Origin of the sequence: Stackebrandtia albiflava (assembly GCF_007994225.1) — a bacterium.
In the GTDB taxonomy this organism is placed as follows: Bacteria; Actinomycetota; Actinomycetes; order Mycobacteriales; family Micromonosporaceae; genus Stackebrandtia; species Stackebrandtia albiflava.
The window spans coordinates 791,980-849,350 of sequence record NZ_VLLL01000006.1; the positions used below are offsets into that span (position 1 = coordinate 791,980).

Consider the following 57,371-nt stretch of genomic DNA (forward strand, 5'->3'; position numbering starts at 1 on the left):
CCCGGCCCTGCGGCGTGTGCGAGCATTCCGCGTGCGGTGCCGTTGCGCCGTAACGCTTAGAGGTTGTCTTTTGGTCCTCGTTCGTCGCGAGCGGTGTCCGGTCGAGTGCGTTCGCAAGGCGGAGGAGGTCCTGCGTACCGGTGTTGTACGCACCGGTTCTTCAGCGGCGCTGCCTCCGACAACGCCGCGAGGCGCCGACCGGGCGACACGCAGCAGAACAGCAGGGTCAAAGACGACCTCTTACAGGGAATCGGGGCGGCCGTCGTGTCGGAGCGGATCAGTGTGCGCGGCGACCGGGACTTCCGGATCCTGTGGGCGGGGCGGGCCGCCGGGCAGCTCGCCGCCGCCATGTCCGGTGTGGTGGTGCAGGTGTTGGCGGTCACCGCGCTGGGCGCCGACCTGTCCGACGTCGCCCTGCTGGCGGCCGTGACCGCCGCCGTCACGGCGGTGCTCGCCCTACCGACCGGCCTGTTCGTCGAGTACCGCCGGAAGCGCCCGGTCATGCTGGCCGCCGAGCTCATCAGGGCGGCCGGATTCGGCGGGGTGCTGCTCGCCGGGTGGCTGGGTGGGCTGCGTTTCGAGCTGCTGGTTCTGGCGGCGGCCGTGGTCGCGGTCGGTCAGGTCGGCTACCTGGCCGCCTCCTCACCGCACCTGGCGGCCCTGGTCTCCCGCCGCCGCCTCGTGGACGCGACCGGGCGACTCGAATCGACCGTATGGCTGAGTGTCACGATCGGCCCGGCGGTCGCGGGCGCCCTCGTGGCCTGGACCGGTCCGGTGGCGGCGGTGGCCGCGCTCGTCGTCGGGTTCGCGGTGTCGGCGGGCACCGTGATGTTGCTTCGCACACCCGAACCGGAACCCGCGGTGCCCGAACCCGGCGGGTCGCGGAGCTCCGAACTGCTCGCCGGACTGCGATACGTGCGTCACCACCCGGAACTGCGGCGGATCCTTGCCGGGTGGTTGCTGTTTGCGGGCGCGAGCGGTATGGCCGCACCGCTGACGACGGTCTTCTACCTGCGGGAACTCCAGTTCAGCAGCGTCGAGTACGGGCTCCTGATGGGTGTGCCGTCACTGGGTGGCCTGCTGGGGGCGCGCCTGGCCGGTCCGCTGGCGTCCCGATGGGGAGCCGTACGGGTGGCACGGTGGGCGGGCCTGGCCAGGTCACCGTGGTGGCTGCTGACCGCCTCGGTGGTTCCCGGTCCGGCCGCGGCGTGGCTGACCGGCGGTGCCTTCGCGCTGCTGTTGGTGTTCGCGGCACTGACCAACTCGGTGCTGGCCGCCTACCGGCAGATCGTGACACCGGACCACCTGTTGTCACGGGTGGCGACACTGTGGAGTTTCACCACGACGGCGAGCCAGCCGGTGTTCATCGTGGTCGGCGGGGTCCTGGCGGAGCTGGTGGGCGTACGTGCTTCGCTGTGCGTCGTCGCGGGCCTGGTGCTGCTGTCGGGCATGCTGCTGCCGTCCGGATCCCCGCCGGCTTCGAGGCCGGCGGCCGGGTGAGTCCGCGCCCGTATGGCGGCCGGAGGCAACCGGCGTGGGGCACCGGTCAGTGGGCGGCGGAGGTTGCCGGATCCGGCGGAGGCTTGCGGACGAGCCGGAGCTCGCCGTCCGGTCCCGGCGCGGTCCGCCAACCCGCGGGCCAGCCTCCCGCCTCGACGACGCTCGGCAGGGCCGAGGCGTCCTCGAAGGTGACGGCGGCGGGGAACGCGAAGTGCGCCGCCGTGAACTCCACGTTCCGGCCGAACACCGCGCCCCTGAACGTGGTCGCGGCGTCGAAGACCGCGTTCCGGAAACCCGCCGTCCAGCCGAACCGGGCCTCGGTGAAGTTCGCGGGGCCGCCGAACCGCACGCCGTCGAGGTCCACCCCGGCCAGCCGTGCCCGCCGGAATGAGACCTCGTGCGCGAACCGGCTCCCGTCGCCCTGCAGGGCCGGGCCGTCCTCATAGGCTTCGGTGTCGCCGACTCCCGCGAAACGCGCGTCGTCGAAGTGGGTGGTTCCCTCGAAGCCCACCTGTCGGAACCGCGCGATCCGGGTGAACGTGGTGTCGCGGAAGTCGGTCTCGGCGTGGAAACGCGCCTGGTTGAAGTGCGCGTATCCGGCGAACTCGGCGCGCCGGAATCGTGCGGCGCCGTGGAACTCGGCGCGGCTGAAGTCGGGGTCGGGGATCGATTGCAGCCGGGGCTCCAGGTATCCGGTGGGCTCGACGACCGGCCCGCCCTCGAACTTCGCCACCTCGAAACCGGTGTCGCCCTCGAACCGGGCACCGGTGAACGCAGTCCTGCCGGTGAACCGGGACGACCCGAACGTGGTCCCGCCACGGAACCGGGTGTCGGTGAAGGAGACCGGGGCGAACCGCACGTGGTCGCACCAGGCGTCCCCTTCGAAGCCGGCGTCGCGGAAATCGGCGTCGCTCTCGAAGTGCGACCGGGTGAAGAGCACGTCGCCGTCGAACCGAGCGCCCTCGAAGGTCACCGGACCCTCGAACCGGACGGCGAGGAACCAGGTGTCGGAGTCACACCGGACGTTACGGAATCCGGTCTCGCCGACGAAGTGCGCCTGGACGAAACGGGTGTCGCCGTGGAAGCGGGCGTCACCGAACTCCGCGTCGGTGAACCGGCAGTCGGTGAAGTCCGCACCGACCAGGGTCGCACCGGTGAGGTCGATCCCGGACAGGTCCCAGTACCCGTCGGCCCGCTCCGGCGGTGGTCTGCGCAGCCGATCGCCCGCCGGCCGGGGGTCGCGCAGGTGCCTGGCCAGCAACCGTTGCACGGTCGCCCGCACCTCGTACTCCTCCGCGCCGGCGTCGGGCTCCGGCCCGGTCAGGTACCGGTCGAGCGTGGCGTCCGGTGTGGCGTGCGTGGTGCGGAACCTCGCGGGGGGCGTGAAGGGCTGCCGCAGGTAGGCGCACCAGATGTCGACGACCTCCCGGCGATGCCTGGGATGGTTGCGCCCCAACCGGTCCAGTGAGTACAGCGCGGCGAGCCGGACCGGTACCTTCTCGTGCCCCAGTTGTTCGGCGGCCGCCACGTAGAGGTCGGTGATGCGACGTTCCTCCGCGTCGTGGCGGGTATCGGCCGCCGTCGTCTCCTGCAACCACTGCCGCCGCATCACGACCAGCAGCGTCACGAGGCCGCCGGCGCCGACCATGGCGGTCAACGCGGTGCGGATCGCCTCCACCCGGCCGGGATTCGCCGTGTCGCCGGTGGCGGCTCCGGTCAGCAGCCACGTGCCCCAACCGGACGCGGCGATGAACGCCAACCCGAGCACAGCCGCGGGCAGCCACAGAATCCGGCGGGAGCGACCGGGAACCCGTTCCATGAATGGATTCTCGCCCCACCACGGCGGTACCGCAACCGACCGACCGGCCACAGTGAACCGGGGCCGGTTCTCCGGGCGTCCGTGTCGTCAGCGGACGCGGTAGTTGAGGTGGACGACGCCGTTGTGGATTCGGTGTTCGTGGATGAGCCCGAGGTCGGCGTGTGCGTCCGGCGCCAGTGCGCCGCGTATGTCGACTTCGCCATGACCGCTTTCTCGCCACCGTCGACATTCGGCGTCGGCCTCCCACTGTAGATCCGTCTCGATCGGGGTGGCGATCCGCCGTCCTCGGGGGCGGTGCGCTCCGAGACGAGTGACGCGGCACGACCACGTTCCACTACGCGGCGCTCCCCACGACGCGACCCCCACCGCTCTCGATTACCGCCCCTCCAGGTGGGTATCCGTTGGGGAGACGACCGGGGAGGTGTCGGGAATGTCGGGGCCCGAGTACGACAGGGTCACCACGGATCCCGTGGTGGAGGCGGAGTTGATCGCGCGGCTGCGGGCGGGCGCGCCACCGGAGGAGGTGGTCGCGCACGCCTTCGGGCACGGCCTGCGGCCGCGCGACTGGACGGAGGGCGACCCGATGCCGGGCCTGGACCTCGTGTGGCCGCACGACTCGGAGGACGAGATCCTGATGTGGCACCCGCCGGTGTGACGCGGGCGACGCCGGTTTTGTATTGCCCGATACAAAACCCTTGCTAGGCTTCCGTCATGGCCAGACCGAGGACCTTCGACGAGACGACCGCCGTGGACGCGGCGATGCGGGTGTTCTGGCGCGCCGGTTACGACGCCTCCACCACCGAGGAGTTGTGCGACGCCACCGGCCTGCGCCGCAGCAGCATCTACAACACCTTCCGCAGTAAGCGTGACCTGTTCCTGCGGGCGTTGACGCACTACACCGCCTCGAAGAACCGGACCACCGCCGAGGTGTTGGAACGTGACGCCCCGCTGCGTGACCGGCTGCGCGACCTGCTCGACCGGATCGCCGAACCGGACGCCGCCGATCCGGTCGGTTGCCTGGTGGTGCGCGCGTCGGTGGAACTGGCTCCCCGGGACGCCGAGGTCGCGGCCGTTCTGGAGCGCGACAGGCGGGAACGCTTCGCCATGCTGCGGGACGCCTTCCTGGCCGCCCGCGGCGCCGGGGAGCTGCCCGGCGACCTCGATCCGTCCGACGCCGCCCACTTCGTGATCGCGACGATCTCGGGGATGCAGGTCGCCGCGGCGGCCGGGGCCGGTCCGGAGGTGTTGCGCGGGATCGCCGGCTCCGCATCGCGGGTCTTCTGAACCACCGTCCACAAGGCTCGTGGCCGGGTCACGGGCGAATTCTGTACTGTTCATTCCAAAACATGGAAGGCTACTCGTGCCTCTCGCGGTATACCTCCTGGGCGCGGCGATCTTCGCCCAGGGCACCTCCGAACTCATGCTGACCGGACTGCTCCCCGACATCGCTGCCGAATTCCGGATATCCGTTCCGGTCGCGGCGCTGCAGATCTCGGCCTTCGCCTTCGGGATGATCGTCGGAGCTCCACTGTTGACGATCGTGACACTGCGCTGGTCCCGCCGCAACACGATGATCGGGCTGCTACTGGTCTTCATCGCCGGCCACGTCGCGGGCGCGCTCGCGACCGGCCCCGAACTGCTCATGGCGACCAGGGTGCTCACCGCCTTCGTGTACGCCGGATTCTGGGCCGTCTCCGGCGCGACCGCCATCGCGTTGGCCGGACCCGGACGGTCCGGCCGCGCGATGAGCGTCGTGACCGGCGGCCTCACCGTCGCCATGGTCGCCGGCCTCCCGTTGGGAACCCTGCTGGGCCAACACCTCGGGTGGCGCGGCGCCTTCTGGGCGGTCGCCGTCGCGTCGGCGGTCGCTCTCGCCGGAGTCTGGTGGGCCGTCCCCGCCGACCGGCCCGCCACGGCCGCGCTTCCCGATCCCCGCCGCGAACTGCGCGCCGTGGCCGACGGCCGCCTGTGGCTGTCGCTGACCCTCACCGCCTCCTTCACCGCCGCGCTGTTGGCACTGTTCGCGTTCCTCAGTCCGATGCTGACCGAGGTGTACGGGCTGGCGCCCGGCTGGGTCCCCGCCGTACTCGCGCTGTACGGGGCGGCGACCGTCCTGGGCATCTGGCTCGGTGGCCGGCTGGCCGACACGAGGCCCTACCCGGTGTTGTTCGTCTCGGTGGGCGGCGTCATCGCCGTCGGCCTGCTGTTGCCGTGGACGACCGGCCTCGCCCTACCGGGCATCGCACTGATCGTCCTGTTCGGAGGGTTCGGGTTCCTGGCGAACCCGGTGCTGAGCGCCCGTGTGGTGGCGATCGCCCCGGAGGCCCCGGTCATGTCCCTGGCGCTCAACACCTCCGCGTTCAACGTCGGGATCACCGTCGGACCGTGGATCGGCGGACTGGTGATCTCCGGCGGCTTCGGCTACCCGGCGTTGGCCTGGGCGGTCGTCGGCTTGGGCGCGCTCAGCCTCGCCGCCCTGTGCGCCGCCCGGCTGGCCGGAATCGGCGGGCGCGACCGGACCGCGCAACCCGCCCCGGTACCGGTGGCCTGACAGCCTTCCACGACGGTGCGCCCCGCACGGCGGCGCACCGTCGCACGTCACGGGTCGGTCCGCTCCGCCAGCCGCGTCACCTCGGTGACGAGTTCCCGCAACCGGTCGTGTTGCCGGTTCAGCAGTTCCACGGTCGCCGGACCCGAGGGCACCGCCAACTCCTCCACGGTCGCCGCCACCCCGGCGGGCGCCCGATCGAACGCCGCCAGGTGCGCGGCGACGCGCTTGTCCCCGCCGAAGTACTCACCGTTCACCGCGTACAGCACCTGCACCAGATCGTGCACCGTCTGCATGACGATCGACTGCGTGTACACGACGTCCCGCCGTGCGATCGCGCTCAGGTAGTGCGGGTTGTCGGGCCAGAACCGGGCGGTCGGGAGATGCCGCGCGACGATCGCCCGGCGTAGCGCCTCCGGGTACCGGTCGAGTCGGGATCGCCAGTCCGCGACCACACCGAACGGGTCGGCCAGCGGCCGCAACGTCGCCAGGTCCGCCAGCACCGAGTGGCTGTGGAAGCCGCCGCCGGGCGTCCACACGGTCGGTGTGGTGGTGATCCGCCCGGCGAGCGCGTCGGTGACGCACCCCTCGACGTGGTCGATGCCGCGTGCCGTCACCTCCACCAGCACACCGCCGTGCCGGAAGTCGATGTTGCGACCCCACAACCGGTGCGGGTCACCGCCGACCACCGGCACGTCGTCGGCGACCTCGGCCAGGATCGCCTGGATGTCGGCGGGCGCCAACAGGTCCGTGACGAACAGGTATATGTCCACGTCCGAGTGCGTATCGGCCTCCCGCTTCGCGAGGGAACCACCCACCCCGGCCGCCCACCGGCCGCGCGGCAGCCGGGTGAGAGCCGGGAACACCCGATCGATGACCGCTTGAGCAGACACGTGGAATCCTTCGCCGGTGGAGTGGACGCGGTGATCGTACGCGGCCGGGACGGGTGACGGCGGGTTCGCGGCGGAGTCACCGCTCCCCGGACGCCAGGAACCGGCTCAACGCCGTGATACCCGGCACCGGACCGGCCGCCACCACCGTGTCACCGACCCTGATCCGCAACGGTTCCCGATCCGGCGGGGTGATCACCTCGCCGTCCCGGACCACCGCGATGACCGCCGCGCCCGTCCGGGACCTGATCCGTCGCAGGTCCAGCACCGCCCCGTCGGACGGCGAACCCGCCGTGATCGGGATCCGGGTGAACGTGACGCCGTCGGAGTCCCGCTCCAACTGCGTGAGGTGGTCCTCGGTGACGTCGTGGTGCAGCAGGTCGGAGACGTGCCGGGCCTCCTCCCGGTCGAGGGAGACCGCGTCGAACACCGTCTCCGGGTCGTCGCGTTCGTAGAGGACCAGCTCCCGCCGGCCCGACAGGTGACCGATCACCCCGACGTGCCTGCCGGTCGCCGTGGTGAACACGTACCGGATGCCCACACCCGGCAGCGCGGTCCGTTCGATGCGCATGTTCCCTCCTCTGAGTGCGGCGGTACGGCCGGTCGGCCGCACCGCCATGCGAGCGTCACGCCAGCGCGAAGTACCGCAACCAGACGTAGCCCCACGCGATGATCGTGGTCACCACGGTCGTGACGATTCCGTACTTGGTGAACTGCCAGAACGAGATCGGCTGGCCGGCCCGTGCGGCGATGCCGAGCATCACCACGTTCGCGCTGGCGGCCAGCGCGGTGCCGTTCCCGCCGAGGTCGGCGCCCAGGGCGAACGACCACCACAGCGACTGGCCGGTCGTGGCGTCGGGGGCCTGCGCCACCATCCCCTCCACGATCGGCGCCATCGTCGCCGCGTAGGGGATGTTGTCGAAGAACGCGCCCAGCACCGCCGAACCGAACACCAGCCCGGTCGCCGCGACGAAGTAGTCGTCCCCGACCACGTCGACCGCCCACTCACCGATGTGGGCGATGACACCGGTCTCGACGAGACTCCCGACCATCACGAACAGACCCATGAAGAACACCAGCGTCGACCACTCGACCTCCGCCAGGTAATCCGAGGTCTTCACACCCGACACCGCGACCATCAGGCCCGCGCCCAGCATCGCGACGATCGCCGGGTCCATGTGGAAGACGGTGTGCAGTGAGAACGCCGCCATCACCAGGGCGAGCACCACCAGGCAGCGCACCAGGAGGCCACGGTCCTTGATGGACGCCGTCGGGTCCATCGCCATGACCGCGTCCATCCGCTCGGGCCGGTACACGAAGGACTTGCGGAACATGAACCGCGCCATCACGACGAACACCGCGAACAGGACGATCACGATCGGCGTCATGTGGATGATGAAGTCGTTGAAGCCGAGCCCGGCGCGCATCCCGATGATGATGTTGGGCGGGTCGCCGATGAGGGTGGCGGCGCCGCCGATGTTGGACGCCAGGACCTCGGCGATCAGGTACGGCGCGGCCGGGATGTCGAGCCGCCGACACACCGACAGCGTGACCGGTGCCACCAGCATGATGGTGGTGACGTTGTCCAGGAACGGCGACGCTATCGCGGTGATCACCATGAGCAGTACGAGAAGCCGGTAGGGCCGGCCGCCCGACCGTTGCGCCGCCCAGATTCCCAACGCCTCGAAGACGCCGGTCTGTTTGATGATCCCGACGATGATCATCATGCCCAGCAGCAGGAATATGACACTCCAGTCGACGCCGGAGTGATGGGAGTAGAAGATCTCCTCGCCGCCGACCAGTCCCATCGCCGCCACCAGACCGGCGGCGACCAGGACGACCGCCACCCGGTTGAACCTCTCGGTGGCGATGAGCACGAAGGCCACGGCGAATACGGCTATCGCGATGACGGCTGCGCTCATGCGCGACCGCCCGGCGGGGCGTCCGGTGACGTGGAGGCGGCGTGCCGGTGCCGGGCCGCCGATGGCTCGCCCGAAAGGTGTCGGTACATCTGTTCTCTCCTGGTGTCGTCCGCGTCGTGGGCCTGATGACGCGGGGATGAACGGGGCCGGGGCCGTCGTGGACCCGGGGCGTCCGGCGGGGACGTGCCGCACGTCCCCGGGCGGGGTCGTGCCGCCGTGTACGACGACCCGTTCCCGTCCGCGACGCACGCGGCATGACACCCACCCGGGCGGCGGACGCCTTCCCGGGCGGTGTGAAGAGGCTCACCGGCTGCGAGGCGCCGGCGGTGAACCGTCAGGCACCGGCTCCCACCCGTCGGCAAGCGGTGCACTGGACATTCGCCTGACGCCTGGTCTTCAGCATCACAAGCCACGGGCGAATCGACCATCGGTGGCGACACCCATTTTCGGCGGGGGACGCCCGGTCACCGTGGGGCCGGCCGCCGCCGGAATGGGTGTCCACCCGCATGGACGTTCCGCCCGGAGTGGGTCACCCTTGACTCGGGTGTCGATCGACACGTCGCCGCGCCGACGGTGCCGGCGGTACCGCCGACCGGCGGGGACAGTGGGGGTCGTCGATCGACCGACGATGAGAGGCCGTGTCACCTTGTCCCTTTTCTGGCGGATCTTCCTGCTCAACGCCGCGGTGTTGACCTCGGCGACCGCGCTGCTGCTGGTGGGGCCGGTCACGGTGTCGACGCCGGTGCTGCTGGCGGAGGCGCTGATCCTGACCGGTGGGCTCGCCGCCATGCTGGCGGCCAACGGCGTCCTGCTGCGCGTGGGCCTGGCGCCGCTGGAGCGGCTCACCAAGGCCATGACGACGACCGACCTGCTCAGGCCGGGGCCGCGCCCGCAGGTGACCGGGCACGCCGGCATCGCAGACCTCATCAGGACGTTCAACACCATGCTCGACCGGTTGGAGGCCGAACGGGCGTTGTCGACGGCGAGGGCGCTGTCGGCTCAGGAGGCGGAGCGGCGACGTGTCGCCCAGGAACTGCACGACGAGGTGGGACAGACGTTGACGGCGGTACTGCTGGAACTGAAACGGGTCGCCGACCACGCGCCCTCGCCGGTGCGGGAGGAGATCCGCCAGGTGCAGGAGACCACCCGCGACAGCCTCGACGAGATCCGGCGGATCGCGCGGCGGCTACGGCCGGGGGTCCTGGAGGAGCTGGGCCTGATCAGCGCGCTCAAGGCGCTGGTGAACGACTCCGGCGGGCGGGGACGGCTGACGGTGCGGCGACACTTCGACCCGGAGCTGCCGACGTTGGGTGAGGAGGCGGAACTGGTGATATACCGGGTCGCGCAGGAGAGCGTCACCAACACGGCGCGGCACAGCGGGGCGACCACACTCGACATCCACCTGGGCCGGACCCTCGGGGGCGTGCTGCTGCGGATCCGTGACGACGGGCGGGGAATCGGCCACGCCGTCGAGGGCGCCGGCATCCGGGGCATGCGGGAACGGGCGCTGCTCATCGGTGCCGACCTCGACGTCGGCGACCATCCGGAGGGCGGCACCGAGGTGAGACTACGGGTACCCGTTCACGAGAGGAGGACAGGACGATGACTACCGAAAGCCCGGCGACGCGGATCCTGCTCGCCGACGACCACGCGCTGGTCCGGCGCGGCGTCCGGCTGATCCTCGACGGTGAACCCGACCTGACGGTGGTCGCCGAGGCCAGCGACGGCGCCGAGGCGTTGGAGAGCGCGAAACTGCACCGCCCCGACCTGGCGATCTTCGACATCGCGATGCCCCGCATGACCGGGCTCCAGGCGGCACGCGAACTCTCCCGGATCCAACCCGAGGTGCGGATCCTGATCCTCACCATGTACGACAACGAGCAGTACTTCTTCGAGGCGTTGCAGTCGGGTGCGTGCGGGTACGTGTTGAAGTCGGTGGCCGACCGCGACCTGGTGGAGGCGTGCCGGGCCGCGATGCGGGACGAGCCGTTCCTCTACCCGGGCGCCGTCACCGCGCTCATCCGCAACTACCTGGAACGCGCCAGGCAGGGTGAGGACATCCCGGACCGCGCGATCACGCACCGGGAGGAGGAGATCCTGAAACTGGTCGCGGAGGGGCACACCTCGAAGGAGATCGGCGACATCCTCTACATCAGCGTCAAGACCGTGGAACGGCACCGCGCCAACCTCCTGCAGAAACTCGGGTTGCGGGACCGCCTGGAACTGACCCGGTACGCCATCCGCGCCGGACTCATCGAGCCCTGACGGCGCCGGCCCGGCCCGGTCAACCTCGGCGGGCACCGTCCGGCCAGATCACGGTCATCGGTATCCCTTGCGCGGGTAGCGGTGGTCTAGCATCACCGCGTGACGCCGACCCGCTCACACAGGCCGCGGATCTTGGAATCGATGGCCGACCGTTTCGCACGCTTCACGATCTGCCGCAACGTCTCCCGCGCGAACGGGTGCGCGCGGATCCGTTGTGGAGTGAGGCGTTCGGCGGTCAGCATCATGCGGACCGCGGCGGCGTCCGAATCCGGGGTGCCGATCCGCGCCAGGGCGCGGGCGGTGTCGAGGTAGAACATGCCCTGGCGGTCTACCGACCCGATCGCGGCGGCGTTCGTCGACCGCGCGATCCGGACCGCCTCGCGGGCATCGCCGGAGTCCACAGTGATCGCCAGGCGCCAGAACGCCAGGTTCGTCGGTCCGAAGTACATGCGGAACGTGTCGGTGTCCCCGGTGCTGGAGGCCAGGGCCTCCGCCTCGGCGAGATGGGTGTCACCGGTGCCGTGGTCGGTCATGCCGTAGCTGGACATGGCCGTCACCAGGTGCAGGTGTCCCGCGACCTCCTTCGCGCCGTGAAGGTCCATGTGCCCTTCCAGCTCCGCCAGACCGGCGATGGCGAGTTTGCGGGCACGGGCCATGGAGCCGCAACCCATGGCGGCCGCCGCCCGGCTGCGGGCGGCGGCGGCGAGCATCACCGGATCTCCCAACGCCGTCGCGGCGTCGTGGGCGCGTTCACCCGCCAGGTACGCCTCAGCGCGGTGCCCGACCTCGCGGAGGATCCCGCCCGCGAGGACCGATCCGAGAACGGTGAGTCGTAGACCGGTCTCGCGGTCCGGGCCGGAGACGGCGGAAACGGTGGCGGCGTGGAGTTGCCGTGCGTACATGGGCATTCGCGCGGCGACGGCCGCGTAGTCACCGGATACGCGCAACTCGTCCATGGTCGACGCGTCGTGCGCCAGCCGGTCGAGAGGCACGGCGTCCACAGTGGCTTCATCGTTGAGGTCGGTCTCGACGAGCGCCGACAGGAGCGCCGTGATGTGCCCGGCCAGGCGGGCCTCGTCCGGCGTCGCGGGCATGCCGGGGGCGGACCCGGTGAGGTCCGGTACGGAACAGCGCAACGCGGTCGCCATATGCGCCAGCACGATCCGGTTGTCGGCACCGCGTTCGCCACGTTCGATGCGGGACCAGGTGGTGTGGGCGATTCCGGCGAGGTCGGCGGCGCGGCGCACCGACAATCCGGCCAGGACCCGCCTCGTCTTGATGCGCTCGCCGATGGTCATCTCAGCCATGTTCGGCTCCATGAGTCTAGGTTCCGTCCCACCGTACTCGTAGTGGTGCCAATTGGCACCGAACGGAGAGTGAACGGCCTTAGCGTCATCGGTGACCGACGCGATGGCACCAGGGGTGAGCAGATGACCGAGATGGATTTCGGACGGTTCGTTGTGGATGGCGGGGTGTTCGCGGTCGCGCCCAGCGCGGCTCCCCACACCGTGCGCCTGTACTCGGTGCAGGGTGACCACCGGGTCCTGGCGTGCACGATCAGCATCGTGGACGGCGTGGCCTCCGCCAGTTGGGGTGCGGCGTGGCTTGGGCAGCCCGCCGGTTGGTATGTGCGGGTGGAGGGCGCCGCCGTGGCCGTTCACCGGGAGGCGTCACGCCACCGGGAGCTGTCGTGACCGCTTACACGCGTTGCCCGGACTGTCATGCCGCCGGCGCCGGCGCGACCGCCGACGACAGTGCCGATCCGGTCGACGTCGAGGTGCCGGTGCCGTGTGGGACATGCGGCGGCAGCGGTTGTGTCCCGTTCCAGGGGTATGTCCTGGCCGAGCCGGAGGAAAGCCGATGAGGGCACCGGTGCGTGTCGACGACCTCGGTGGCCGGGTCTGCACGGTCCACGACGAGTACATGGAGACCAGGGGCGACGCCATCCGTATTCGCAACGCCTGGCCGTTGCTTCACACCGGTCCCGTGCCGCGTATCGGATTCTGCGATGCCACGAACAGTTGGCACGTCAGCCCGGCTCCGTCGAAACCACGCCGTACCCGGTGACCGCCCGCGAGGGCACCCCGGCCGGCCGTCGGCGGCCCCCGCTCCGACGGCCGGCCCACCCCCCCCACCACGTCTCACACGGCGGCCCGAGCCGGGGCCGGACAGCGGTGTGCCGGAGCTGTCACGGCGTGGGGGCGGTGCCCAGCCGGACGACCGTGTCGGCGTGGCGCAACGCCATCGGGTGGTGAGTCACCGCCAACACGGTGACGTCCGGAAGCGCGAGCAGCCGTTCCCACAGGGCACGTGCCGTCACCGCGTCGAGCGCCGAGTCGACGTCGTCCAGGACCAGCAGGTCCGGGCGTCGCCACAGTGCCCGCGCCAACGCGACCCGCTGCGCCTGGCCGCCGGACAACCGCCGCCCGCCGACCCCCACGACCGTGTCCAGGCCGTCGGGCAGTACCGCCAGGTCCGGACCCAGGCCGGCCAGTTCCACCACATCGGACGGATCGCCCTCGCCGGACACCCGGACGTTGTCGGCGATGGTGCCGGTGAACAGTTGCGGCGCCTGCGGCACGTAACCGACGCGGGGTGCGGTCAGCGACGCCCCCGGACACGTCACCGCCTCACCGTTCCAGCGGAGCCCGCCCGTCGCCGGGATCAATCCCAGCGCCGCCCGCAGCAGTGTCGTCTTCCCGGTGGCCACGCCCCCGGTCACCACGGTGAGCGAACCGGCCGGCAACCGGAACGACACGTCGCGCACCACGGCCCGGCCGCCGTACGAGGCCGACAGCGACTCCACCGAGAACTCCCGCAGCGGCGGCAGCGCGGCCGGCGTCGCCGCCCGCCCGTTCTTGTCCGGAGCGGCCAGCGTGCGGAGCCGGTCGAGCGACACCCGGGTCACCCGGATCCGCTGCACCACCTGACCCGTGAACAGCACCATGTCGCCGACCATGGTCGCGAAGTAAACCAGCAACGCCAGATCCCCGACCGACAGCGTCCCGGCGTGCAGATCCCCGGCCGCCGTCAACATGACCAGGCCCGCCGACGCCGTGGAGGCCAGGAACGAGAAACTGTCCTGAGTCTCCCGGAACGTCTGGTCCGCCACCGCGGAGGACTCCCGGCGCCGGTTGAGCCGCCGCATCCGCTCCAGGACCGCGCCGTGCGTGCCCGCCGTGACGACGGTGGCCGCCGCCCGCACCGTCTCGGCGATCAGGGACGCGACCTCGGCGGCGTCCCGGGAGGCGGCCTCCCGCAACCGGCCCAGCCGCCGGTCCATCAGCCGGGACCCCACGAGCACCGTCGCGAACGGCAGCAACACGCCCAGCCCCACCGCGGGGCTCAACCACAGCATGACGCCCCACATGGCGGCACCCCCGACGAACCGGGAGGCGATCGACAGGCTCCAGATCGGCAGCCGCCGTAGCTGCTCGACGTCGCGCCCGAACCGGCTCACGGCGTCACCCACCGGCACCCGGAGCGCGTCGGCGGCGGGCAGTCTCAGCAGGCTCGACATCCGGTCCTCGCGGAGCCGGGCGGTCAGGCCCATGGCGAACGGCATCTCCCATCTGCCGAGCAGGACGTCCATCCACAGGACGGTCTGCGCGGTGAACACCCCGGCCACCGCCGCCAGCAGCCACCAGATCCGGGGCGCGTCGGGGTCGGTGGTGAGCTGGTCGAAGACCGCCTGCAGCAGGAGCCCGCCGCCGACGACCATGACCCTGACCAGCAGCCAGAGCACCGTCAGGACGGTCATCGTCCTCGGCCGGAATGTGAACAGGTCACGCAGGCGGGTGTGCCTCACAATGCCTCCCCGGCGGCGATGAGCGCGGCGAGCCGGGAGTCTCCGTCGGCGAGCCGCCGGTATTCGCCCCGTTCGGTGATCCGGCCGGACTCGACGACCGCGACCGAGTCGCAGTCGGCGACGGTGTCGAGCCGGTGGGCGATGACCACGACGGTGCGGCCCCGTGACAGGGTCTCGACGGCCGAGGCGACGGCGGCGCGGTCCTCGGGACCGAGACGGGCGGTGGCCTCGTCGAGGATGACCAGTCCCGGGTCCCGCAGCAGGAGTCGCGCGATCGACAGGAGCTGTTCCTGTCCGGCGGACAGCCCGGCGTCCACACCCAGCCGGGTGTCGAGGCCGTGGGGGAGGGAGTCGAGCCAGCCGGTCAGGCCCACGGCCTCCAACGCGGTCAGGACCGCCTGGTCGGGCGCGGCGGCGTACAGGGTGACGTTGTCGCGGACCGAGGCGGCGAGCACCCGGACGTCCTGGGTGACGTATCCGACGGCGCGGCGCAGTGACTCCCGGTCGACGGAACGCGCGTCCACTCCACCGATGCGCACCGTCCCGGCGTCGGGGTCGAGGACGCGGGCGACCAGCCGGGCGAGCGTGGTCTTCCCGCCGCCGGTGGACCCGACCAGCGCCAACCGGTGCCCGGCGGGCACGGCCAGCGAGACGTCACGCAGCACCGGACGACCGGTATATCCGAAGTGGACGTCTTCGAGGTCCACGGTCAGCGCCCCCGCAGGCAGGGTCGTCGTGCCGTAGGACATGCGGGGCCGTATCGCCAGCAGTTCGCGGCTGCGGCGGGTCGCGGCCATCGCGGCGTCGAACTCGTTGAGCTGACCGGCGATCACCATGAGCGGCACCCGCATGAGCATCAGGTACGCCATGACGGCGTAGGCGTCGCCGACACCGATGGCCCCCCGGGAGTAGAGCCAGACCGCCGCGGCCAGGCCGCCGACGAGCGCGACGGTGTTGACGTGCTGGATGAGGGCGGGCCACTTGATCTGGTGGCGGGCGGCTCTGCTCGCGGCTCGCGTCAACGCATCGGACCGGTCGTTCAGGCCGGTCATGACTCCGGGGACTCCGCCGTTGGGTACCAGGTCCTCCAGGGCCCGCAGCCGTTCCTCGACGAAGCCGCTGACCTCCGCCGACCGCGCCGACACCTCCGCCAGCGCGGTGACCGCGACCCCGACGAGCCGGCGCACCAGGAACAGCGCCACCACGAGCAGTAGCGCGAACCCGGCGCCGATGCGCCAGTCGACCGTGGTGAGCATGACGCCGATACCGATCACCAGCAGGGAGTTCAGCAGCAGCATCACGAGCAGTTCCGACAGGAATCGGGACAGTCTCTCCACGTCGGAGTCGATGCGTTCGATGAGTTCGCCGGGGGAGTGGGTGTCGTAGAAGGACAGGTCCTGGTCGAGGCAGTGCGCCAGCAGATCCTGGCGCAGTGCGTTCCCGGCGCGCCACGCCAGCCTGCCGCCGACCCACTGGACGGCGATGCGGCCGAGGGCGGAAAGGGCGGCCACGCCGATGTAACCGGCGCCGAGGGCGGCGAGCACCGCCGGGGTGCCCGAGGCCAGGACGGTGTCGACGAACCGGCCCTGGATGCCGGGGCCGGTCAGCTGCACGACCGAGGTGGCGACGGCGATGAGGACGAGCGCCACCATGAGCAGCCAATGTGGACGTATGTAGCGAAGCAGGACGTCTCCCGGGGCGGACGGGTGGAGGTGGGCGCCCCTGCCGGGGCGGTATCGACACTAGGGTGCTGACCTGCGGTTTTCAAGCCTGTCATTTCGCCGTGACGCCTGATAGGCTGGAGTGGAGAGACGGGGTCGGTCTCTTGTGGAATACATGACGGAGTGGCCTACTCGCCGCACGGGACGACGGGGGCCTCCAACCTCCGCCCCATACTTCGAGCGTAGATCCGGATCGCTGAACGCAGCCTTAAATCGCCTTAACCGGACTTCAGGTGGCGTCGTGGCGAGAGGTGGGCGGTGTCGACGTTCCCGCTCGGTGGGCCGCGACATGACGGTGCGGTGCGTCGGGGGGCGCCCTCGCCGGTGCGCGACTTCACCCGGCCCGGCGGGCACCACACCGGTGACGGTTCGTTCAGAGGCCGTCCTGGCGGGCGGAGAGCCAGTCGGCGTGCCGGTCGCGCAGCCGGTCCCGTTCCTCGGGAGTGGCCAGGAGGACGTCGGCGCCCCCGTCGTACGGATGGTGGATCCGCCGCATCCGCGTGTCGGTGACCATGACGCCCGCCCGGGTGAAGTCGGCGACCTCCCGCAACAGCGGATCCGCGCACCCGGTCCGCCACGGCCGCCGCGTCACCAACACGTGCTGGTACACCCGGAACTGCGGGTCCGGATCGTCGGTGACGGAGGTGAACCAGTGGTGACGACCGGGCGCCGACGGCACGTCCGCGCTGTCCGTCCACACCGGAGTGATAAGGAGGACGTCGTCCCCGGCGAACAAGGTGTCGAGGACGGTGTTGTACCGGTGCAACACGACCGCGTACTCCGCCTTGTTCCGCGGGTATCGCCGTGAACCGGGGAGGCTGTGGAACCGCACCCAGACGTCCCGGTACGTATCGCGGAGCAGATGCGCCACCGGCGGACAGTCCGGCCACCGCCGCCGCCACAGCCGGGTCAGCCGCGCGTCGGCGTTCTCCGGGGGAATCCACTCGCTCACCGCGTCCACCACCCGGCCATCCTGCCCCGCGCCGTCCAGCGCGCGCACGCCAGAACGGGCCACGCGGCCGGGTTCGGTCCCGGTGCCCGGCGCCGTAACGCCGTGCCGCGGGGTGCGAGGGCCGCGCACCGCACCCGGTGGCGGATTCCGGCGCGTGGCCGGTGGTGATCCGGGCCGACACCGGTAAGAATCGAGACCTCGAACTGTGAGGCGGAGGAGACCGACCATGGCGAACATACTGATCACCGGAGCCAGCGACGGCCTTGGCAGGGCGTTGGCGGTGCGGCTCGGCCGGGACGGCCACCAACTGTTGCTGCACGGCCGTGATCCCGGACGGGTGGCCGACGTGGCGGCGGCCGTCGCGCAGACGGGCGCGCCGGAGCCGGTGACCCTGCTCGCGGACCTCTCCGACCTGGCGCAGGTGGCGGCGCTCGCGGCCGAGGTCGCGGAGCGCACCGACCGGCTCGACGTGTTGGTCAGCAACGCCGGTATCGGTTTCGGCGAACCCGACGGCAGGGATCGGCGGACCAGTGTGGACGGACACGAACTGCGGTTCGCGGTGAACTACCTGGCGGGTTTCCGGCTCACCCTCGACCTGTTGCCGCTGTTGCGTTCCTCGGCACCTGCGCGCGTCGTCAACGTCAGCTCGCTCGGGCAGTACCCGCTCGACTTCGACGACCTGATGTTCACCCGTGACTACAACGGCACCGACGCGTACCGCCGGAGCAAACTGGCGCAGATCATGTCGGCGGCGGAGTTCGCGGCCCGCGTACCGGCCGCCCACGTCACCTTCAACAGCCTGCACCCCGCGACCTTCATGCCGACCAAGATCGTCACCGGGGACGGCATCGCGCCGATCGACTCGCTGTCGGCCGGGGTGACGGCGACGTACCGGATCATCACCGACCCGGAGTTGGCGGAGGTCACCGGGCGTTTCTTCGACCGCACCGAACCGGCGGACCCGCATCCGCAGGCCGGGGACCCGGACGCCCGGGAACTGTTGTGGCGTCGCAGCCTGGAGCTCGTCGGTCATGCCGGAATCGACTAGCGTCGGGGGTTCAGCCGTCGCCGAGCCGTCCCACCGAGACCCGTGACTTCCCGATCAGCGCGTTGCCGAAGCGCCGGTCGAGGCCGGGCAGGCGCATCAACCGTGCCGCGATCCTGCGCATCACGAGGCGGCCCCTGCTGTTCGGAAGGAACCAGTCGATCCCGCGTCTGGCGGTCTCCTGCCGTTCGGTGGTGACCGCGTGCCACCGCTCCTCGTACTGGGCGAGCGCGGTCTCCACCGAGTCGGCGGCGGCCAGTCTGCCGCCCAGGACGTAGGCCCCGGCGATCGCCAGCGACGCGCCCTGACCCGCCAACAGGGACACCGCCCCGCACGCGTCGCCGAGCAGCACGATCCGCCCGCGGTGCCAGGTCGGCATCTCGATCTGGGCGACCTGGTCGTAGTAGATGTCGGCGTCCTCGGGGGCGTGGTCGAGGATCCGGGGCGTGACCCATCCCAGTCCCGAGTAGACGTCGCGGATGTGGTCGCGCGGATGCGTGGGAAGTCCGGGGTCGTCGGTGCGGTGGACGGTGAACACCGCCGTGCCGCCGTCGCGCAGCGCGTACGCGCCCATCTGGCGGTCGACGCTGTCGGTGAGCATGAATCCGTCGCGGAGTTCGTCGGTCAGGTCGAGGTCGCGGGCGACGTACGCGGCGGTGTGCAGTCCGAGGTACCGCAGGTACTCCTCCTGTGGCCCGAACGCCAGCCGCCGGATGCGCGAGTGGACGCCGTCGGCGCCGATCAGGAGGTCGGCGTGCGCGGTGCCTCCGTCGCTGAATCGGACCGTGACCCGGTCGGGTTCGTCGGAGACCTCGGTGATGCTGGTGCCGTAGCGCAGGTCGATACTTCCCGTCACCGCCTCCCGCAGTACCGCCTCCAGGTCGGGGCGCATGATGCTGACCATCCGGCCGTCGACGGCCTTCTCGAACTGCTGGTACGCCATGCGGGCGGTGACGTGGCCGGCCCGGTTCACGTAGCCGAACCGGCGGATCCGGTAACCGACCTCCTTCAACCGGGGCAGTAGGCCCATGAGTGTGGCGGCCTCGTAGCCGGGACCGAAGAAGTCGATCATGTAGCCCTGCGGGCGTGGGCCGGGTGCGAGTTCGGCGACCGTGACCTCCCAACCCAGTCCCGCCAGCCGGTGGGCGGCCGCCAGGCCGGCGATGCCGCCGCCGCAGATGACGGCCTTCATTCGTCCTCCTCGGTCTCGTCGCCGGTGGCGGCGGCGATGAGCCGCCGGAACACCGGCAGTGTCCGGTGCGCGTCGAGCGCCGGGTCCAGTGCCTTGTGGATCACGATCCCGTCGAAGGCGGCGAGCAGGACCGCCGCCGTGGCCGCGGGTTCGGGCACCCGGTGCCGGGCCAACAGGTCGGTGACGCGTCGCCTGAAGTCGTGGACCGCCGCGCGCAGCTCCCGGTGGAGTTCGGGGTCCCGGGTGGCGGCCAGGAAGGTCTCCGTCATCAGCAGGGACGCCGGGTCGTGGCCGGTGTAGGCGTCCAGCGCGGTGAGGATCTCGGCCACGGCCCGCTCGGGATCCAGGCCGTCCAGGCCGGTCTCGGTGTCGGCGAGTAGGCGCCGCACGTCGGTCATGGCGGCCTCCCGCAGCAGGGCGGGGAGGTTCGCGAAGTGGTAGTGGACCAGGCCGGGCCGCACTCCGGCGCGGGCGGCGAGCACACGGGTGCTGACGGCCGTCCAGCCGAGTTCGGCTATCAGTTCGGCGGCGGTGGCCAGTAGTCGTCGTCTCACCTCGCGGCCCCGGTCGGTGCCCGGATGTGTGTTCGGCAAGGTCTCGGCCCTTCATGCTGGACGATCGTCTTGGTCGTTCGTCCAACTCTATCGCGAGACCTCCACCCACCGCAACCGACGTCGTGAGGCGGATCAGCGCGGCGGGATCTCCAGCAGGGCCGTGACCGGCCCGGTCACCCCGGGCATCCCGGCCAACAGCGGATGGAAGTGCGGATCCGTCACGTGGCCGTCGAAGACCAGCCGCGTCACGGGTGAACCGGCGAGCGCCGCCGCGATACAGCCCGCCAGCAGCGCCCGCGCGTCGGCGGCGTCCGGCGTCAGGCACTCCGCGATCGCCTCCGACTCGTCCGCACCGGACTCGAAGACGAAGCACGCGGCGACGACCCCGCCCGCCCGCAGCGCGAACCGGGAACGCGCGGGAGTGAGCTCGTCCGTGATCATCGCGGTGAACAGTTCTCGGAGCCGCGCCCGAGGCGCGGTCGGCGACCATCCGGCGTGGATGAGCACGTAGTAGTCCGTCCACAGGTCCAGCAGCCGGTCGGCGGTGAACGCGTCACCCGTCACCACGTCGTCGCGCAGGTGCGCCGCGATCCACCGCGTCATACCCGCCGCCGTGGTGTCCACCACCGAGGGCGGGCACCGCTGGTACTCGACCGCGCCGAGCGCGCGGGCGAAGTGGTGACCGGTCGAGTCCGGCCGGACCTTCGCCGAGAACGGCCGGTCCGCGTGGGCGGACAGCTCACGCACCAGGGCCGTGCCCAGCCCCCGGCGGCGATGGCCGGGCCGCACGTACACCCACAGCGGCGACCGCCCGGGGTGGAACTCGTTGCGGGCGCAGCGGGCAACCGCCACCGGGCCGTCGACACCGTCCACCACATAGGACGCGTCGTCGGGTCGCCGGCGGTGCGGCCGGACCCAGTCGAGGTCGGGGAAGGCGACGGCGTCGTCCTCGGTGGCGGGTCGGATCATTCCGCCATCATGCGGGCCGCCTCCACCGTCCGCCAGTGGATTCCGGCCGGCGCCGGGCCGGGTGCCCGCCGCCCCGACCCTCCACACTCATGACCCGTGATCCGCTGTGACATATATGATCTCCTCGTGACGACCGGGGTGGGTCTACTGGTGTTGGGGCCGGTGCGCGTCACCGTCGGCGGCCGCGCCCACCTGCCCCGTCCCACCCAGGCCGACCTGCTCGCGGCGCTGCTGCTGCACCGCGGCGGCCCCGTCTCCGCCGTCGAACTGTCCACCATGGTCTGGGGCGAGTACCGCCGTTCGGCACTCCATCCGGCGGTCTCCCGGCTGCGCGGATGGCTGCGAGAGGTCACCGCCGGTGCCGCCACCGTTGTCAACACCGTCAACGAGTACCGGATCGCCACCCACGGGCACACCGACACCCGCCGGTTCGACGACCACGCCGCCGCCGCGGCCACCGGAACCGACGCCCGACGGCTCACCGCCTGGACGGCGGCCCTGGAACTCTTCCGGGGCGTACCCGCCGAGGGCGCCCGCGACGCGGTGCGGGAACACTCCACCACCCGTGAGTGGTCGCTGCGGCGCGCCACGGCCGTCACCGAGGCCACCCGGCTGGCCCTGCGACTGGATCGCGCCGACACGCTGCTCGACGCCGTCGGCAAGGCGTCGGCGCAACACCCCGACAGCGAGTACGTGCAGGCGTCCTGGGCGTTGCTGCTGGCCGCCACCGGTCGGCGCCCGGAGGCGCTGGACCACCTGGAACGGTTCAGGAACCGGTTGTCGGAGCGGTTCGGCACCGATCCGGCCTCCGACTACTTCCACACCGCGCAACGCCGCATCCTGCGGCAACGACCCGCCGGCGTGCCGGCCGCCACGGAGCGGTCACGACCGCACGAGTGGTGGGGCGACCGCATCCCCTCACCCGACTGCGTCGGTCGCGACGCCGACCTGGACGAACTCGACACGCTGCTGACCCGGCACCGGATGGTCACCCTCGTCGGACCCGGCGGGATCGGCAAGTCCACCCTTGCCGGGCGCCTCGCCGAACGGCAACGCGGTCGCCGGGGAATCGTCGGGGTCGCCCTGCAGGCGGCCGACGGCGCCGAAGACGTCACGGCGGCACTCGCCGCCGCCTGCGGTGTCGCCGGGGAACCGTTGCGGGAGCGGGTGACCGCCGCGCTCGCGGACACCGACCGGCTCCTGCTGCTCGACGACTGCGACCGCAACGGCGAGGCGGTCGCGGACCTGGTCGGCCGGTTGCGGTACGCCGCACCGGCCCTGGGGATCCTCGCGACCTCCCGTTCACCGCTGGGCGTTCCGGGGGAACAGGTGTGGCGGGTCGCGCCGTTGCGGACACCCGACCCCGGGGACCTCCTGGGCGAGACCGGTTCGGCGGTCGAGTTGTTCCACCGGGTCGCCCGCCGCTTCGACCACCGGTTCCGGCCCGACCGGACGGAACGCGAGGCGATCGCGCGGCTGTGCCGCATGGTGGACGGGATGCCGCTGGCCATCGAGATCCTCGCCAGCCGCATGCACATCTACTCGGCGCACGAACTGCTGGAGAACCTGTCGTCGTACGGTGCCGCACTCGACCTGCCGCACCCGGCGATCGACCCCCGCCACCGGTCGATGGCGACCACACTGGACTGGTGCGTCGACCGGGTGCCCGAGGCCGCGCGGCGGTTGCTGGCGACCGTGTCGATCCTGTCAGCGCCGTTCACCACCGACCTCGCCGCCGCCGTCGCCGGCGAACCCGTACACCACGCCGCGGCGCTCCTGGCGCAGCTCACCGACCACTCGCTGCTGCGCCCGGTCCGCGACGGCGGCCGTACGAGATTCCTCGCGCTGGAGCCGATCCGGCAACACGCCCGCCGCATGCTCGACGACGACGCGGCACGGGCGGCGACACACCGGCTCGTCGCGCACTGGTTGCGGTTCGCGCGCCGCCTCGACGCCATCCCCCGCTACGCCGACCGGATCGCCTACGCCGCCCGGTACCGGCACGACGCGCCGCACCTGACACAGGCCGTGCAGGCGGGCGACGGCACCGGACATCCGCACGCGGGCGCCGAGATCCTCGCCCGCGGCTACGAATACTGGATGTGCGGCTACGACCTGCCCGGACGTGGCCCGGCCCTGCTGGAGGCGCAACTGGCCGGTGAGGTCCCGGACCGGGAACTGCACTGCCTGCTGCGGTACCGGGCCGGCCTCCAGGCGGCGCTGCGCCACGACTACACCGCCGCGCAACACATCCTGGAGTCCACCGTGGATGAACTCGCCGCGCACCGGCCGAGGGAGCACCGGCAGGCCCTCCTGATACTCGCCACCTGCGCCAACTCCAGGCTCGACACCGACGCCATGGAACGCGCCCAGGCCGCGATCCGCGTCATCGGCGACGACGTCTCCGACGGCGCCCCGTTCGTGGCGGCGTGCTGCGGAATGGCGACCGCCATCGCGTGGGGCCGCCACGACCTGGCGACCGCACTCGCCGACCGCCACGACACCCTGGCCGCTGCCGCCGGTCACCGGCCCTCCAACACATACCTGGCGTTGCGCACCGAACTCGCGGTCGCGGCCGGTGACACCGACGCCGCCGCCCGCCACAGCGCCGCGCTACTGCGCCGACTCGGTCAACCCGGCTCGGTCGGCGACGCCGAACCGGTCTACTGCGCGGTCACCCGCACCCACCTGGCCCGGGGCGGTGCGGCCGCCGCCGCCCGCACCGCCCGGCGCGGCATCGCCTACCTGGAGGGCCGCTGGTCGCAGGCGACGTCCCGCACCCTCACCCTGCGGGTGTTGTACGCGGAGGCGTTGCGCCGCACCGGGGACACCGCGGGCGCGCTCGCGCAACTGCGGTACGTGCTCGACCACGCCGACGGATTCACCCGGGTGGCCGTCACCGCCGTCCCGGCCGTCGCCGCGGTCACCGGGGACACCACCCTGGCCGGCGAATGGGAACGGTTCCGGTCCACGCGCGGCCTTCCGGTCCCGCCCGCACTCGTCGACGCCCTCACCGGTCTTCGGCCCGAACCGCGCGCCGCCGGGGAGACGTCGCCCGAGACGCTCGTCGCCCGTGCCCGCGAGGCGTTGCGGCATCGGTGATTGCCGCTCGCTTGCCAACCGCTTGCACACGACACGCCGGCACCCGGAATGCCCGATAAGTACGTTCCGGTGTCGCCGCCGGACCCGCTCCGACTCCTAGAGTCGGACTCACCGAACCGCGCACGAGAGGTGACGACATGAGCGAGAAGCCGCTGATCGTCGACAAGGGCGGGCTCGCCGAGATCGCACAGGGCTGCCTGGCCATCGCCGACAAGCTGCACGAGGCACGGTCCGTCCACGGCGGCAGGTACCTCGGGCAGACCTGGCGGACCGACACCGGACCGTCCACCGAGCCGGCCGAGCAGCTCCTCGGCACCGCCGAATACCCGCATTCGGGGCGGCTCGCCGGGCAACGCCTCGCCGAGCACATCAGCCGGGGCGAGGCCGCGATGACCGCCGCCTCGGAGACGCTGCAGGCACTGGCGGCCGCGGTCCTGGAGGTCAAGGCCGACTTCGAAGCGGAGGACCTCGCCGAGCGCATGTCCACTCTGGCCGAGGAACTGCGGATCCCGGGGGTGCCGAAGTGAACCAGTTCGAAGGGCTGACCGCCGAACAACTCATCGCCATCGCCGCACCCGACCACGCCAACCTGAAACCGATGCGCACCCAGGCGATGGCCGCGCGCAGGTACGCAATCGAGCTCGACGAGGCGATCACACTACTGGCCGGCCTGGCCGACCAGGCCACCACCCGGTTGAGCGGCCGGTTCGCGGAGTCCTTCACCACCACGCTCACCGACCTCTCCGCCGCGCTGGCCGAACACCGCCAGACGGTGAAGAACCACTCGTACGCCGTCGACGCCATCGCGGACGAGGCCGAAGCCGTCTACACCGACCTGAAACGCTACGAAGCCGACCGGGAACGGCACCGCCAGGAGCACGCGGCGCTGTCACCGACGGAGGCGGCACTGGTCGACGAGATGGAGAACGAACTCGCCCGGCAACGGATGCAGGACGCCTCCGACTTCTACCTGGAACGGGTCGAACTACTCGAACCGCAGGACACCGGCCCCGCACTGCAGTCGACCGCCGCCCCGGCCGCCCCGGCGCCGGCCCCGGCGGCGGCGACACCCACGCCGCCCGGCGGCGGCACCGCCCCGGGACCGGTGCTCCCGCCGTCGCCAACCACCGGCGCACCCACCGCCAACCAGCCGGCGACGACCTCGCCGCGCCCGATGACACCCAGCCCGCCCCGGCCCACACCCGGACTGACCGGCCCGCGTCCTCCCCTCGGCGCACCGGCCCCGGCCAGGACTGTCCCGCCGGTCGTCGGCAGGCGCTCCACCGCGCCGTCGTCCAAGCCCGCCGCGATCCGCGCGGTGCGCGCGATTCCGCCACCCGTCATCGGGCGACGCCCCACACCGGCGCCGGAACGGCGACCGGACTGGCGACCCACCACCAGAGGGCCGCGCGGGTACACCGAATCCGTACTCGGCCGGTCACGCGGCGGCGGCCTGACCACGACCCCGTTCAGCCGCACACCTGTTCCCCGCACCGGTGACGGCCTGAACCGGCCCGTCATCGGCGCCACCCGCGCCGCACCGGAACCCCGCACCGCAGCGCCGTCCTCGCCGGAACCCCGCACCGACGACATGTGGGCGGTCGGCACCACCACCGTCGCGGCGGTCATCGGCGGCCGGAACACCACCGGCCCCGCCCTGCACCACCCCGGCCCGGTCGCGTTGACCGGCGGATCCGGGCGCGAACTACCCACCGCCGCCCGGCGACCTGCCCCGGCCGCACCGGCCGGTGGGCTGCTCGACCGGATCCGCCGGGTCCAGGTCCGCACCGTCACCCGGGACCGGCGCGTGGCCGCCCGGCTCGGCGGCACCGGCGACCTCACCTTCGACCTCGGCAGGGTCGGCACCGACATGGGCGCGCTCGCCCGAGCGGTGCGGGCCGCGATGGTGGCCGCGCTGCGGGGCCGTGACGTCGCCACCGCCCGCATCGTCGGCGAACCGGTCGAGGCCGCGCCCGGCCGGGCCGACCCGCTGGACTCGGTGGAGGTCGAGGCCCGGTCCCGCCTGGGATACGTCCGGATCCGGTGGCATGGCCGCGACGACGTCACCGTCGACATCGACCCGCGCGCCCGTGGCCGCCTCACCGACGACCAACTGGCGTCCGAGGTCAACGACGCCGCCGCGTCGGTACTCCGCCGCCACCGCGAACATCTCGCCGACGTCAACCGCCGCCTCGCCGCGGCACACACCACGGACGGAACCGGAGCCACGACATGACCGACGAACTGCGGGCCAACCCGGAAAGCCTCGCCGCACTGGCACAGGCGACGCTGTCGGTGTCGGCCGGGGTACGCAAGGGGGGCGACTCGGTGCGCGGCATCTCGCTGCCCGCATCGGCCTTCGGGAACCTCACGGCGGCGGCGAAACTCGCCGACGGACACCGTGACGCGCAAGGGGACGCCGTGCGGGCCGTGAGCGACGTCGCCGACCGCGTGGCCGACTCCGCCGGTGCCGTCCTGACCACCGCGTTCGTGTACCAGACCACTGACGTCGACAACGGTGCCGACATCTCGGCGACACAGTAGGGGAGAAGTGATGCCACAACCCACGATCACCGTCGCCGCCGACGTGTTCGACCTCGACGCCGACCCCGCCGCGATCGAGTCGGCGGCGGACGCGTGGCGGGCGGCCGGCCCGAAGGCGGCGACCGCCGCCGCCTCGCTTCGAAGTGCCGCGAACAACGCCTATGACGACCCGTGGACCGGTGCGGCCCGCGATTCACACGAGGGCTTCGTCGGCAGGGTCTGCGCCGGTCTCGCCGAGTTCCCCGGCAACTGCGACACCGTCGCCGCCGCGTTGACCGAGGCCGCCGCCGTACTGCGCGACGGACAACGCGCCCTCACGGCGTTGAAGCAGGAGATCACGGCGATCGCGCCGATGGTCGGGGGTGGCTTCCAACCCGCCGATGCCGCTGGTACGGCGCTCGTGAAGGACAAGATCGAGGAGGCCAGGAAGGTCCGGGAGGGCGTCGAGACCGCGTTGAGCGGGATGATAATTGGGAAGGGCGTCGACTGGGCGACCCTCTCCGCCAGCATCGGCACCTTCCAAGGTCCGAAGGGCACCGGCGAGGTCGGCCTCATCGGCCTGCCAGACGGTGGCGTCGTCGTCAACGTCAATGGTCCGGTGGCCCTCAGGCGCAACGAACACGGCGACACCGTCGTCGAGGTGCAGGGCGAGCTGATCGCCGTTCCCCAGGGCTCCTCCATCTTGCTCAACGGTGGAGGCGGCGCAGACCGGATCACCATCGCCGACGGCGTCGTGCCGGTGACCGTACTGGGCAACGACGGAGACGACGAGATCCACGGTGGCAGCGGTGAGGATGTCGTGTACGGCGGCGCGGGCGACGACGAGTTGTACGGCGGCAAGGGACGCGACCACGTCTACGGCGGTGACGGCCGCGACTACATCGACGGCCAGGACGGCCACGACGTCCTCTCCGGAGGCAAGGGCGACGACGTGGTCTACGGCCTCGACGGTAACGACCGGATCGACGGCGGGGACGGCCGGGACTACCTGGAGGGCGCGGCGGGCGACGACTCACTCGACGGCGGCGACGGGAAGGACGTCGTCTCCGGAGGACGCGGCGACGACCACGTCCGGGGCGGCGACGGCGACGACGTGCTCTACACCGGACACGGCCGTGACCGGGTCGACGGCGGCCACGGCCACGACACCGCGCACTACCAGAAGGGCCAGGACACCGTCTCCGCCGAGACCCGCAAGCACGTCACGTTCGCCGACCACTCGTTCGTCACGTTCGCGGACGGTACGTCCGAGGAGTTCGAGGACCGGATCGAAGCCGACCTGGACATGCTCGCCGGGTCCACGACCGGTTCCACCATGTTGAACGAGCTGAAGGGCCTCACTCCCGGTCATGAGATGCGCATCGGCGAGTTCGACCGGGACAACGGCACCGCACGCTGGTACAACGGCCAGGCGGGCGACGCCCCCGGTCCCCACATCGAGATCAATCCGGAGTACCAGGGCGGCCAGCAGGACCGCAAGCCGCCGGTCGCGGTGCTCTACCACGAGATGGCACACGGCTACGGCTACCTGAGCGGCGAGATGGACCGCGATCCGCACGTCGACCCCGAGGACCCCGATCTCAAGTTCGACGAGAAATCCGGGAAGTGGGTCCCCGTGCCGAATCACGAACGGCAGGCTGTCGGGCTGCCCATCGACCACGACTCCGACTCCACCACCACGTACGAGATCGACCCGCGGCATCGGTTCGCGCTCACCGAGAACGCCCTCCGGCAGGAGATGGGACTGGGGCCGCGCGAGCACTACGGCCGGGACAGGCCGCCCCGGTGAGCGCGTCATGACCGAACCGCATCGCACCGACGTCGAGGGAGTGCCGGTGACTTCGAGCCAGGTTTCGCGGGAGCACGTACGGCGGCTTGCCGACGAGGCCGACCGCGTCGCCGAGCAGGTGCGGGACGCCGACCGGCCCAGGACCGGCGAACCGTTGCCGCCGGGTTGGCTGTTTTCGGCGGCGCTCCCCGAGGTGGAGGCGGGCTGGCACCTGGCGACCGAACGCTGCGCCGAGACCTGGAACGAGTTCGCCGGACTGCTGGACACCGCCGCCGACGAACCCGCCACCGTGGACGCCGAGACCGCCGCCGTCATCGACTCACTGTTGAGGGGCCGTCCTTGAACCCGCCGTCCCGTCGCTGAGACGACGACACGATGGACTACGTAGGACTCCGGGACACCGACCCGGCGACACTGGAACCGGTCGTCGCGCACTGGCGGGGCACCGCCGCGCGGCTCCGGCACGCCGAGGACCGGGCCGCCGCCGTCGCCGAGGCGATGGCCTCGGGAGACTGGCACGGACCCGGTCACGACGCCGCCACCACCGCGCTTGGCCGTCACCTCGCCGTGCTCACGACCCGGCGCGCCGAGGCCGACGCGATGGCCGACACCGCCGACCTCCTGCGGCGGCGGCTACGGGATGCGGTCCGGGAACTGGACGCGGTACTGGCGGAGATCGGCGCAGCCGACGACCTCACCGTGGACGACTCCGGCACGGTCCGTCCCCGCGACACCGACGCGCTCGCCGGACTGCTGCCACCGGAACGGTTCGCGGCGTGGCGACGGGAGACCGAGACGGCCGCCGCCGCGTGGACCGGCCGGATCGCCGAGGTCGTGGCGCGCGCCGACGCGGCGGACCGGGAGGCCGTCGCGGCCCTGCGGTCGGTGACCGGCGTGCCGTGACCGGGCCGGCGGCCACCGTCACCCCGCCGGGGATGCGGGGGTTCCATACGATCGCCGTCATGCCGAACGTCGTCCTGTACTGTGCCGACCCGCTGCGGCCCCGCGCGGTGGACTCGCACTTCGCGGCCGAGGCCCGCCGGGCGCGGGAACTGGGTGGGACCGTGGCGCTCGTCGACCACGACGCCCTCACCCGGGGCGACGCGACCGCCGCCGTCGCAAGGGTTCCGAAGGACACCGGGCCGGTCTGGTACCGGGGCTGGATGGTGTCCGCGGAACGGTACGCCGCCCTGGACGCGGCGTTGCGGGAACGCGGCACCCGCCTGGCGACCACACCCGCGATGTACCGGACCGCGCACGAACTCCCCGGCTGGTACGAGGTACTCGCGTCGGTCACGCCCGAGAGTGCCTGGTTCGCAATGGAACCCGGCGCACGACCGTCCACGGCGGACGTCATGGCGGTGGCCGCGACGCTCCCGCCCGGGGCGGCGGTCGTCAAGGACCACGTGAAGTCCCGCAAACACGAGCCCGACGCCTTCCACATCGCCGACCTCGCCGCCGCCGGTGACGTGCACGCCGTGGTGACCCGTTTCGCCGAGCGGCAGGGGACCGACCTGGCCGGCGGGATCGTCCTGCGCGCGTGGGAACCGTTCCGGGGAGCCGAATCGCGGGTCTGGTGGGTAGACGGCGTCCCGGTCGCGACGGGACCGCACCCGGACGCGGACGGCGATCCGGAGCCCCCGGCACTCGACGCACTACGGGAACTCGTGCCGCGACTGGATTGCCGGTTCGTCACCACCGACGTCGTGCGGCACGCCGACGGCCGCACCAGGCTGGTCGAACTCGGTGACGGCCAGGTCAGCGACCATCCCCGCGACCGGGACCCGACACCCTTGCTCACCGCGCTCCTGGCCGCCTGAGACACCGCGCGGGGGCACGCCCGAGCGGTGACGCCCGTCGCGCGGGCCGTGGCCGGTCAGTAGATTGACCAGATGCCTTCCCCCGTCCATCTGGGTGTCGATTTCGGAACCTCGCACACCGTCGCGGTGCTCAGCCGGGACGACGGAAGCGCCACGCCGCTGTTGTTCGACGGTTCGCCGCTGCTGCCGTCGTCGGTGTACGCGCAGGCCGACGGCGAACTGTTCACCGGGCGCGACGCCCTGCACTCGGCCCGGATCGAGCCCGCAAGGTTCGAACCGCACCCGAAACGCCGGGTGGACGACGGAAGCGTGATGCTGGGCGACGTGGAGCTCCCGGTCCAGCGGATGTTCTCGGCCGTCCTGTCGCGGGTCAGGGACGAATGCGTCCGGGTCGCCGGTTCGCTGCCCCCCACCACCCTCACCCACCCCGCGGTGTGGGGGCCGGCGCGGCGACTCGTCCTGGAGGACGCCGCCACCGAGGCCGGGTTCGTCTCGTCCCGGCTGCTCCCCGAACCGGTGGCCGCCGCGACGTACTTCGTGCAGGGGGGCAGGAACGTCCCGGTCGGGTCCGGTGTGGTCGTGTACGACTTCGGGGGTGGCACCTTCGACGTGTCGGTGGTGGCGCGCACCGCTACGGGACTACAGGTCGTGGCGGTGGACGGTTCCCCGGACCTCGGCGGCGTCGACCTCGACCACGCGTTGTTCCACCACGTCGGCGCGCACTTCGCCGACAGCCCCGAGTGGGGCCGGCTCGCCGATCCCCGGTCGCCGGAGGACCGCAGGCATCATCGATTGTTCAGCGACGACGTCCGGCTCGCGAAGGAGCGCCTGTCGCGACACACCAGTGTGGACGTCATGGTGCCGATGGTGGACCGGCAGATCCACCTGACTCGGGACGAGCTGGAGTCGGTGACCCGTCCACTGCTCGACAAGGCCGTCAGGTTGACCGAGGCCGTCATCCGGGTCGCCGGGCTCCCCGCCGCGCACACCGCGGGCGTGTTCCTCGTCGGTGGCGCGAGCCGGATGCCGCTGGTGGCGACGCTCCTGCACCAGGCGACCGGTATCGCCCCCACCGTCATCGACCAACCCGAGATCGTGGTCGCGCAGGGCGCGACCCTCCCGAGTCCCGGCGACGCCAGGTTGTCGCCGCCACGGCAACGGGTCGCCGCGCCTCCGGTGGCCGCGCCGGTGCCCGCGGCGACGGGCATGCCGGGTTCCCCGCCGGTGTCGCCCGCCGCGGCACCGCGGGTGTCACCGTCCGCTTCACCGCCTGTCCGGGTACCGCCATCCGTGTCACCGCCGAGGTCTTCCACGAACGACCGTCCCCGTACCATGACGATCGCGCTGGCGATCATGGTGTTCCAGACCGCGGCGTGGGCGTTGATCGGTCTCTTCAGTTTGGTCTACGTCCTGCAGGACGTCGCGGAGGGCGACAGGTCCGACGACTTCTTCATGCCCGGGTTCCCGTTCTTCGTCACCGCGGGTGTCGCCACCGGTATCGCGGCCTGGCAGCTCGGGCGTTCGTCGTCACCACGGCGCCGGCTCGGGCTCACCGCCGAGTACGGCGTGGCGGCGATGTGTTATCTCGCGGTGTCGCTGGCGATCATGGAGGTACCGGACGGCGCCTACCCGCTGGGTACCGTCCTGATAGCCGTGGCCTCGCTGCCCGCGATGGTGGTGATTCCGCTCCTGCACCGGCCGGAGGTACGGGACCGGTGCCGTTCCGACGCGCCGCGACCGGGCTGGCTCATCGTCATCCAGGTCGTGATGTGGTCGCAGGTGATCCCGGTCGCGTTCGCCGCGTACGTGGGACTCATCGAGTTCGGCGGGTTGGACGCGGGTGAGACGGCGAGCCGGGGGAACGGCAGTCTCGCATACGGTTGGCCGATCTACGTGTTCGTCGTCGGTACCACCGTCGCCGGGGTGCTACAGCTCCGGCACCGTCAGCCGGTCAACCGCAGGCTCGCCCTCGCCGCGGAGTACGTCATGCCGGTGTACATCTTCGCCATTCTGATCATGGTCTTCGAGGTCGGAATGGGTGGAGAGGACCCCGCACTGTGGTCGGCGTCCGTGTGCGCCGCACCGCTGGCGTTCGTCATTCCGATGCTGCACATGCGTCGCGCCCGTGAGTGGTTCGATCACGCCCCCGACCACGAGTAGTCACTGTGGACCGGGGCGCGGCGGCGCGGGCGCTTCGTGGTGCGACCACCACCACGACGTGAATCCGGGGCACTCCACGGCATTGAGGGATATCGATTTCTTGGTTACGCTGTCGCACAACGGATCCCCGTGAACATGCCCGAACTGAAAGGCTTCCGCGATGCGTCGAATGAACAGAGTGGGCGAATGGCTGCTCGATCGCCTGCTGCCCGAAACCACCGCATCCGCGACCGCGACCGTGGCCGCGACCTGTTACTGGTGCTACAACAACCGGGCGTTCTACCGCTGCCCCGTCGTGAACGGCGCCTGTCTTCACAGCGTCAGCAGTTGTACCTACCTCGGCCCCAACTGCATGGTGTAACCGCCCCGAACCCGACCCGAGGGATCGGGCGACAGGCGAGTGACCACGATGATCGGCGCACGGGTTCCGGGGGCACTGCTCCGGAGTCGATCAACGGCGGCGAACCGCAGCGGCACCTACTACGAACGCGAGGGGAACCACTGGTACCGGTGCGCCTTCGTAAACGGTCGGTGCACCGCCACGTGCACGGCGATCGGATCGTGCCCGGTGTAGCGCCCTTCGACGTGTGCCGGCGGTGCCGGAACCGACGTCATCACACCGGTGCCGGCACCGGCGACGCCACGACCGAGCCCGTCCCCGCCGCCACCGGGACGTCACACCTCGCCCGAACCGGCGGCGCCCCGTATACGGCGGAACGTCGTTACGGACGCGCGTCACCGCGCGGGCCGAGCACGGTGAACCGCAGGTGGGTGGCGTTCCGCGTCGCGACGACTTGAGTACGTTCCAGCGGTATCGGCCCGCCGAGGTGTTCCAGAAGCCGAGTGCCGTCGCCGAGTATCACCGGTGCGAGGTGAATCTGGATCTCGTCCAACAGTCCGGCGGCGAGGCACTGCCGTGCCACACTCGCGCCGTGCACCGCGACCACCTTGCCGCCGGCGACGGCCTTCGCCCGGGCCACCGCCTCGTGGAGACCGCCCGTCACGAAGGTGAACACCGACGGCGCCCGGACCGTCGCCGGATCCGGAGCGGTGTGGGTCACCACGAAACACGGCACCGGTCCGACCGGTCCGCCGTCACCCCACCCGCCGTCACCCTCGGCCAGGTCATAGGAGCGGCGGCCCATCAGCACCGCGCCGGCGCCTCCGCCCATGCCCGCCAGCAGCGCCGCGTCCTCCGGGTCGGGGTGCTCCAGCCACCGGTGCAGAACCTCGCCGCCGTCTCCCAGTTGCGTCTCACGCGTCACGTTCGGCCCGGTCACGAACCCGTCCAACGACATCGAGATGCCCGAGATCACCTTGCTCATCGAGTCCTCCTCGAACCCCTGTATCCCATGCGCGGGGTGTGGCCTCGGCGGCCGCGCCCCACGCGTTCCTACCATGACGTCGTACGGCGAAAGCGCGGATCGACATCGGTGCCGAAGAACCTCGTGAGTGGATCCGGTGCCGTCTCCCCCGACACCGACGACTCCGGACCCGCCCCGGGAACCGCGCGTCCACGCGTGCCGACGCGCGATCACGACGCCCACTCGACCGGTTACCCGAGACCCGACGAGCCCCGGCCGGCCGGCAGCGTCTCTCCATGAGAGATTCACATCGGCGGCGACGGTTCCGGCTCGCCGCCACGTGGTCGACCGCAGGTCGCCGGTACCACCGTCCGGGCGGGATCGGCCGGTCCGCGCCGCGGCCGTCGTGTCCACGGCGGTGGGCGGACGACGCCTCGTCCGGATCGTTCGGTCGGGACAACGATTGTGGGACAACCGATCGGGCCGAATGCCGTAGCCTCGACGCATGACCGCCGGTATTCACCGCTTCGGACCTCTCACCGTCGCGGCCGTGGCCGCGATCTGGTGGGGCTTCGCCATCACCGTGCTGCAGCCGGCGAGCGAGCCGCCGAACCCACCCGCCCCCGACATGAGCGTCGGCAACAACGTCTACTGGGTCCGTGAGACCCGGTGGGCGATGATCGTGCTCGTCGTCCTGGCGTTCGTGTGGGCGCACCGGGGGAACCACCGGCGCACACTCACCGTCGCGCTTCCCGCCGGAATCGCCTGGATCGCCGCCGACATCCTCCTCGACCGCGCCGACGTCGCCGGGATGGCCGCCACCGCGATCACCACCGTGGTCGCGCTCGCGGTGGTCGCGGCGGGCGCCTTCTGGAGCGCCTCTGTTCCGGCGGCCAGACCACAACAGTCCGGGCTGCTGGCGGCGTTCTGTGTGGCGGCGGTGCTGATGCCCGCCGCGGCGGCCATCGAATCACCTACCGACGTCGAACCCGCGCTGCACTGGGCGGGTGCGATCGGTGGCCTGTTGTCCCTCGCCGTGGCGCTGGGCTGCGCCGTCGCGGCTAGCTCGACCCCGGTGAAGGTACCGGTGGTGGCGGGAATCGCCGTCACCGGTGTGTTGCTGGTGGCCGCCGCGCGGCTGGCGTCGCCGGACGGCCAGGCCAGGCCCTTCGTGACCGTGGCGACCATCGCACTGCTGCTGGTCGCCGGGTACCTCGTGGCGGTCCACGGACCCGGCCGCATCGGACAGGCGATGGTCCTACTGGTGTGCGTGCCGGTGGTGTCGCTGCCGCTGCTCATGGCGGGCATGCTCTTCACCGGCGTCGCGGCGAGTCTGACCGCGCTGGCCGGGAACGCGCCCATCAACGCGGCCGACTCCGACGTCATCGTCACGGCGCTCGCCGTCGTGGTCGGTCTCATCCTGGGCGTCGTCGCGGTGGGGCTGTCCCGGTTCGGCGACAACAACAGGCTCACCTGACCGGGAGAGGCCGGCGGCCGGCGCGGCCCGTCGAAGCCGCCGACCGGGGCCGCCTCGGCTTAGGGGCCACAAGGGATCAGCGCGGCCCGTCGAAGCCGCCGGCCGGGTGCTCTCATCGAGGATCACCGGTGCCGGGTGGATCCGGATCTCGTCCACAGCCCGGTGGTCGGGCATCGCCATGCGCCGTGCACCGTGACCACCTCGCCGTCGGCGTCGGCCTTCGCGCGTGCGCCCGCCTCATGGCGCCACCTTCACAGAAGACGAACGCCGATGGGGCGGGTGTCGTGACGGTCGTGGGCGGACGGATGTGAATGCGGGTGTGGCCTCCGCGTCCGCCGGGTGTCGGCGCCGGAGGGCCGGCTGTGGCCCGGGAATGTGGCCGGGGGCACCGGCCCGCCGGGGCCCAATTAGTTGTACTATCGTACAAGTAGTACGAGAGTACAACTAATGACGAGCCGAGGAGACCCCGTGGTCACGGAACGATTCACACGCGCCGGTTGGCGGGAATGGGCCGGTCTGGCATTGTTGGCCTTGCCGACCATGCTGCTCGGACTCGACCTCACCGCGCTCTATCTGGTCGTTCCGAGCCTCACCGCGGATCTGACGCCGACCGCGACGGAGACGCTGTGGATCATGGACGTCTACGGATTCCTCATCGCGGGATTCCTCATCACCATGGGAACGCTGGGCGATCGGATCGGCCGCCGACGCCTGCTGATGATCGGAGTGGCCGCCTTCGGCGTGGCCTCGATGTTCGCGGCGTTCGCCCCCGGCGCCCCGGCCCTGATCGTGGCGCGGGCACTGCTCGGCGTAGCCGGAGCCACCATGATGCCCTCCACGCTGTCATTGATCAGCACCATGTTCGCCGACGCTCGACAACGGGCACTCGCGATCGGAATCTGGGCCACGATGTTCGCCCTGGGTATGGCGGCGGGCCCGGTAGTGGGCGGGGCACTGGTGGCCGAGTTCTGGTGGGGTGCGGTCTTCCTCATCGCCATACCGATCGCCTTCCTCGTGCTCGCGGGGGCGCCGGCACTACTGCCCGAATCGCGGACCCGCGCGGGCCGACTCGACCTGTGGAGCGTCGTTCTGTCCCTCGTGGCGATGCTGACCGTCATATACGCGGTCAAGCACGCCGCCGCCGAAGGCGTCGACGCCCGATCGCTGGTCGCGGCCGTCGTCGGTGCCGGTTCGGCGATCGCCTTCGTCCGTCGGCAACTCCGCCTGCCGCAGCCGCTGTTGGACATGGGCCTCTTCACCAGCCGTGCGTTCTCCGCGGCGTTGACGGTCCTGCTGATCGGCCTCGTCGGCTTCGGCGGGATGATGTACCTGGTCACCCAGTATCTTCAGCTCGTCGCCGAACTCTCGCCCGGCACCGCCGGACTGTGGATGGGGCCGCCCGCACTCGCCATGCTCATCGGGGCCATCGGTGCCCCGCTGCTGGCCGGCCGCATCTCACCAGGCGTGATCATGTCGGTGACCCTGGCCGTGTCCGTCTCCGGATACGTCCTGCTCGCCTTCGCGGGCACCGACAGCACGTTCAGCGTGGTCGGCGGATTCGCGTTCGCCTATCTCGGGCTCGGGGTGATCGCCGCGCTCGGCACCGACATCGTCGTTGGCGCGGCACCGGCCGAGAAGTCCGGATCAGCCGCCGCACTGTCGGAGACCGTGCAGGAACTGGGCATCGCGGCGGGAGTGGCGCTCCTCGGCAGCCTCACCACGGCGATCTATCGCCACACGATCACCCCGCCGACCGGACTGCCCACCTCCGTGGCCGAAGGTTACGACGACAGCCTCTCCGGCGCGACGTCCGTCGCCGAACAACTCCCCGAGTGGGCCGTCGAATCGGCACGTGCCGCGTTCACCGACGGTCTCAACATCGCCGCGATCACCGCGGGCGTCGTGACGGCTGCGGCGTCACTGCTCTGCTTCACGACACTGCGGCACGTCCCTCCCCTCGGCGACGAAGACCCACGGCCGGCCGATAGCCTCGACTCACTCGGGCGGCGATGAACTGGTGACACGATGGCGGCGGAACAAGAGACGGTCGACGGACGTAGGCTCCGCGGCGAACGCCGTCGTGCCCAGATCATCGAGGCGACGCTCGCGATCGTCCGCCGCGACGGCGCCACCGGTGTCACCCACCGAACCGTCGCCAAAGAGGCCGGTATCACCACCAGCCTCACCCTCTACTACTTCGCCACCCTGGACGATCTGCTGGTCGCCGCACTCACCAGCGTCACCGACACCTACACCCACCGCATCCGCCGACTGATGGACACCGACGAAGACCCGCTCGACGGCCTGGCCCACCTCATCGCGGAATCCGCCGGCCCCGGCCGTGAACGTGCTCTGGCCGAGCGGGAACTGTCCACTCTCGCGGCGCGCCGACCCGCGCTACGTCCCATAGCGCGACGCTGGCGCGACAACGTCGCAGAACTCGCACGCACCCGAAGCGACGACGAGGACGCGATCGAGGCGTTGGTCGCACTGACCGACGGCCTGTGCACGGCGATCCTGCTCGACGACCACGAAGCCGATCCCGACCACATCCGGGCCCTGCTCGGCAAGACCCTCTTCGGGGACGCACCCTGAGCCGCCCGCCGCGGCGGCTGTGGAATCACCCGTCGACGTCGAACCCGCGCTGCACCGGGCGGGTGTGATCGGCGGCCTGCCGTTTCCCGCCGTGGCGCGCGTTCCGTGCCGTGTCACCGGTGGCCGCACCGCACACGGTCGGTCCGTGCGCGGTGCGGCCGGCGGTTCAGTCGCCGATCGCCTGGTGGATTCTGGCGGTCATGTCGGTGGTGGCCGGCGTCGGCGCGGGGTCGGCGGTGCGGAGGGCGGTGTCGACGATGTGCCGGAAGTCCGCAGCCAGGGCGGGATCGGTGGCGCGCAGCAGCCGGCCCGCCTCGCCGAGGGCGGCCAGCACCCGGTCGGCGATGGCGGCGACGGACTTACCGGTGAGGTCCCGGCCCTTGGGGTACCGCGCGAGGACGTGACCGATGGGGCCGGTGGCCGCCCCCAGGGCGATGGCACCCCGGGTGGCGGTCTTGTGGGGCGAGCCGCTCGCCGCCGCCGCGGCGGCCAGCAGGGTGACGGCGCCGTAGGCGGCGACGCGGATGGTGTTCTTCTCGGTGTCGGAGAACCGGGCGGTGATGGTGTCGTTGTTCGTCATGTCCACAACGATCGCCGCGCCGCCTTTCACCGCCCTGACCCGGCACTGACACCACCTCTGACACCGTGCCTTCCCCCCGGCGAAGGGGCCACGGCGATGCCGCCACCACCGGAACGGTCTGGGGTTCAAGGCTCGGGGAGTACCGATCGACGCCAGAGCGACCGCCTCGGTGACCTGGTTGCGACTCTCGGCGGTATCAGACGACCGCGGCTCGGCGTGGCGGCGACCTGGCCCAACCCGACCTGCTTGGTCCCCGCCAGGTCGCGCCTGGTCCCCGCCAGGTCGCGCTTGGTCCCCGCCAGACAGGCATGAACAGGCGCAAACAACGCGAAACGGTCGCGATTGGCTCACTGGGAGAGGACCAAGCGGCACCGGGCGGGGACCAAGGACTGCGGCGTCCGCGTCGCGCCGAAGCCCTACCTCAGTCGGCGGGATTCGTCTCCGAGGGAGTAGGCGGTGATGACCGGTCCCGTGTCATCGCCGTGATACGGAATCGGTGGTTCGGGGCGTTCCGAGTTCCGGCCCCTGATCACCGTGGGCGTCGTGACGATGTCGGGAAGCCATTCACGCCCCGGGTCCGTCGCCTCGACGGGATCGTCACACCGCACGGTGGCCGGTGGTACCGGGCGGCGAGGGAGCCGGCCGTTTCCGATCACCGCACGGTTGGGTCGATCATCACCCCCGTGCCGGATTCGAGGTGCCCGATCGAACCGGGGAGCCGGCGGTGGCGCGGGGGCCGCCGAGGGCGGCCGCGCGGTGATGACCCGACCGCTCGCCACGACGGTCGGCCGGATCCGGTAGCGGAGGCCGCTTCCGCGCGGTGATGCCGGGGGCGTCCCGGTTGATGACGGCACGGAGGCGAACCCGGGTGGGATCGCACGGTTGCCGATGGTGGGTGGCAACACCCCGGAGGCGGCGAATCCGGGGCGCGGAGCGATCACGGGGGCCTGACCGGTGCCGCGTGCGCCGATGACCGGCGACGTCACCGAACGATCCGGGACGAAGGTGGTCATCGAGGGTGTGACGGGCGGCCGCGGCGTGACCCGGGGTGTGAGACGCACCGTCCGGGTCGCGTCGGCGGGTCCGGTGTTGCCGGGCCTGCCGTCGTCCACAACGGTGTTACCGCCCGGTTCGGACTTCGGGCCGCTCCCGGTGGCGTTGTCGACGATGACCACGTCGCTCGTCCACGTGCCGCCCTGCAGGGTCGGGCCGATGTCCACCGACTTCGAACTCCGCCAGGTCCGTTCCTGAAGCAGCCGCTTGTCGCTGTCGGGTTTCCACCGGTGCCGTGCCGCCCCATCCGAACCCGCCGGCTCCACCGGCGGCAATGTGTCCACAGTGGCGCGATAGTCGGTCGCGGCTCCGCTGAACCGTTCGCGTGCGAGCCGGTCGTAGTGCAGGTCGACGGCGTCGGCGGTACCGGCACCGGATCCGAACCTGGAGACCAGTTCGGGGTCCGACGGATTCGTCGACAGGGCGAGCCTCGTCTCGTCCCGTTCGGTGACCAGCCGCTGGATCTCGGCGTTCACCACGTCGGCCCGCCCGGCCAGTTCGGTGAGGACCTCCGGTTGCGGTACGACCTGGTGATGCCCGGTGCCGCCGCGTCGCGACAACTCGTCCAGCCGGTCCACCGTCGCGGCCGCACTCAGGCCCGCGAACAGCCTCTCGATCTGCCGGCGCCCCTCCGGGTCCGTCCGTTCGGTGAGGGCCGTCCGCGCGGCCCGGACCGCCGTGACCGCCGCGTCGACCCGGGCCGCCACGGCGCGGATCGCCCGGGCCTGGGCGTGCAACTCGCCCGAGTCGGCCGCGTCGGCGGCGGTGAGCCGGGCGATGTCGTCAAGGGTCAGATGCCCGTAACCCGTCGAGTCGGCCACCGGATTCCACTCCCTCCACTGAGACGCCGGTCAGGTCCTCGACGATTCGGCCGAGTTCGGTCGCGGTGACGGTGTCGGCGGCGTCCAGCGAGTGCCTGACCTCGTCCACCAGCGTGCCGAGCTCCCGCACACTCGCCGCGAGTCCACTCGCGAGCGTCAGACTCTCCGATACCCGCAGGGCCAGGAGTTCACCGGTGTCGGCGGCCCCGTGATCTTCGCCGAGGGTTCCAAGGGCGACCCGCACCCCGTGGCGCCGCTTACCGGGGTGGCCGGCGTCGTCGCCGGAGCACACCCGGCTGGCGTGCGCGTACACCTCCTCGAGATCGCCCGCGATGAGCTCCATCCGGTCGGTGAAGTCACGCAGCGCGTCGCGGTCGAACCGGACCACGTCTGTCATCTCAGGTCCCTTCTGGTCGCCGAGGCGCCGGTCTGCGCGCCGAATCCGGTTCGAACGTTAGGATGCCCGCCTTCCGCCGACATCGTCCGAAAGGATGAGACGCGGCTGATGGTAGGCGTTTGGTAAGCAGGCGTCGCCTCCCTTCCGCGAGTGGTAAGCCGGTGGTAAGAGAGGCCCCGGACACTCGGGATTCCACCGGTGCACGCGCCCGGGGGACAGCCACACCGAGGAGTCCTGAGTGGATCGCCACGTCACCGCATCACCCGCCGGCGCGAGCCCGGCGGACCTCGACCTGTTGGAACGGTTGGCGAGGTTGAACGTGTCGGCCACGTCGAAGGAGGGGACGGTCACCGTGTCACTGACGGGACCGAGACTCGCCGTCCGGCTGCATCCCGAACAGGTGGTCCGGATGGCGCCGGCGCTGCTCGCCGACACGGTGGTCCGGGTCTTCACCGGTCTGTTGCGCGGAAGGTCCACCGCCGAGGAACGGGTCTGGAGCCGACACGAGACGGACGCCGGCCCACCCCCGCCCGCCACAAGCGAGACCGCGCGGCTGCGCGCCGCGGTCGCCGGCATCGACGTGACCGCCGGCAGTGACTCCGGGGAGGTCTCGGTGAGGTGGCGAGGCGACGGCGACATCCGCTTGACCATCGCGCGCCCCGTCACCCGGCCGTCACAGGTGCCGGAACTGGAGGCGGCGATCGCTCAGGCGCTACGACGTGCCAACCGTGAATACGCCGCCGCGACGCGGGCGGCGTTCCGGCACCACCGAAAGGAGACGACATGAGCTGGGATCCGATGGGGAAGGCCGCCGAAGTGCAGAAGGCGGCCATGGCCGCGCTCAAGGCAGAGAAGGCACGCGACCAGGTGCGGGGGCGGCAGGACGTCCACCCCGGTCCCCCGGCATACGACGACACCGACTTCCTGCTGATCGCCGCGCTACCGGCGGCGTTCGCGTGGCTCGAGCCGCGCGACCCCTCCGGACTGCTCGCCAAGGCGGCCGCGCTGGAATCGGCGTCGGACACGTTGAAGGGCGCGTCCACCGGCACCGAGGTGATGACTACCACCCTGTTGACCCAGTTCTCGTCGTCCACGGTGCACGCGTTCTGCGCATACGCCGGGAAGATGGGCCGAGTGTCGGTGCGGCAACACATGTTGGCCGGGGAACTGGCCAACGCGGCCCGCAACATCGAGGGCTACCTCCGCTCCGCCGCGCACGACGTCGACGACGCCGCCGACAAGGCCATCAAGGCGCTCCACCACATCGAGACACACGGCAGTGGCACCGGCGGCGACTCCCTGCGCCGGGCCCTGGCCGGTACCGTGCTGGGAGTCCTCGGTGCCGCCGTTCCGGCCAGTCGGGGTGTCTCGGTGCTCTTCGCCCTCATCGACGGAATCCAGGGGGTGATCGGCACGACGGCGCCGGAGACCGGCCCCGACCTCGGTGGCGACACCATCGGCGACGTCGTGGCGAACCTCGTCTCCACGCTGACCGCCCGCCGCCGTGAACTGTCCGACCTGGACGACGAGATCTCCGGCATCCTCGAGAAGGACGCCGCCACCGTCGCCGGACTGGGTGAGAAACTGTGCCCCAGCCGGCAACTGATGTCGGACGGCCGAGGCGACCTGCGGCCCGAACCCGGCGGCATACTGGCCGACCTCGGCAAGCTCTACTTCTACGCGACCGACATGTTGCCGACCCTGGCCAGTGAGTTCGCCGCCGCCAACCGGAGTGTGGCGGCCGCGCACGGTGGTGGTCCGGCGATGGGACCGGCCGCCGGCGTCTGGGACGCGCTGTGCCTGGAACTCCAGCAGGCGACCGGGAACACGGCCGACAACCTGCACGACGCCGCCGACGTGCTGGAGCGGGCGGCGCTCGATTTCGGTGACGCGGACGGCTTCACCCGGACACGGATCGAGGAGTCCGCCGACGACGCGCGCGGCATCGTGGCACCGGACGAGATCTACGATCCACGCGGCGACGAGGTACTTCCCGTGATCCCGGACGGCCCCAGCTGCCTCGGCGACTACACAGGCCCGCCCGACATCGTCCCGGACCTGCCGGGCGGCGACACGCGGCCCGACACCGGAGCCGACGGCCTCGCCCAGCTGCTCGTCCCACCGGTGGCGCGGTGACGACCCGTGACCGGCGGGCCGCCCCGCCGGTCACGTCGCATACGCACAGGGCTCGTCACGGAGTATCGACACGTAGTGGCGACGCAACCGCGGCGAGATGTCGAGCCCGTACCGCTCGTCGAGGACGGTCCGGCACCGGTGGAACGCGTCGACGGCCTCGGCGGTGCGGCCACACCGGTGAAGCGCGGTCATTCCGGCGGCCACCAGCCGCTCGCGGGTCGGGTGGACGCGAGTGAGATCGGCGAGCTTGGAAGCCAACAGTTCGTGCCGGCCCAGCGCCAGCTCCGCCTCCGCCAGCAACTCCCAACCGGTCAGCCTCAACTGCTCCAGTTCCGCACCCAACCGGGCGCGTAGACCCGGGTCGGCGGCATCCGCGAGTACCGGACCCCGCCATTGGCGCAACGCCTCACGCAGTACGACCGACCGTCTCCCGGGATCCTCCATACGATGCGCACGGTGCACCGCGTCGGCGAACCGGTGCGCGTCGACCCGGTCGGGCGCGACATCCAGCCGGTACGTGTCATACCGGTGCGGCAGCGCTCCCGGCGGCAGGCACGCGCGCAGCCTCGACACGTACACCTGCAGGGTGGCACGCGGCCGACCGGGCGAGCGGTCACCCCACAACAGATCGACGAGCCGTTCCACCTCCACCCATCTCCCCGCCTCCAGCAGCAACACCCCCAACAACAGGCGCTCCTGCCGACGCAGCCCGGTCACCGGTTCGCCCGCGACCCGCGCCGTCACCGGACCGAGTAGCCGGAAGCTCACATCGACGTCGTCCGAGGCGAGGTGAGTCGTCGTACGGTCTGCTCGCATCACATTGCTCCTCGTCGGTGGGCCGTCAACCGCCCGAGTGTCCCTCCGGGACGGGCGCGGGCGGCGCTTTCCGAACACCCCGAACACCCGCCGTCGGCTTGCGGCGGCCGGATACACTCGGCACGATTCCGGACGCCCGGGCACCGCTGCCCACTCGGTGCGCCACGGGGGTCCGTCGGGACAGTCGGGTCCGCACAGCCGGGAGGGATCGATGGCCGAGGCACCGCCACGCCCAGTCGGCGCCGTCCCCGACCCGGCACACATCCACGACATCGCCGGCCTGCTCGCCTGGCTACGCCGACTTCACGAGTCGAGACTCCCGGCGATCTCCTACCGGCGCCTTGCGGGCATGGTCAACAAGGCACGAGCCGGAAACGCGCCGGCCGTCGGAATGACCACCGTGTACGACCTGTTGTCCGCCAAGGGAACCCGCAGCCGGGTGGACGGGCGCCTCGTCGAAGACGTCGCGCGGGTGCTGGGCGCCGACGACATCGTGCTGCACCGACTGCGCCAGATCGTCGCGGCCATCGAGATCGCCGACCGTCCCGGCACACCCGTCGACGCGTCGGCCGCCATCCCGGCCGCCGATCCCCACTTCACCGGCCGCACCGAGGAACTCCAGCACATCGCCACCGGACTGGTCGCCTGCCACCGGGACGGGCGGCCACCGGTCGCGGTGATCGACGGCCCGCCCGGTATCGGGAAGAGCGCCCTGGCGATTCACACCGCGCACGGACTGCTGCGCCGCTCACATCCCGGTGTCCGGCGCTTCCACGTCGACCTCCACGGTTTCGATCCGGAGAGACCGGCCCCCGGCGTCGACTCGGTACTGGCTCGGCTGTCGACATTGGCGGGAATGCCCGCCGAGCAGGCCGACGATCGGAGCGTGCCGCTCGCCGAACGCGTCGACAGATACCGCAGGCGCATGGCCCGGGCGCCGTCCGTGTTGGTGATCGACAACGCCGAATCGATCGACTCGGTACGCCCGCTGTTGCCCGGTGTCCCCGGATGCACGGTCATCGTGACCACCCGCAGCCGCTGTGTCGACCCGTCGGTCGTCGCGGTGACGTTGCGGCCGCTGCCGGGCGCCGACGCACTGCGGCTGTTGCGCCACGCCGCCGGCGACCGTGTCGATTCCGATCCGGCCACCGCCCGGCACCTGGCCGAACGGCTGTGCTTCGGTCACCCGTACCACCTCAAGATGCTCATCGGCCTGCTGCGGGACCCCGCCAAACGGGAATGGACCCTCGGCGACCTCGGCAAACTCATCGAGAAGCAACCGGCCGACGACCCGTCACGACGACTGTTGTCCACCGTGCTCGAATCGCTGCCGGTGCGTGATCGTCGAGTGTTCTGCCTGCTGGGCCTGTTGGCCGGCCACGGGTTCACCGCCGCCGACACGGCGGTCCTGGCCGACGTGTCACCGTCCGAGGCGCGACACCGGCTGGCCCGGTTGCACGACCGGCACCTCCTGTCGCGACCGGAGCCCGGCGTGGACCGGTTCCGTATGCACGACATCACGGCGGCCTTCGCCCGCCGCACCCTCGACGACACCGTCCCGCACAGCGAACAGCAGACCGCGTTGCACCGGTTGTACAACACCGAGACCCGCCGCCACCGGCGTTGACCCCTTTCGCGACCAGGAGACCACCGTGGAGCAACTCGACGCGGTCGATCCCGAACGGATCGGCGACTACCGGATATTCGGCCGGCTGGGAAGCGGCGGCATGGGCACCGTCTACCTCGGTCTGGCGCCCGATCGCCGGCAGGTCGCCGTCAAGACGCTGCGTTCCCCGATCCCGGCGACACCCTCGGCCGACCGCCGGCGCTTCCACCGCGAAGCCGAGGCACTGTCCAGGATAGACAACCCGTACCTGGTGCGGATTCTGGACGCCGACACCACCGGCGACCCGCCGTGGATCGCCATGGAGTACCTCAAGGGCGACACCCTGTCACGGTACGTCGGGCAGCAGGGCCCCCTCACGGAACAGGCGCTGGGCACCCTCGCACTGTGCCTGTCGGAGGCGCTGACGACCCTCCACGAGCACGGCATCCTGCACCGCGACCTCAAACCCGACAACGTCATGCTCACCGACGACGGCGCGATCGTCATCGACCTCGGCATCACACTGCTCGACGAATCGACCAGGTACACCAGCGTCGGCGTCGTCGTGGGAGTGCCGGCCTACCTCCCGCCCGAAGTGTGGCGGGGCCACCCGGCCGGACCGGCCGGCGACGTGTTCGCGATGGGCGCCGTCCTGCATTGCGCCGCCACCGGCCGGAGCCTGCTGGGTGAGGGCACCCACGGCGAACTGGCCGCCCGCGGCGCCGGCGGAACCTACGACCTCTCCGGGCTGCCCCGCCCGTGGGCCGCGATCGTCACCGAGTGCGTAGCCACCGACCCGGCCCGCCGCCCCTCCGCCGCCGACATGTTCGACCGGTTCACCGAGCGGATGGGCGTGGCACCGCCGTCGCCGGGATGGTGGCGGCGACACCGTGACGCGCCGTCGTCACCCGTCGATCCGGCAGCCATCACCACCGTGCTGCCGCGGCCACCACGACGGCGCCGCACGATGATCACCGCCGTAGCCGCCGCCTGCGTCCTGTCGCTGATGGCGGCCGGGATCACGGCGTGGCGGCCGTGGCCGACGGACGCGGCGTCGTTCATCACGGGAGCCGGCCCCTCCCCGTCGCCCGACGACACCGCCGCGCCGACGGATTCCGGCGAGGTGCAACTGCACAACGTCGCCACCGGACTGTGCCTGTACGGCGACGCCCTCGGCGGGCACGACGACGGCGAGTACGGGGCCGTGCTGACCCGCCAGTGCGACCCCGACAGCGGCGACGCCTTCCTGTGGGAGCGCACGGACCTCGGTCAGTACCGCAACGTGGAGACCGGGCTCTGCCTCGCCGACAAGGTCGACATGGAACCGGCCGTCACGTTGCCCTGCGACAAGACCCACGAAAACCAGTTCTGGCGCGAATACCGGGATCCCGACCTCAAACTGAAGAACGACAAGACCGGGCTGTGCCTGCACAGCCGCAACATGGCCGGCGACGACGGCGCCGTGTACGGCGAGGTCAAGACCAAGGAATGCGTCACGGACGGCGAATACCAGAGCTGGGAACCACACGAGGTCGCCACCCGGACACCGTGACCGGCGCGGTACCGCCTATCGGCGGCGAGAGGTGTGAGCGCGAGTCTCGGTGAGAGACTCTCGGCGGTATCAGACGACCTCGGCAAGCCCCATGTTGTCGGAATGGTCTGCGATGCGCAGAAACACCCCGAACGGCTGGCGACCGACGATCTCGGCCCTGAGCCGCGCATCGATGGGCAAGGCGGGACGGTGTCCTCCCCAGACCGGCACCGATTCGGCGAGTCCCGCCACGAGTAGCCGTCCGCAAGAAGACCTCCAGCGACGACCGGCCACCCTACCCACCGGCCCTCACACCGACCGAGACAAGATCTGGGGGAGAAGCAGAGGAATGGTGATATGGCAACGGATGTGACCGATTCGCCGGAACCGAACGAGGCGCTGGCACCGTTGGTCGGTAGGGCCCCTTGGCGGGTTCGGCTCGGGCATGGCAGTTTCGTCACGTTCGACTTCGGAGCGAGGGTGACGTCGGAGGGACACGTTCGCGGAGAATGGCATCTGTGGACCTGCGTGTCGGCTTGGCGGCTCGACTCGACGGTCGGCATCGTGGCCGGGTCGGAGGACGGGCGGGAGGACATGGCGCAGGCGTTGGCGACTCTGGAAGGTACGGTGCTGGAGAGCGCAGAGGTCGTGAACAACGGCATGGACCTCAACCTGTACTTCCCGGGGGCCGTGTTCCGTGTGTTCCCGGTGACCGGCCGGGAGTATGAGCACTGGATGCTCTACGAGCCGTCCGGATGGGTACTGGTTGCCGGGCCGGGATCGAGCTGGCACCGTGAACGGGCTGATGGCGGAGGGTGAAACCCAGGAGGCGTCAGGAGGCCACAACGCCGCCCTCACCGCTTCGTCCCGAACTTCTACCGGCGGACAACACCAGTGGACGCGATCGCGCCGACAACCGGGAACCACCGAACCGGGAAGGCACGGTGCGCCTCTGGTACCGCCGCAGCCGGGGACATGACAGCCGAGCATCGTACGACTCCGGGCCGATCCATGCCAGGCCGTGGCCCTGACGAACGGTTGGCACGAGCCGGAGCCGACGGGAACATCAAAAGGGCCACCGACCTGTTTAGCAGGTCGACGGCCCTTTGCTCGGGTGGAGCTGAGGGGACTCGAACCCCTGACCCCCACACTGCCAGTGTGGTGCGCTACCAGCTGCGCCACAGCCCCGAGAGTGCTGACGTCGTTGACGACCGGATCAGTTTACATACGCCGCGGGGCCGTCGCCAACCGGGTTCTTTCCGAGTGCGGTGAATGCCGGAGGCGACCCGGCACCCGACGCCACGTACGGTGACCCGGTGCTGGATCTCGACCGCCCGGTGACCGACCGGCTGCTGCTGCGCACGGTGCCCGGGGCCGTGGACTACCTGGCGGAGGAACTGCGCGAACTGCCCACGGCCGGGATCGTCGGTCGCCGCCACGACGGGGTGGTGATCGAGTTCGCCGGTCCGTTGCGTGACCTGGCCGCCAACCGCTACTACACCACCTTGGCGGTGTTGACCGCCGATGACGCCGGCATCGCCCGGTCCCGGGAGTCGGGCGCGTTGGCGGCGGTACCGGAGCCGCCGAGGTTCCGGGTCGGGCGGCTGGGGGAGCGGCGTTGGCCGCTGCGTGACCGGCTCACCGCCTCGGGCTGGCGCAACGCGCCGGGCGACTGGGACGTCAACTTCGAGCCCGATCCGGAGGGCACGGCCGCCGAACTCGGCGGCATGTACTGGACGAGCCGGTTCGGGGAACTCGTGCGGGCACCCGCCTCCACCACGCCGGTCATCGCCACCGTCATGCTGCGGTTGGCCAAGGTGCAGGAGGGGCAACGGGTGCTCGACCCGTTCTGCGGCGCCGGGACGTTGCTCGTCGAGGCCGCCCGAGGCGGCGCCGGGCGGTTGCTCGGTGCCGATCACGACCGCCGCTGGGTGCGCTCCACCCGGGAGAACCTGGCCGGCGCGCACCCGCCGGTGACCCTGTGGCGGGGCGATGCCCGTGCCCTCCCGCTTCCGGACGACCACGTGGACCGGGTGGTCGCGAACCTGCCGTTCGGGAAGCGGGTCGGTTCCCATCGCGGCAACACGACCCTGTACCCGGCGGCGCTGGCCGAGATCGCGCGGGTCCTCACCCGGACCGGGCGCGCGGTGCTGTTGACCGAGGACAAGCGGCTGTTCACCGAGACTGTGCAGCGCACCAGGGGCGTCAGGATCGTCAAGCAGATCACCTTCACCACCGGCGGCGCGCACCCCAGCGCCTACGTCGTCACCACGCGAAGGGGCCGGTGAACCTGAAGCCCCGCTGAATAACCCCTTGACCACTCGGTCGCCACCCGGTGACACTTCGTATCAGGGCCGGCCCGCCCCCGGTCGGGGTGGGGCGTGACAGTGTCACGTCGCGCCGTCAATCCGGCCCCGGGCCGCGGTGCTCACCGGCCAGGCCGTGCTGGACCGCCCACAACGCCGCCTCGGTACGGGACGCGGTGCCGGTCTTGCGCAACAGGTTGGACACGTGGACCGTGACGGTCCGGACCGAGATGTCCAATGCCCGGGCCACCTGCCGATTGGTCATCCCGGCCGCGAGGCACGACAACACCTCCCGTTCCCGCCCGGTCAGATCGCCGATCGTCCTCAGTGTCTCGGAGAGCCGGGCCGCCTCCGGCTCCCCGGCGGCGGCCCGCACCGCCGACTCCGCGTCCTCCGGCCGCCCCAGCCGCAGCAGTGTCTGCGCCAACACGAGCTGGGTCGCCGCGCCGTCGGTCTCGGACGGCGGCGGTCCGGCCAGACACTCCTCGATGAGCCGCCGCGCCGCCGCGGCCTCTCCCGCCGCGAGCAGCCCCGCCGCCCCGTGCAACGCCGCGACCGCCGCCTCCTCGTGGCGACCGATGGCGTGGGCGTACCTCGCCCACACCGCCTCCGTCCCCGCCACCGTGGCGGCGTCGACCGGCGGCACCGTGAGCCGGACCGCGTCGGTGAGCCGGTCCAGCAACGCCGTCTGCGCGGCCGGGCTCGGCCCGGAGGCCGCCGGTCGCGTCGCGATGAAGAGCATGACCGGCAGCCCCTCGGTGGTCGTGAGACGTTCGACCAGCGCCACGCTCGCCGGATCCAACGCCGGGAAGTCCTCCACGACGACGACCCCCGGATCCCCGCCGACGAGATGGCGGACGACCTCCGTCGCGGCCCGCAGCAGACTCGTCGGCTCCATCCGGCGGGGCGGCGCGTCGCGGCTCTGCGTCAACCAGGCCAGGGTGTCGGCCGCGACCGGCAGCCCCGAGACGTCCCGCCGCCGCAACGCCGTCGCCAGCCAGTCGTACGGGGCCGGCCCGGGACGGCCCGCGTGACCGATCAGGACGACTCCGGGCGCGGGCGTGAGCCCCGCGACGGCCTCGGCGATCAACCGGCTCTTCCCCGCCCCCGGGGGGCCGGTCAGGACGACCGTCTGCGGCCGCGTGCCTGTCCGCGCCTGCCGCCATACCTCGCCGATCGTCTCCAGCTCCCGGGTGCGGCCCGTGAACGCCCTCGACGACACGTCCCACCCTTCCGTGCGCTACGCACAACTACGTATGGACACCGGCTTTCGGCACCTGGCATGCTTCCTAAGTATGGTTACCCTGCGAATCGCCGCGTCCAGCCACCCGGGACTGATCCGGGAGCACAACGAGGACGCCTACGTGGCGGGGAGGCGGTTGGTCGCGGTCGCGGACGGAGTCGGGGGAGAGGCCGCGGGTGAGGTGGCCTCGGCGTTGACGGCGTCCGCCCTGGAACCCCTCAACAAGGGGAGGCCGCCGCGTGAGCCGATGGAGGTGTTGCGGGCCGCGATCGAGGAGGCCAGCCGCGACATCAAACGGTCGATCGTCAACAATCCCGAGCAGCACGGCATGGCCACGACCGTGACGGCCTTGCTGTTCGCGAACGAGTCGGTGACGATCGCGCACGTGGGGGATTCGCGGGCCTACCTGCTGCGGGACGGTGAGATGAGCCAGCTCACCAGGGACGACACCTACGTGCAGGTGCTCATTGAGCAGGGCAGTCTCACCGAGAACGAGATAAGCAGTCACCCGTACCGGTCGATGGTGACGCGGGTGGTGTCGGGGCAACCGGTGGAGGCGAAGCTCAGCACCCGCCCGGTGCAGGTGGGCGACCGGTACCTGATCTGCAGTGACGGCCTCCCCGACGCCACCGATGCGGACGACATCGCGGCGGCGCTCCGCGACGGCGGTGAGCCGCAGGGGTGTGTGGACCGGCTGATGGAACTGGCGATGGCGGGCGGCGCACCCGACAACGTGACCGTGATCGTCGCCGACGTCGTCGATTCCGGACGGAGACGGGGCATTCGCGGATTGCTACGCCGAGGATAGTTGCGATCGGTGGGAACCGATCAGGCATGATGGTGCGTCTAGAGAGTGTCCGGCACCGATCGGTGGGCACCTGCTTGGATCCTCGGCACAGTAGGTGACGGCGAGTACCGGTACCGGGCGCTTGACAAGCCCTTTCCGCTGCTGGAACATCGACGACCCACTGCCCCGCCCAGCCCAAGGAGTGTCGCGTGAGACGCGCACTGTCCGCCGCGGCCGTCATCGCCCTAATGTCGGCCGTGTTCAGCATCCCCTCAGCCGCCCAGGCCCACCACGACGTCCCCGAGGAGTTCGGTTCCGACTGGGACGACCCGCGTACGGCGGTGGCGCCCGTCGAGACCCCCGACACCGAGTCCTGCGAGGTCGGGATCGTCTCGCACGCCTTCGACGACTTCACGCCCTACGAGAGCACCTACACGCCGCCCACCGAGTGCGGCGACGACTGGTCGAAGATCGTGCTGCGCCTGGACGGTGCGGTGGAGGGCAGGCAGTACGACCGGCTCGGCAGCCTGTCCATCGGCGGCGTCCCGGTGTTCAAGACCTCCACGCCGCAGCCGTCACCCGAGGGCATCGAGTGGTCGGTGGAGGCGGACCTGACCCGGTACGCGGGACTGCTCGACAGCCCGCAGCCGGTCCGGATGGAACTGGGCAACGTCGTCGACGACGTGCACACCGGCGTCCTGGACGTCGACGTGACGCTGGTCTTCTACGCCTCCGACGAGGACAACCCGGCGGCCGAGGTCGCGGACCTCGTACTGCCGCTGGCGGAGCAGGACGAGTCCGGTACCGGCCTGACCGGTGAACTGGAGGTGCCCCGCAACTCGGAGCGGCTGCTGGCCGACGTCTACGCGACCGGTTCCGGTGGCGGCTGCGAGGAGTTCTGGTACCTGACGGCGCCCGCCGACGCGGGGTACTCCTGCACCTCGGCCGACGGCCCGTACCGGGAGGTACAGGTCCTCATCGACGGCGAGGTCGCGGGGATCGCGGCGCCCTACCCGCACGTGTACACGGGCGGCTGGTCGAACCCGTTCCTGTGGTACACGCTCCCGGCGCCGCGCGCGTTCCACATCCAGCCGATCACCTACGATCTGACGCCTTACCTGGGGCGGCTCAACGACGGTGAGGCGCACGAGGTGTCGGTGCGGGTGCTGGGACTGGACGAGGGGATCACGGGCTGGTCGACGCCCGTCGGGTTCCGGGTCTGGCAGGACGCGGCCAGCGAGGTCGTGGAGGGCGGTGTACTGAGCACCCAGACCACGGCGCTGTCCAACGACTCGCGGGTCGAGGTGACGGACGGCGAGACGGAGGTCGTGACCGACGCCGGGCACCGTCACACCGTCACCGGTTGGCTGAACACCTCGCGGGGCCGCGTCATGACGACGGTGGACCGCGTGGTGGGGCACCACTCCCGGCACGTGTTCGGGCCGGAGGAGAACCCCGACGCCCTGGCGGGCGAGTGGTTCGACGTGGAGACCCGCACGGTGCTGAACGGCCGTTCGGGGGCGGAGGTTCGCAAGGTGGAGCGGACGTACGGCATCGACGGCCGGATCAGTGTGGACGCCGACGGCAGGTTGACCACCGAGATCGAGTTGACCGACGAACTGTCCACACTGGTGTCTTCGGCGCACCGCACCGTCAGCGGCGGGAGCGTCCGGGACCACTACACCGGTGAGGCGTCGTGGGACCTTTACGCACCTCGGCCGGACCGGCACGCGGTCGGCGTGTCCACGCACCGGTACACGGTGCTGTCGGGAACCGGTATGGGGAACGAGGAGTGTTACGACAGGCAGTTGCGCACCCGCAACGGGTTCGTCGTGTCGGATCGGCGTCGCTGCTGAGCGGCGCCGGCGGCGGGCCGGTCCGGGCGCGGGTGGATCACGGTCTCCGGGGTACCGCGGCGCATCGGGCACCCGGTGCGGCGGCGCGGGTCGCACGGTGGCCGGTGCGTGATGCGGGATCGTGGCGGGAGTGGGAGTTCCCTCCCGGCGACGGGGCGTGGATGCCGTGCGGCCGACCATGGTTCCGTCCGGTGGTCTGGCGGCGGCACTGTACGTCCCCACCCCGACCGGGGGCAAGCCACCCCGGAATGCGAAGTGTGACGAATCGGGTGATTCGGTGTCAACCGGTTATTCAGCGTGGCTTCAGGCGACGGCACCCGGCACGAGGTGCTGGCCGCGCGGACGCCTCCGAGCCGGCGCGCCGCGGCCCCGCTGACCACCCGGCCGCGGCGCCGGCGGGTCGTGCCGAAGCCGCTCGGTCGTCGTAGGGGCCGGGCGCCCCGGTGTCACCTGATGCTCGCGGCGATGCCGTCGAGGATGTCGTGTTCGCTGGCCGTCACCCGGTCCAGCCCGGCGCGTTCCATGATGATCCGAAGCACCAGCGCCCCCGCGCCGATGACATCGGCGCGACCGGGGTGCATGACGTCGGATTCGAGCCGTTCGGCCCGGGTCTGCCGCAGCAGCCGGTCGGTGACCTCGGCGACCAGCTCGTAGCCGATCTCGGCGTGGTGGATTCGTTCCGGCCGGTACGAGTCGAGCCCCAACGCCAGCGCCGTCACGGTCGTCACCGAACCCGCGAGCCCCACCAGGGTCTCCGCCGACCGGCGCGGGTCGGCGATGGCGAGGGCGGTGTCGACGTGCGCGATGATGTCGGCCTCGGCGGCGGCGATCTGTTCGGCCGTGGGCGGGTCGGAGTGCAGGTGGCGTTCGGTCATGCGGACGCACCCGATGTCCACGCTGTGCGCGGCGTCGGCCCGCCGCACCCCCCGGACGAACTCGGTGGAGCCGCCGCCGATGTCGACGACCAACCGGACCCGGCCGTCGTCGGGGAGGTCGGCCACGGCGCCGCCGAACGACAGTCGCGCCTCCTCGTCGCCGGTGATGACCTCGGGCGTGATGCCGAGCCGGGCCATCACGAGGTCGGTGAAGGCGTCCGCGTTCGTCGCGTCGCGGCTGGCGCTGGTGGCGACCATGCGGACCGCGCGCGGCGCGTGTTTCTCGATGACCTCCGCGTACTCGGACAGGGCCTCACCGGTGCGTTCGAGTGCGGCGGCCGAGATCCTGCCGGTGGTGTCGATGCCCTCCCCGAGCCGCACGATCCGCATGGTGCGGACGACGTCGGTCGGCCCTTCGGGGCCGTCGGCGGAGATCAGCAGGCGGATCGAGTTGGTGCCGCAGTCGATGGCGGCGACGGTCGTCATGTCTCCTCCGGGTTGACGCAGGGGCCGTCGGCCCACCACGGGCCGATCGCCTCGCGGGTCTCGTCGCCGAACGGGTTCACGCCGGGGCCGGCCGCGAGGCTGTGCGCGAGATGTACGTGCAGGCACTTCACCCGGTCGGGCATGCCTCCGGCGGAAACCCCGGCGATCTCGGGCACCTCACCGAGTTCGGCCCGCCGGGCGAGGTAGGCGTGGTGTGCCTCGCGATACCGCTCGGCGAGCGCGGGGTCCTCGGCGAGGCGGGTGGTCATCTCGCGCATGACCCCCTCGCCTTCGAGCCTTCCGACCGCGGCGGCCGCCTTCGGGCAGGTGAGGTAGTAGGTGGTGGGGAACGGGGTGCCGTCCTCCAGGCGGGGCCGGGTCTCGGTCACCGCCGGAAGCCCGCACGGGCAACGGTATGCGATCGCGTTCACCGATCGCGGCGGCCGACCGAGCTGTGCGGCGATGGCCTCCCGGTCGGTCTGGGATGGTTCTGTCACGTCACTCGGATTCCTCGAAGTCGTCCCACAGGTCGTCGTACCAGGGGTCCGCCGGTTCGGCGTCGGGTGTCTCCCCGGCGTCGGCGGCGGCGCCCTCCGGGTCGTCGATGATGATGATCAGGCCCTCTCCCGGTTCGACCAGCAGCAGGCGGTCTCGCGCCTGGGCCTTGACGTACTCGGGATCGTTCCACTTCGCGCGTTCCGCCTCCAGCGCGGCGATGCGGTCGGCCTGGTCGCTCTGCGAGTCGCGCAGCGCGTTGATCTCGGCGCGCTGTTCCAGGTAGGTCCGCACCGGATACGCGTAGGACAGTGCCAGCGCGGAGAGCACCAACGCGACGACGGCGGTACGGCCGGACATCCGCCACGGGGGTCTGATGCGGACCCGCCGGATGCGTGGCCCGGGGGCGGCGGACTCGGTGGCGCGCGTCGTCTTGCGCGACGACCGCGGCACGGGACGGGTACGGCCGCGGCCGGGCCTGCCGCCACGGGGACCCTGGCCGCTGGGGCCTCGACGAGCGCTCACCCGACCATTCTGCCCGGTGGTCCGGCCGGTGACCGGCGGGGTCGCCGGACGCCCGGGTGTGTCGCGGCCGTCACGGGTCGTCGGGCCTCGGGTCGGGCGGCCCGTGACGGCGCGGGCCGCCCGACCCGTGACGGCGCGGCCGTCAGTTCGCGACGCCGCGCGCGGCGTCGAACCGGGCGGTGACGTCGGGCCAGTTCACCAGGTCCCACAGACGTTCGACGTAGTCGGGGCGGACGTTGCGGTACTGGAGGTAGTAGGCGTGTTCCCAGGCGTCGAAGACCAGTAGCGGGGTGGTGCCCTGCCCGACGTTGCCGTGGTGGTCGTAGACCTGTTCGACGAGGAGCCGCCCACCGAGCGGTTCCCAGGACAGCACGCCCCAGCCGGAGCCCTGTACGCCGGTGGTGGCGGCGGTGAGTTGGGCGGAGAACTTCTCGAACCCGCCGAGGTGTTCGTCGATGGCGGCGGCGAGTTCCCCTTCGGGGCGTCCACCGCCCTCGGGTGTGAGGTTGTTCCAGAAGATCGAGTGCAGGACGTGCCCGGACAGGTGGAACGCCATGGACTTCTCCAGACCGACGAGTCCGGTGTGGTCGCCCCTGTCGCGGGCCTCGGCGAGCCGGTCCAGGGTGTCGTTGGCGCCCTTGACGTAGGCGGCGTGGTGCTTGTCGTGGTGCAGTTCGAGGATCTCGCCGGACATCGCCGGTTCGAGTGCGCCGTAGTCGTAGGCGAGGTCGGGGAGCGTGTAGACGGCCATGGTGTCCCTATCGTCCGGTGACGGTTGTTGCCCATCGAATGTTATTGCAAACTACTGGCGATAAGGGCGATCGGGTGGTGTGTCTCGCGCAACGGCGGAACACCGCGGTGCGGGAGTCCACCCTCCACCGACGAACACGACACCGGCCGGGACCGCGTCGTGCGGTCCCGGCCGGGTGGCGGAGCGGGTCAGGCGGCGTAGGGTGCCGCGGCGGCCTGGGCGGCGGTCATGAGCGCGCCCCGGTTCTCCGGCCACAACTGCGAGTCCACACAGTCGTAGGCGGGTAGGAAGCCGGAGCAGGAACCCCAGCCGCCGTCACCGATCTCGAAGGTGAAACTCGCGACGCCGAGTTCGCCGTACGTCATGTCGTCCGTCGTACCGCTCGTCGAGTAGCCGACGGTGTCACCGTTGGTGCCCACCAGGTAGCCGTTGGACTCGGCCATCGCCGCGCCGAGGCCGCGCAGCGCGGCGTCGTTGGGCGAGGTGTCCTCGGTGTATCCCCACGGGACGATGATGTAGTCGCCGTAACTGTGCAGTGAGACGAACACGTCCCGAGCGTCCACCGGTGCCGGATCGGTGGGGTTCGTGCCGCGTTGGTCGGGGTGGATCCGCCGGAACAGGTCCTCCAGCGCCGTGACCTCGGGCTCGGAGGCCGCCTGCGGCCCCTGGTAGGTCTGGGCGCAGGGGTTGGACGAGTCGGCGCCCCATTCGAAGCTGGAGTTGCGGTTCAGGTCGACGCCCACGCACGAGCCGTCGGAGTCGTTGGCGTTCTTGCGGTGCAGGACGGGCTGGTCGCCGCCGGAGGCGACGATGTCCACACCGTCGGGGTTGGCGATGGGCACGACCCACATCTCGGTGGTGTCCATGAGCGTGGTGACGGCCGGGTCGGTGCCGTACCCGTTCACCAGGCTGTCGATCCACTTCCAGGCGATCTCACCGGTGGCGACCTCGCGGGCGTGGATCTGGGCGACGACGGTGAACCGCGGTTTCGCGGAGTCGGGTGACAGGGCGCAGTCGCCGTCGGTCTTCCTGGTCAGGCAGATCGCCTTGATGTCGTGTCCGCCCCTGCCCTGCGTCTTGAGCCAGGAGTCACCGATGTCGTAGACGGTGGCCAGGTCGGGATGTGCGGCC

The 57,371-nt window shown here is 71.3% G+C and carries 52 protein-coding genes and 1 tRNA gene (1 of these 53 running past the window's edge); 30 read left to right on the forward strand and 23 right to left on the reverse strand.

Features of this window, described 5'->3' with window-relative positions; translation table 11 throughout:
- The first annotated feature begins 264 nt into the window (after positions 1-264).
- Positions 265-1,500 carry an MFS transporter gene (locus LX16_RS14565; protein ID WP_211354517.1) on the forward strand — a complete coding sequence of 412 codons (1,236 nt, stop codon included), beginning with the start codon at positions 265-267 and terminating at the stop codon, positions 1,498-1,500.
- Between the two features lie 46 nt (positions 1,501-1,546).
- Here the strand turns inward: LX16_RS14565 and LX16_RS14570 are convergent, their stop codons facing one another.
- Positions 1,547-3,319: a pentapeptide repeat-containing protein gene (locus tag LX16_RS14570; RefSeq protein ID WP_147139134.1), complete on the reverse strand. Its 1,773-nt coding sequence runs from the start codon at positions 3,317-3,319 to the stop codon at positions 1,547-1,549.
- A gap of 430 nt (positions 3,320-3,749) precedes the next feature.
- Here LX16_RS14570 and LX16_RS14575 point away from each other — a divergent pair, with 430 nt between their 5' ends.
- The 3 genes from LX16_RS14575 (at position 3,750) to LX16_RS14585 (ending at position 5,870) form a co-directional block, all read left to right on the forward strand.
- Positions 3,750-3,974, forward strand: coding sequence for a hypothetical protein (locus LX16_RS14575; protein WP_147139136.1), 225 nt, complete (start codon positions 3,750-3,752; stop codon positions 3,972-3,974).
- Between the two features lie 56 nt (positions 3,975-4,030).
- On the forward strand, positions 4,031-4,603 hold the full coding sequence (locus LX16_RS14580) for a TetR/AcrR family transcriptional regulator (RefSeq protein WP_147139137.1): 573 nt from the start codon (positions 4,031-4,033) through the stop codon (positions 4,601-4,603).
- 76 nt (positions 4,604-4,679) lie between these two features.
- On the forward strand, positions 4,680-5,870 hold the full coding sequence (locus LX16_RS14585; protein ID WP_147139139.1) for a Cmx/CmrA family chloramphenicol efflux MFS transporter: 1,191 nt from the start codon (positions 4,680-4,682) through the stop codon (positions 5,868-5,870).
- 47 nt (positions 5,871-5,917) lie between these two features.
- On the opposite strand, the gene LX16_RS14590 is transcribed toward LX16_RS14585, so the two are convergent.
- The 3 genes from LX16_RS14590 to LX16_RS14600 form a co-directional block, all read right to left on the reverse strand.
- Entirely contained in the window at positions 5,918-6,760 is an 843-nt protein-coding gene (locus LX16_RS14590; protein ID WP_147139141.1) for a nucleotidyltransferase domain-containing protein, read from the reverse strand.
- Between the two features lie 76 nt (positions 6,761-6,836).
- Positions 6,837-7,328 carry a cation:proton antiporter regulatory subunit gene (locus LX16_RS14595; protein WP_147139143.1) on the reverse strand — a complete coding sequence of 164 codons (492 nt, stop codon included), beginning with the start codon at positions 7,326-7,328 and terminating at the stop codon, positions 6,837-6,839.
- 55 nt (positions 7,329-7,383) lie between these two features.
- The gene (locus tag LX16_RS14600; RefSeq protein ID WP_147139145.1) at positions 7,384-8,679 is read right to left on the reverse strand and encodes an ArsB/NhaD family transporter; all 1,296 of its coding nucleotides are present in this window, start codon (positions 8,677-8,679) and stop codon (positions 7,384-7,386) included.
- A 646-nt stretch (positions 8,680-9,325) separates the two neighbouring features.
- Here LX16_RS14600 and LX16_RS14605 point away from each other — a divergent pair.
- Complete coding sequence (locus tag LX16_RS14605; RefSeq protein WP_147140795.1) at positions 9,326-10,285, forward strand: HAMP domain-containing sensor histidine kinase; 960 nt, start codon at positions 9,326-9,328, stop codon at positions 10,283-10,285.
- Positions 10,282-10,944, forward strand: coding sequence for a response regulator (locus tag LX16_RS14610; protein ID WP_147139147.1), 663 nt, complete (start codon positions 10,282-10,284; stop codon positions 10,942-10,944). The genes LX16_RS14605 and LX16_RS14610 overlap by 4 nt, the downstream gene beginning before the upstream one ends.
- A gap of 92 nt (positions 10,945-11,036) precedes the next feature.
- Here LX16_RS14610 and LX16_RS14615 read toward each other — a convergent pair whose 3' ends face one another.
- Positions 11,037-12,251, reverse strand: a complete 1,215-nt coding sequence (locus tag LX16_RS14615; protein ID WP_158645603.1) for a helix-turn-helix domain-containing protein — start codon at positions 12,249-12,251, stop codon at positions 11,037-11,039.
- A 123-nt stretch (positions 12,252-12,374) separates the two neighbouring features.
- Here LX16_RS14615 and LX16_RS14620 point away from each other — a divergent pair, with 123 nt between their 5' ends.
- Together LX16_RS14620 and LX16_RS14625 are read left to right on the forward strand one after the other, a co-directional pair.
- On the forward strand, positions 12,375-12,638 hold the full coding sequence (locus tag LX16_RS14620) for a hypothetical protein (RefSeq protein ID WP_147139151.1): 264 nt from the start codon (positions 12,375-12,377) through the stop codon (positions 12,636-12,638).
- 166 nt (positions 12,639-12,804) lie between these two features.
- Positions 12,805-13,011 (forward strand): hypothetical protein, encoded by a 207-nt coding sequence (locus LX16_RS14625; protein WP_147139153.1) that lies wholly within the window; start codon positions 12,805-12,807, stop codon positions 13,009-13,011.
- Positions 13,012-13,132: 121 nt separating this feature from the next.
- Here the strand turns inward: LX16_RS14625 and LX16_RS14630 are convergent, their stop codons facing one another.
- The 3 genes from LX16_RS14630 to LX16_RS14640 form a co-directional block, all read right to left on the reverse strand.
- The gene (locus LX16_RS14630; protein ID WP_147139154.1) at positions 13,133-14,752 is read right to left on the reverse strand and encodes an ATP-binding cassette domain-containing protein; all 1,620 of its coding nucleotides are present in this window, start codon (positions 14,750-14,752) and stop codon (positions 13,133-13,135) included.
- On the reverse strand, positions 14,749-16,404 hold the full coding sequence (locus tag LX16_RS14635; RefSeq protein WP_147139156.1) for an ABC transporter ATP-binding protein: 1,656 nt from the start codon (positions 16,402-16,404) through the stop codon (positions 14,749-14,751). Before LX16_RS14635 ends, LX16_RS14630 begins: the two co-directional genes overlap by 4 nt.
- 442 nt (positions 16,405-16,846) lie before the next feature.
- Positions 16,847-17,437, reverse strand: coding sequence for a DUF3885 domain-containing protein (locus LX16_RS14640; RefSeq protein WP_244615828.1), 591 nt, complete (start codon positions 17,435-17,437; stop codon positions 16,847-16,849).
- 214 nt (positions 17,438-17,651) lie between these two features.
- Between LX16_RS14640 and LX16_RS14645 the strand changes: the two genes are divergently transcribed.
- On the forward strand, positions 17,652-18,473 hold the full coding sequence (locus LX16_RS14645) for an SDR family NAD(P)-dependent oxidoreductase (RefSeq protein WP_147139157.1): 822 nt from the start codon (positions 17,652-17,654) through the stop codon (positions 18,471-18,473).
- A 10-nt stretch (positions 18,474-18,483) separates the two neighbouring features.
- Here the strand turns inward: LX16_RS14645 and LX16_RS14650 are convergent, their stop codons facing one another.
- From LX16_RS14650 to LX16_RS14660, 3 genes are all read right to left on the reverse strand, one after another.
- Positions 18,484-19,662: an FAD-dependent monooxygenase gene (locus LX16_RS14650; protein WP_147139159.1), complete on the reverse strand. Its 1,179-nt coding sequence runs from the start codon at positions 19,660-19,662 to the stop codon at positions 18,484-18,486.
- Complete coding sequence (locus LX16_RS14655) at positions 19,659-20,255, reverse strand: TetR/AcrR family transcriptional regulator (protein ID WP_147139161.1); 597 nt, start codon at positions 20,253-20,255, stop codon at positions 19,659-19,661. The genes LX16_RS14650 and LX16_RS14655 overlap by 4 nt, the downstream gene beginning before the upstream one ends.
- Before the next feature lie 93 nt (positions 20,256-20,348).
- Positions 20,349-21,185 carry a GNAT family N-acetyltransferase gene (locus LX16_RS14660; RefSeq protein WP_147139163.1) on the reverse strand — a complete coding sequence of 279 codons (837 nt, stop codon included), beginning with the start codon at positions 21,183-21,185 and terminating at the stop codon, positions 20,349-20,351.
- Positions 21,186-21,311: 126 nt separating this feature from the next.
- Here LX16_RS14660 and LX16_RS14665 point away from each other — a divergent pair, with 126 nt between their 5' ends.
- From LX16_RS14665 to LX16_RS14710, 10 genes are all read left to right on the forward strand, one after another.
- Positions 21,312-24,287: an ATP-binding protein gene (locus tag LX16_RS14665; RefSeq protein ID WP_147139164.1), complete on the forward strand. Its 2,976-nt coding sequence runs from the start codon at positions 21,312-21,314 to the stop codon at positions 24,285-24,287.
- A 137-nt stretch (positions 24,288-24,424) separates the two neighbouring features.
- Positions 24,425-24,814, forward strand: coding sequence for a PLP-dependent aminotransferase family protein (locus LX16_RS14670; RefSeq protein ID WP_147139167.1), 390 nt, complete (start codon positions 24,425-24,427; stop codon positions 24,812-24,814).
- Positions 24,811-26,523, forward strand: a complete 1,713-nt coding sequence (locus LX16_RS14675) for a hypothetical protein (protein WP_147139168.1) — start codon at positions 24,811-24,813, stop codon at positions 26,521-26,523. Before LX16_RS14670 ends, LX16_RS14675 begins: the two co-directional genes overlap by 4 nt.
- A complete protein-coding gene (locus tag LX16_RS14680; protein ID WP_147139170.1) occupies positions 26,520-26,831 on the forward strand; it encodes a type VII secretion target in 312 nt (103 codons plus the stop codon). Before LX16_RS14675 ends, LX16_RS14680 begins: the two co-directional genes overlap by 4 nt.
- 10 nt (positions 26,832-26,841) lie before the next feature.
- On the forward strand, positions 26,842-28,620 hold the full coding sequence (locus LX16_RS14685) for a M91 family zinc metallopeptidase (protein WP_147139172.1): 1,779 nt from the start codon (positions 26,842-26,844) through the stop codon (positions 28,618-28,620).
- Positions 28,621-28,627: 7 nt separating this feature from the next.
- Entirely contained in the window at positions 28,628-28,963 is a 336-nt protein-coding gene (locus LX16_RS14690; protein ID WP_147139173.1) for a hypothetical protein, read from the forward strand.
- Between the two features lie 32 nt (positions 28,964-28,995).
- Entirely contained in the window at positions 28,996-29,523 is a 528-nt protein-coding gene (locus tag LX16_RS14695; RefSeq protein ID WP_147139175.1) for a hypothetical protein, read from the forward strand.
- A gap of 59 nt (positions 29,524-29,582) precedes the next feature.
- On the forward strand, positions 29,583-30,440 hold the full coding sequence (locus tag LX16_RS14700) for an ATP-grasp domain-containing protein (protein ID WP_147139177.1): 858 nt from the start codon (positions 29,583-29,585) through the stop codon (positions 30,438-30,440).
- Positions 30,441-30,512: 72 nt separating this feature from the next.
- Entirely contained in the window at positions 30,513-32,600 is a 2,088-nt protein-coding gene (locus LX16_RS27155) for an Hsp70 family protein (RefSeq protein ID WP_211354519.1), read from the forward strand.
- Between the two features lie 160 nt (positions 32,601-32,760).
- Positions 32,761-32,961, forward strand: coding sequence for a hypothetical protein (locus tag LX16_RS14710; RefSeq protein WP_147139178.1), 201 nt, complete (start codon positions 32,761-32,763; stop codon positions 32,959-32,961).
- Positions 32,962-33,322: 361 nt separating this feature from the next.
- Here the strand turns inward: LX16_RS14710 and LX16_RS14715 are convergent, their stop codons facing one another.
- Positions 33,323-33,925 carry a dihydrofolate reductase family protein gene (locus LX16_RS14715; RefSeq protein ID WP_147139180.1) on the reverse strand — a complete coding sequence of 201 codons (603 nt, stop codon included), beginning with the start codon at positions 33,923-33,925 and terminating at the stop codon, positions 33,323-33,325.
- A gap of 484 nt (positions 33,926-34,409) precedes the next feature.
- Here LX16_RS14715 and LX16_RS14720 point away from each other — a divergent pair, with 484 nt between their 5' ends.
- The 3 genes from LX16_RS14720 to LX16_RS14730 all read left to right on the forward strand — a co-directional run bounded on the left by LX16_RS14720 (position 34,410) and on the right by LX16_RS14730 (position 37,976).
- Complete coding sequence (locus LX16_RS14720; RefSeq protein ID WP_147139182.1) at positions 34,410-35,381, forward strand: hypothetical protein; 972 nt, start codon at positions 34,410-34,412, stop codon at positions 35,379-35,381.
- Positions 35,382-35,828: 447 nt separating this feature from the next.
- On the forward strand, positions 35,829-37,394 hold the full coding sequence (locus LX16_RS14725) for an MFS transporter (protein WP_147139183.1): 1,566 nt from the start codon (positions 35,829-35,831) through the stop codon (positions 37,392-37,394).
- Between the two features lie 12 nt (positions 37,395-37,406).
- The gene (locus LX16_RS14730) at positions 37,407-37,976 is read left to right on the forward strand and encodes a TetR/AcrR family transcriptional regulator (protein ID WP_147139185.1); all 570 of its coding nucleotides are present in this window, start codon (positions 37,407-37,409) and stop codon (positions 37,974-37,976) included.
- 166 nt (positions 37,977-38,142) lie between these two features.
- Here the strand turns inward: LX16_RS14730 and LX16_RS14735 are convergent, their stop codons facing one another.
- The 3 genes from LX16_RS14735 to LX16_RS14745 all read right to left on the reverse strand — a co-directional run bounded on the left by LX16_RS14735 (position 38,143) and on the right by LX16_RS14745 (position 40,827).
- Positions 38,143-38,556, reverse strand: a complete 414-nt coding sequence (locus LX16_RS14735; protein WP_147139188.1) for a hypothetical protein — start codon at positions 38,554-38,556, stop codon at positions 38,143-38,145.
- Between the two features lie 416 nt (positions 38,557-38,972).
- Positions 38,973-40,430, reverse strand: coding sequence for a hypothetical protein (locus LX16_RS14740; RefSeq protein ID WP_147139190.1), 1,458 nt, complete (start codon positions 40,428-40,430; stop codon positions 38,973-38,975).
- Positions 40,393-40,827, reverse strand: coding sequence for a hypothetical protein (locus tag LX16_RS14745; protein WP_147139192.1), 435 nt, complete (start codon positions 40,825-40,827; stop codon positions 40,393-40,395). Before LX16_RS14745 ends, LX16_RS14740 begins: the two co-directional genes overlap by 38 nt.
- Before the next feature lie 238 nt (positions 40,828-41,065).
- On the opposite strand from LX16_RS14745, the gene LX16_RS14750 reads away from it, so the two are divergent.
- Entirely contained in the window at positions 41,066-41,614 is a 549-nt protein-coding gene (locus LX16_RS14750) for a YbaB/EbfC family nucleoid-associated protein (RefSeq protein ID WP_147139194.1), read from the forward strand.
- Positions 41,611-42,963 carry a hypothetical protein gene (locus LX16_RS14755; RefSeq protein ID WP_147139196.1) on the forward strand — a complete coding sequence of 451 codons (1,353 nt, stop codon included), beginning with the start codon at positions 41,611-41,613 and terminating at the stop codon, positions 42,961-42,963. The genes LX16_RS14750 and LX16_RS14755 overlap by 4 nt, the downstream gene beginning before the upstream one ends.
- Before the next feature lie 30 nt (positions 42,964-42,993).
- Here LX16_RS14755 and LX16_RS14760 read toward each other — a convergent pair whose 3' ends face one another.
- On the reverse strand, positions 42,994-43,779 hold the full coding sequence (locus LX16_RS14760; RefSeq protein WP_158645604.1) for an AfsR/SARP family transcriptional regulator: 786 nt from the start codon (positions 43,777-43,779) through the stop codon (positions 42,994-42,996).
- A 211-nt stretch (positions 43,780-43,990) separates the two neighbouring features.
- Here LX16_RS14760 and LX16_RS14765 point away from each other — a divergent pair, with 211 nt between their 5' ends.
- The 3 genes from LX16_RS14765 to LX16_RS14775 all read left to right on the forward strand — a co-directional run bounded on the left by LX16_RS14765 (position 43,991) and on the right by LX16_RS14775 (position 47,735).
- The gene (locus tag LX16_RS14765) at positions 43,991-45,406 is read left to right on the forward strand and encodes an AAA family ATPase (RefSeq protein ID WP_147139200.1); all 1,416 of its coding nucleotides are present in this window, start codon (positions 43,991-43,993) and stop codon (positions 45,404-45,406) included.
- Between the two features lie 25 nt (positions 45,407-45,431).
- On the forward strand, positions 45,432-46,937 hold the full coding sequence (locus LX16_RS14770; protein ID WP_147139202.1) for a serine/threonine-protein kinase: 1,506 nt from the start codon (positions 45,432-45,434) through the stop codon (positions 46,935-46,937).
- 336 nt (positions 46,938-47,273) lie between these two features.
- Positions 47,274-47,735, forward strand: coding sequence for a hypothetical protein (locus LX16_RS14775; protein ID WP_147139204.1), 462 nt, complete (start codon positions 47,274-47,276; stop codon positions 47,733-47,735).
- 296 nt (positions 47,736-48,031) lie between these two features.
- On the opposite strand, the gene LX16_RS14780 is transcribed toward LX16_RS14775, so the two are convergent.
- Positions 48,032-48,104 (reverse strand) — tRNA-Ala (locus tag LX16_RS14780).
- A 128-nt stretch (positions 48,105-48,232) separates the two neighbouring features.
- Between LX16_RS14780 and LX16_RS14785 the strand changes: the two genes are divergently transcribed.
- A complete protein-coding gene (locus tag LX16_RS14785) occupies positions 48,233-49,204 on the forward strand; it encodes a TRM11 family SAM-dependent methyltransferase (protein ID WP_147139206.1) in 972 nt (323 codons plus the stop codon).
- A 115-nt stretch (positions 49,205-49,319) separates the two neighbouring features.
- On the opposite strand, the gene LX16_RS14790 is transcribed toward LX16_RS14785, so the two are convergent.
- Entirely contained in the window at positions 49,320-50,444 is a 1,125-nt protein-coding gene (locus tag LX16_RS14790; protein WP_147139208.1) for a LuxR C-terminal-related transcriptional regulator, read from the reverse strand.
- Between the two features lie 73 nt (positions 50,445-50,517).
- On the opposite strand from LX16_RS14790, the gene LX16_RS14795 reads away from it, so the two are divergent.
- A complete protein-coding gene (locus LX16_RS14795) occupies positions 50,518-51,273 on the forward strand; it encodes a PP2C family protein-serine/threonine phosphatase (RefSeq protein WP_158645605.1) in 756 nt (251 codons plus the stop codon).
- A gap of 188 nt (positions 51,274-51,461) precedes the next feature.
- Complete coding sequence (locus LX16_RS14800; protein WP_211354520.1) at positions 51,462-53,108, forward strand: peptide-N4-asparagine amidase; 1,647 nt, start codon at positions 51,462-51,464, stop codon at positions 53,106-53,108.
- 446 nt (positions 53,109-53,554) lie between these two features.
- Here the strand turns inward: LX16_RS14800 and LX16_RS14805 are convergent, their stop codons facing one another.
- From LX16_RS14805 to LX16_RS14825, 5 genes are all read right to left on the reverse strand, one after another.
- On the reverse strand, positions 53,555-54,469 hold the full coding sequence (locus tag LX16_RS14805; RefSeq protein ID WP_147139212.1) for a Ppx/GppA phosphatase family protein: 915 nt from the start codon (positions 54,467-54,469) through the stop codon (positions 53,555-53,557).
- Positions 54,466-54,966 (reverse strand): DUF501 domain-containing protein, encoded by a 501-nt coding sequence (locus LX16_RS14810; protein ID WP_147139214.1) that lies wholly within the window; start codon positions 54,964-54,966, stop codon positions 54,466-54,468. The genes LX16_RS14805 and LX16_RS14810 overlap by 4 nt, the downstream gene beginning before the upstream one ends.
- A 1-nt stretch (position 54,967) precedes the next feature.
- Positions 54,968-55,489, reverse strand: a complete 522-nt coding sequence (locus LX16_RS14815) for an FtsB family cell division protein (protein ID WP_147139217.1) — start codon at positions 55,487-55,489, stop codon at positions 54,968-54,970.
- Between the two features lie 142 nt (positions 55,490-55,631).
- The gene (locus LX16_RS14820) at positions 55,632-56,240 is read right to left on the reverse strand and encodes a superoxide dismutase (protein ID WP_147139219.1); all 609 of its coding nucleotides are present in this window, start codon (positions 56,238-56,240) and stop codon (positions 55,632-55,634) included.
- Between the two features lie 188 nt (positions 56,241-56,428).
- Positions 56,429-57,371: the 3' portion of a M14 family zinc carboxypeptidase gene (locus LX16_RS14825; protein ID WP_147139221.1), read on the reverse strand. The gene runs 359 nt beyond the window's last position; only the last 943 of its 1,302 coding nucleotides appear in the window; its start codon lies beyond the right edge, outside the window — the gene reads right to left on this strand; the stop codon is at positions 56,429-56,431.

Excerpts from the sequence above, each read along its gene's own strand:
- LX16_RS14710 (WP_147139178.1), top strand. The coding sequence starts at position 32,761 with ATGCGTCGAATGAACAGAGTGGGCGAATGGCTGCTCGATCGCCTGCTG.
- LX16_RS14610 (WP_147139147.1), top strand. The coding sequence starts at position 10,282 with ATGACTACCGAAAGCCCGGCGACGCGGATCCTGCTCGCCGACGACCAC.
- LX16_RS14820 (WP_147139219.1), bottom strand. The coding sequence starts at position 56,240 with ATGGCCGTCTACACGCTCCCCGACCTCGCCTACGACTACGGCGCACTC.
- LX16_RS14615 (WP_158645603.1), bottom strand. The coding sequence starts at position 12,251 with ATGGCTGAGATGACCATCGGCGAGCGCATCAAGACGAGGCGGGTCCTG.
- LX16_RS14700 (WP_147139177.1), top strand. The coding sequence starts at position 29,583 with ATGCCGAACGTCGTCCTGTACTGTGCCGACCCGCTGCGGCCCCGCGCG.
- LX16_RS14720 (WP_147139182.1), top strand. The coding sequence starts at position 34,410 with ATGACCGCCGGTATTCACCGCTTCGGACCTCTCACCGTCGCGGCCGTG.
- LX16_RS14625 (WP_147139153.1), top strand. The coding sequence starts at position 12,805 with ATGAGGGCACCGGTGCGTGTCGACGACCTCGGTGGCCGGGTCTGCACG.
- LX16_RS14725 (WP_147139183.1), top strand. The coding sequence starts at position 35,829 with ATGACGAGCCGAGGAGACCCCGTGGTCACGGAACGATTCACACGCGCC.
- LX16_RS14600 (WP_147139145.1), bottom strand. The coding sequence starts at position 8,679 with ATGAGCGCAGCCGTCATCGCGATAGCCGTATTCGCCGTGGCCTTCGTG.
- LX16_RS14730 (WP_147139185.1), top strand. The coding sequence starts at position 37,407 with ATGGCGGCGGAACAAGAGACGGTCGACGGACGTAGGCTCCGCGGCGAA.
- LX16_RS14635 (WP_147139156.1), bottom strand. The coding sequence starts at position 16,404 with ATGGTGGCGCTCGTCCTCATCGCCGTCGCCACCTCGGTCGTGCAGCTG.
- LX16_RS14795 (WP_158645605.1), top strand. The coding sequence starts at position 50,518 with ATGGTTACCCTGCGAATCGCCGCGTCCAGCCACCCGGGACTGATCCGG.
- LX16_RS14745 (WP_147139192.1), bottom strand. The coding sequence starts at position 40,827 with ATGACAGACGTGGTCCGGTTCGACCGCGACGCGCTGCGTGACTTCACC.
- LX16_RS14580 (WP_147139137.1), top strand. The coding sequence starts at position 4,031 with ATGGCCAGACCGAGGACCTTCGACGAGACGACCGCCGTGGACGCGGCG.
- LX16_RS14685 (WP_147139172.1), top strand. The coding sequence starts at position 26,842 with ATGCCACAACCCACGATCACCGTCGCCGCCGACGTGTTCGACCTCGAC.
- LX16_RS14575 (WP_147139136.1), top strand. The coding sequence starts at position 3,750 with ATGTCGGGGCCCGAGTACGACAGGGTCACCACGGATCCCGTGGTGGAG.
- LX16_RS14650 (WP_147139159.1), bottom strand. The coding sequence starts at position 19,662 with ATGAAGGCCGTCATCTGCGGCGGCGGCATCGCCGGCCTGGCGGCCGCC.
- LX16_RS14620 (WP_147139151.1), top strand. The coding sequence starts at position 12,375 with ATGACCGAGATGGATTTCGGACGGTTCGTTGTGGATGGCGGGGTGTTC.
- LX16_RS14760 (WP_158645604.1), bottom strand. The coding sequence starts at position 43,779 with ATGCGAGCAGACCGTACGACGACTCACCTCGCCTCGGACGACGTCGAT.
- LX16_RS14765 (WP_147139200.1), top strand. The coding sequence starts at position 43,991 with ATGGCCGAGGCACCGCCACGCCCAGTCGGCGCCGTCCCCGACCCGGCA.
- LX16_RS14660 (WP_147139163.1), bottom strand. The coding sequence starts at position 21,185 with ATGATCCGACCCGCCACCGAGGACGACGCCGTCGCCTTCCCCGACCTC.
- LX16_RS14805 (WP_147139212.1), bottom strand. The coding sequence starts at position 54,469 with ATGACGACCGTCGCCGCCATCGACTGCGGCACCAACTCGATCCGCCTG.
- LX16_RS14775 (WP_147139204.1), top strand. The coding sequence starts at position 47,274 with ATGGCAACGGATGTGACCGATTCGCCGGAACCGAACGAGGCGCTGGCA.
- LX16_RS14690 (WP_147139173.1), top strand. The coding sequence starts at position 28,628 with ATGACCGAACCGCATCGCACCGACGTCGAGGGAGTGCCGGTGACTTCG.
- LX16_RS14695 (WP_147139175.1), top strand. The coding sequence starts at position 28,996 with ATGGACTACGTAGGACTCCGGGACACCGACCCGGCGACACTGGAACCG.
- LX16_RS14670 (WP_147139167.1), top strand. The coding sequence starts at position 24,425 with ATGAGCGAGAAGCCGCTGATCGTCGACAAGGGCGGGCTCGCCGAGATC.
- LX16_RS14680 (WP_147139170.1), top strand. The coding sequence starts at position 26,520 with ATGACCGACGAACTGCGGGCCAACCCGGAAAGCCTCGCCGCACTGGCA.
- LX16_RS27155 (WP_211354519.1), top strand. The coding sequence starts at position 30,513 with ATGCCTTCCCCCGTCCATCTGGGTGTCGATTTCGGAACCTCGCACACC.
- LX16_RS14595 (WP_147139143.1), bottom strand. The coding sequence starts at position 7,328 with ATGCGCATCGAACGGACCGCGCTGCCGGGTGTGGGCATCCGGTACGTG.
- LX16_RS14735 (WP_147139188.1), bottom strand. The coding sequence starts at position 38,556 with ATGACGAACAACGACACCATCACCGCCCGGTTCTCCGACACCGAGAAG.
- LX16_RS14645 (WP_147139157.1), top strand. The coding sequence starts at position 17,652 with ATGGCGAACATACTGATCACCGGAGCCAGCGACGGCCTTGGCAGGGCG.
- LX16_RS14715 (WP_147139180.1), bottom strand. The coding sequence starts at position 33,925 with ATGAGCAAGGTGATCTCGGGCATCTCGATGTCGTTGGACGGGTTCGTG.
- LX16_RS14755 (WP_147139196.1), top strand. The coding sequence starts at position 41,611 with ATGAGCTGGGATCCGATGGGGAAGGCCGCCGAAGTGCAGAAGGCGGCC.
- LX16_RS14570 (WP_147139134.1), bottom strand. The coding sequence starts at position 3,319 with ATGGAACGGGTTCCCGGTCGCTCCCGCCGGATTCTGTGGCTGCCCGCG.